Genomic DNA, 56,066 nt, shown 5'->3' with positions numbered 1-56,066 from the left:
AGCGGATATTTCCTGGGCGCAGGCATCGTCAGATCTCCTCTCACGAGAACCATCTGACCTGCTGTCACCCCTCCTCGCATCTCGGGGGAACCTCAAATCTCCTAAAGCGCGGATCCATGCGCACTCCCGAGTCAGGTACGCCCGCAAGCTGGGCTTCCTGAGTGTGGCATGAGCCTGCCCGCTTCCTGTACCACCATCTTCCCCAGCTCCCATCCCGTCCGCCGTCGACCCACACACCGTGGAGCGGGCGTGGTCCAGGGCGTCAAGGTGGAGCGCGCCACTGTACGAACGACCTTGACGCCCTGGGCCGCGTCTGCTCGGCTCTGCCTGGGTCGATGGCGGTCGGGGTGGGAGCTCCCCGCGCGCACCACTACGGACCCGCGGTCGGGTACGGCGCCTCCTCCATCCCGGTGCCGGCCGATCCCCCGCCGGAGGCACTGTTCTGACCTCGGCTGTGCCGTCTCAGTCCAGCCCCGGCCTGGTCTTCGCCCCCTTGTGGGCGCGGGCGGGCGACGACGCGCGGCCCCGGTGACGAAGGCAAGGAGGGGCGGCGCGGCGGCGACCGACCGGCGCCGCCGCGCTGTGCGCGGCACCTTCGATCTCTGATCGGCACTGCTTGCAGTTCAGGAGGCCGGGAGCGACGGCGAGCGAAGCGAGCCTTGATGAAGTAGAGAAAGTCTTACCGCGCGCACTACGTGTTGCAGTAGCCAAACGACCCCGCTCCCTCCATGCAAGGCGAGCGGGGCCATTGGGCGGTCTGCTATCGGGCTCCCAGCTCGGCCAGCAGGGCCTTGTACTCATCTGGGTACCGAGTTCGCAGGATGTCCATCCACACCCGGGCCCCTTGAACGAACGTCTCCGGCTTCATCTTCTGGTGGAGATGGTGGACACAGTAGGGAGCATCGTCGTACGGGAGCTGCTTTGGCTGCTCGGACTGTCCTGCTGCTTCCGAGTTCGCTGCCCTCGGCTCTCCCGCGCTGGTGCGCGGTTCCGGGATGGACTCGACAGCCTGCTCTCGACCGGCGGACGGCGTGACCGGACCAGGCCCGGACGCAGGGGACGGCGAACCGGCTGGGCCGGCGGGCGCCTCTGGGATTATCACGCCGTGATAATCGGCGGGGCCTGCTGAGCGCTCAACGATCTCCTGCGGCCGGGCCTCTGCCTTCTTGCGGGCTGTTTCCGCCCGCTCGTCCGCCTTGGCCTTCTGCTCTTCGGGAGACAGCTTGCCGAGGTTGCGGACGTGTTCCACCTTCCGTTCCCCGGTCACCAGGTCCTTCTGGAGCTCGGGGGTGAGCTTCAGCAATGACAGCTTGCTGGAGATGGTGTTCTGCGGAATGCCCAGCCGTTTGGCAGCCTTGGTCTGCGAGCCGTAGTAGTCGACCAGGGTCTTGAGGGCGTGGGCCTCTTCAAGGTCGGTCATGTCGTCGCGGTGGTAGTTCGCGACGAACGCGGCCTCAAGGAGGGCTTCATCCGTGGCGACGCGACCGTTGTCGACGCGGACCGGGATGGTGGCCATTCCGACGCGGCGAGCGGACTCGAGGCGGCGATGGCCGTCGACGACGATGTACTGCGCTCCGTCGTCGAGGTCGTCGGCGCGGTCTGGCCGGTTGCGCAGGTAGGCCTCGACTGTGGCAACGGCGATGGGAATGATGATGCCGACCTCGCGGACGGTCTGCACCGTCTCGTCGAGGTTGCGCAGGTGGTTGCGAGGGTTGTCGGGGTTGTCGCTGATGAGGGTGACCGGCAGCTCTGTGATGGCCGCTGCGGTCGACTCCTCTCCACCGATGGTCTTGTCGATGAGGTTGCGTCGGGAGGACCGGGCTCCGCGGACCGCGCCGAACGCGGGTGCCGATCCGAGCATTTCGGCCTTGCTCAACGGGTTGCTCCCCTCGCTACCTGTCGCATGGCTTCCGCCTGGTCACTGTGCGGTGCGTAGGACAGCAGCGGCATCCGCTTGCGGACCGCTTCCCTCTGTTCCTTCAGATCGCCGATGACAGCGAGGACCTTCGGGTCACCGAGCGACTTCCAGTTGTCCAGGGAGGAGGTGGCGACGTAGCCGCGCCGGGAGTCGTACAGGTTCACGACGAGGCCCAGGTAGTCGACCTCGAGGGAGAGGTCTTCGCAGAGGTCTTCGATCTGCTGGGCAAGCATGCCGTAGGCCGTGGCCGATGAGTCTTCGGCGAGGACGGGAATGACGACGCCGGACACGCCGGCGGGTTCGCCGCGTCGCCTGCGCCCGTAGTAGAGGGCAGCGTCCATGGCGATACCGAGGCTCGGCGGGCAGTCGATGATGATGACGTCGTAGTCGGCTTCGAGGGGACGCAGTGCCAGCTCGAGGGCTGCTTCCTTCTGAAAGCCGCGCTTTTGCATCGCTACCACGGCGATCTTCGCGTCAAGGAGGAACCCGTCGAAGCAGGCAGGCAGTACGTGCAGCCGCTTCTCGAACCGCGGATCCTCTATCACCACGACCATGTCGCGCAGATCGCCCGTGCCTTCGCCGCACATGTGGGATACCAGGCTGTCGTGGTTGGGTTCGATCTGAGGGACGCCGAGCTGTTCGCTGAGGTGTCCCTGAGGGTCGAAGTCGACGATGAGGACGCGCTTGCCTTCTTCGGCGTAGGCCTGGCCGATGCCGGCGGAGATGGCGGTCTTTCCGACACCACCCTTCTGGTTGCCGACGATCTTCCGTTCGGGATCAGTTCCGCGAGCGCCGTGCTGGGGGGACGGGTTCGCGTCGAGCCAGTCACGGATCGACTGGGCGAGGCCCTGCGTGTAGGAGACACCGCGGTTGGTGCAGGTTTCCTTGAACTGCTCGTACAGGCCCGGCGGAAGCCAGGTGGAGAACGACTTGGCGCCGGCGGTGTCCACTTCAGTGCCGATGCCGGCACTGGCGCGCCACTCGTTAATGGCCGCCTCGACGGCATCCTGGATGTCCAGGCTGAGTTCGGCGGCGCGAACCTTGAGTGCTTGTTGGAGCGCCGAGGGCAGCTTGGACGCTACCTTTTCCCGGTCTCCTTCGGGGTATGGAGAGGCCATGACGTCACCTTACTGACTCCTAAGGCTGTAAAGGTACCCGGTTCGCGGGTTCTGACGTGATTTCACCCTTGGCGGATGACCCGATCGGATTATCACGCCGTGATAGCTGCGGCCGTGGAAGGCTCGAGCGGGCGGAGTATCACGGCGTGATAATCCCTGGCGCTCCCTGGTCGTCTCCGAGCCGAACCGTGGAGACAAGGCGTCTTCGGGATGCCGACATGACTCGAGCGTCAAGATCCACTGTGGCGCCGACAGAAGTGACGCGGTAGCCTGTCTTCCGAAACCTAGACACATTGAGGCCCCCGCTCCGGCGGGGGCCTCAATGGTTTTGCCGACTGTCGCTACGGGCGGGGCGATCGCCTCCGCGGCCGCTTACGTGCCGTTTCGAAGTTCAGCACGTCCGCGGTCTCTTCAGCCGCGGGCTCGGCCGGCTTGGGGTGCCTTGCCGCTGTCCTGCGTCCCAAGCGCTTCTCCCTCTTCTCCTGCTCGGCTTGGGCGACGGCGGCGTCGTAGCGTTCCTGGTAGTCATCGACGTCGAGACGATCCTCGGCCTCGAGTGTCCCGATGGCTTCCAAGTGCTCAGTGACGCTGCGCGCACCGCTGATCATCGGGTTGAGGAAGTAGACGCCCTTGGCCTGGCGGAACACGAGCTTGGCGAGGATCAGGGCCTGCAGACCCCGCCCCGCCATGGAGCGGTGCACGTCCAGGGCTTCGGCCAGCTCTTCTTCGGTGACCAGGCAGCGACCTCCCGGCTCCTGCGTTCCCAGAAGCCGGAAGAGCACTCGGTAGGCGATCCCAGGCATCGCAGGCATGTAGGCGAAGCCGTTGAAGGTGCCGTACGTCAGCGCAGGCGGCTCGGCGGTAACAGACGCTGCAGTCCTCATCTCACGCCTCCGGCTTCTTCTGCGTGCGCTTACGTTTGCGCGGCTTTGACGATGGTTCGGGGAGTTTCGCACCCGGAAGAGACATATCTCTGAATTCCTCTGGAACACCTGAGTCAAGCACGAGTTCGTTCAGAAGGCTCAGCTGCTCCACCTGAACCTTGACCCGCTTGGCGGCCGACCCGCGAACGGGCTTCTCGACCAGCCGGTAGCCTCCGCGTAGGGTCACCGCGGGCTGAAGCTGGATGGACCCCTTCTTCGGCGAGTACGCCAGCCCCAGCCTCTTCAGCTTGGTCTGGGCTCGCGACACCTGTGCGGGATCCATCTCCAGTTCTGCAGCGATCACGGACTGCTTGAGCTCGACTGCCCCGCCGACTTCCTGGCTTCCCATCATGTAGAGCAGTACGCACAGGGTTACGTTGTCGTCCCGGAAGTACTTGGCTGCCCAGCGAAGGAACTCCAGGCTGTCCTGGGCGAAGTACTTACCGATGAAGTCGCCGGCGGTGACGGGAGGTCTGACCTCGGCCGTGTGGCCAACAGGCAACTCGACGAGGTTCTTTCTCGGGCCGAGCGCGCCGGCGTACGGACTGTTGGAGCTCGGCGCACGGGGCGAGGACGAGCCGGGGGCCCGGCGGGGGTCCCCCTGACGCTGTGCAGACATGACGCTACATGCTCCTCAAGATCGAAACCTAGACGCGGAGCACACTAGTGATTGCGCATATAGATAGCAACGACGCGACGTATCTGCGCGTTGGGCGCGTCGAACATGACTTCGGAGTCATGTTGGTGACGGTTGCGACCCCTGTCGCAGTATTGCGCATCTAGGTCGCAATGAACACGGCGTAGCTTGACTCCACGAGCAACTTTCGCAACTCCAAAATGACTTGGGAGTCATCTTCTGAAGGTCCATCAGGTCCTCTGACCTGCTGGAATGTGATCGTCTCTATTCTCTATAAGTGCGGGTGCATCTCGGCTGACTCCCCATCACCTGATGTTGAGTGTCACGTACCTCATGTCGGCACCACGCTGGTAACGGCCGGTGGTACCAGGGGCCTTCGCCGGCCCCTGGACCCCGCTGCCCCCGGCACTCCTCGACGCGAACCCGTATCGTCGTGGCGCGCACCGTGCGCGTCGAGAAGCGCCGGGGTTGTGGCTCGGCCCTCGTCTGCAGGGCGAGGTTGGGGTCACCTCAGTCTCCGATGGCGGCTGCTCTCTCTCAGTGGAGGTCCTGGCCCAGCTTCTGCTCCTGGTCATCTACGCCGCCGGCACTAACACAGGGATCAAGGCCGTCGTCTCCAGCGGCCACGGCCACACCGAGGACGAACTGTGCTACGTACGCCGCCGGTATCTGTCCGCTGAGGTTGCCCGCGCCATTGCGATCCAGATCGCGAACGCTAGCTTCGGTGTCCGCAGCACCGAGTTCTGGGGCCAGGGCTCGATTGCGGTTGCCTCCGACTCCACTTGCGTGCCTACGACCAGAACCTGTTCACCGAATGGCACTCGCGCTACGGCGGCCGTGGGGTGCTCATCTACTGGTATCTACTGGCACGTAGAAAAGAAATCGGTTGCCCGTGAGTCGCTAGGGTCCAGGGGTATGGATCATGTTCGGCCGCCGCTGATTGCCAAGGGTGGGATTGGGGGCAGGGTCCCTGATCCCGTTGGTGGGGACGGCGTGTCGGGACGGCTTGGTGCCGTGAGCCTTGGCACCACCGCGGGGGAGGACGCTCTTGAGCACTGGGGGAGTGGGGCAGTCGCTCCACGCAGAGGAGGGGAATGACAGTGGCGCAGTTGAGCAGGCACGGGAAGCTGGCGCGGGAGTACTGGGAGACGTACCGGCCGCAGGCCCTGGAAGGGCTGGGGAGTCCGGAGCAGCAGGAGGCGTACTTCCTGGAGCTGGACCGGCGGGTGAGGGAGCGGATCGGGGAGCTGGCGACCGAACTGCTCCAGAAGCTGCCGATGGAGCAGCGGGCGGCGGCCCGGCGGGCGACGCGGTCGCAGGCGCAGGAGCTGGTGTACGCGGAGGAGATCTGGTTGGAGAAGGAGCCGGGGACGGAGCACCGGGAGATGTAGCTCCGCCCCGCTTCCGGCCGGACGGTCAGCAGGACCTCGCCCCCGCGGGGCAGGGGGAGCGGGCCCGCGCCAACCTCGCGGCCCTGGAGACGCTGCGGCTCTTGGAGGGCGAGCAGCGTCCGGCCGTCGAGCAGGAACAGCGGACCCTCGCGCGCTGGTCGGGCTGGGGTGCCCTGCCCGGCATCTTCAACCCGCGGCCGGCGCGTGCGGCGTTCGACGCGGACGACGCCTTCGAGCGGGCCGTCGCACGTTGGGACGCAGTCGGAGACCTGCGTGAGCAGATCCGGGCCCTGCTCACGGAAGACGAGTGGGCGGCCGCCCGCCGCAACACCATCAACGCCCACTACACCGACGCCGACCTGGTCCACTCGATCTGGGGCGCAGTCCGCGGGCTCGGCTTCCGTGGCGGCCGGGTCCTCGAACCTGGCTCGGGGTCGGGCAACTTCATCGGCTTCGCCCCGGTCCTCATGCGTGAGCCGGTGCAGATGACCGGTGTGGAGGTCGAGCCGACCACCGCGGCGATAGCCCGCCACCTGTACCCGGACGCCGAGATCATCACCAGTGGCCTCGAAGACGTCCCGCTCGCCGACGGCGGCTTCGACGGCGTCGTTGGCAACGTCCCCTTCGGCCGGTACAAGCGGTTCGACAAGGTTCACAACCCCGACCTGAAGCTGTCGATCCACGACCACTTCGTGCTGAAGTCGCTGTACGCCACCCGCCCCGGCGGCATCGTCGCCCTCATCACCTCCCGCTACACTCTGGATGCGGAGTCCCCCGAGGCGCGCGAGCGCATGTACCAGCTCGGCGACCTGGTCGGCGCGGTCCGCCTGCCGGCCCGGGCGCACGCGGCGGCGGCCGGGACCGACGTCGTCACCGACGTGCTGTTCCTGCGGCGCCGCATGGACGGCGAGGAGCCGGGAGACAAGACGTGGCTGACCGCCCGCAAGCGGGCGCTGCCCGGCCACGACGACGAACTCGCGGTCAACACGTACTTCGACGCCCACCCCGAGTACGTGCTCGGCGAGCTGCGCGCTGGCTCCCGGGAGTGGGGACCGGAGGTCACCGTCGTCGGACGTACCGACCAGGCGCCGGCCGAAGCCCTGGCGGCCGCGGCCGCCGCCATCTCCGTGGAAGCGCGGGCCGCAGGCCTGACCGCCGCCGACGACCAGCGCACCGAGCCGATCCAGGCGATCGTCACCGGCGGCACGGAAGGCGCCTTGGGGCTGGACGCCGAGGGCAACCCCACCGTCATCGACGGCGGCCGCCCGGTCCCGCTGGAGATCCACCCGGACCAGCGCGAGCAGCTCGTCCAGCTCATCCGCCTCAAGGGCCTGACCCTGGCCCTGTACGAGGCGGAGGCCGACACCCCCGAACCCGGCGAGACCCCGCAGCTCGCGGTGCTCCGCGCCGAACTCCGGGTTGCCTGGCGGGACTACCGCAAGACCCATCCGCCGCTGACCAAGCCGCGCCAGCACCGCAAGTTCACGCCGACCGAGGCACGGGCGCGGGCCACGGCGCAGGGCCTGAAGGACGTCCCGGAGGCCTGGAAGCAGGACACCGCGTTCGCCTGGATTGACGACGACCCCGACGCCTCGCTGTTGTTCGGCCTGGAGGAGTGGGACGACCGGACCGGCAAGGGCACTGAGCAGAAGGTGCTCCTCAGCCGGGTCCTGGAGCCGCGTATCCTGCCGGCCCGGGCCAACTCGCATGAGGACGCCATCGCCCTGGCGATGGAGTACGACGGCGGCCGCCTGGACATGGCACGGGTGGCCGGCCTTCTCGGCCTGGACGAGGAGAGTGCGTCCGCGCAGTGTGCGGACGCCGGACTCGCCTACCGCGACCCGGAGCAGCGTGAAGCGGAACAGGGCGACGTCTGGGAGCCCCGGCACCGCTACCTGTCCGGCAATGTTCGCACCAAGCTCGCGGCCGCCAAGGAGCGGGCCGCCGAGGACCCGACGTTTCAGGGCAACGTCTCCGCCCTGGAGCGGGTCCAGCCCGCCGACCTGGCGCCGTCCGAGATCAAGGCGAAGATCGGCGCCCCGTGGATTCCGGTGGACGTCTACAACGACTTCCTCGCGAGCCTCGGCTTCACCGACGCCAGCGTGCTGCACGCGGGCGGCACCGTGTGGGAGGTCCGCGGCGCCAAGAACGGCGACCTGGCGCGCACCGAGTGGGGCACCGGCTCCCGCCCGACGCAGGATCTGTTCACTGCGTTGCTGCGGCAGGCCGATTCGACCATCCAGGTCACCTACCGCGACAACGAGGGCCGCACCTACGTCGACAAGGCCGCCACGGACGAGGCCCAGGAGAAGGCCAGGCTGATCGCCGAGGCCTTCGAGGACTGGGTGTGGAACGACGAGACCCGCGCGGCCCGGCTCGCGAAGGTCTACAACGAGCAGTTCAACAACCTGGTGTTGCCCGAGTACGCGGGCTCCGCGCTCACCCTTCCCGGTCTGATCAGCGACTGGACGATGAAGGAGCACCAGAACGCGGCGATCCGGCGGATCGTCAACGAGCCGACGGCACTGCTCGCGCATGTCGTCGGCGCGGGCAAGACGGCGACCATGGCCGCCGGCGCGATGGAGCTGCGCCGCACCGGCCTGGCGAAGAAGCCGTGCCTGATCGTCCCCAACCACATGCTCAAGCAGTGGTCGCGCGAGTTCCGGCAGCTCTACCCCAACGCCAAGATCCTGGCGATCACCGCGAGTGACCTGAACAAGAAGCGCCGCGCGAAGTTCATGGGCCGGATCGCGGGTGGCGACTGGGACGCCGTGATCCTCACGCACGAGGCCTTCAACCGGGTGCCGCTGCGGGCGGACACCCAACGCAACTACCTCGACCGCGAGATGAAGTCGCTGCGTGACCAGCTCGACATCGCCGCCGAAGCCGGGATGCACCGCAACACGGTCAAGCAGATCGAAGAGTCCCTGGCCAACGCGGAGGCCAAGCTCCAGCAGCAGATCGAGTCCATGGGCGACGACAACGGCGTCTTCCTGGAGGACACCGGCGTCGACTACGTGTTCCTGGACGAGGCGCACGAGTACAAGAACCTGCGCACTGTCTCGGCGATCCCCGGCGCCGCGATCCAGGGCTCCGCGAAGGCCACCAAGCTCCACATGGTGCTCGACTACCTGCGGGCGACCAACGAGTCCGAGCGCGTGGCGACCCTGGCCACCGGCACCCCGATCGCCAACTCGGTGACCGAGGCGTACGTCCTCAAGCGCTACCTGGCCCCGCAGCTCCTGGACGAGATGGGGCTCGACGCCTTCGACAACTGGGCCGCGACCTTCGGTGAGGTCGTGTCCCAGCTGGAGCCCGATCCCAAGGGCGACGGCTACAAGTACAAGGCCCGCTTCAGCCGCTTCTTCAACGTGCCGGAGCTGATGGCCGCCTACCGGGTGTTCGCCGACGTGCAGATGGCGGAAGACCTAGACCTGCCCACCCCGCCCGTACGGGAGAACGAGGACGGGCAGCGCGGCGAGACCGTCCTCATCCCGCCCACGCCGGCCCAGCGGCAGTTCATCAAGGAACTGCCGCACAAGCCCTGGGTGCGCAAGCCCGGCGGCGTCCTCAAGGCCCTCGGTGAGGGCCTGCGCGCCTCCGTCGACCTGGACCTGGTCGACGCCACCGAGGCCCTGCGCAACCTGGGCCTGAGCGTCACCGCCGACCAGATCTCCAGCGAGGACCCGGCGTACGGCGGGCGCGTGCTGGACATGGAGAAGGTCGCCGACCTCGCCGACGCCGCCGCCACCGACATGCGCAGCCTCGGCGGCAGCAAGGAGATGGGCAGCAAGATCCCGTACGCGGCCGAGAAGATCGCGGAGATCTGGCAGGAGACGAAGGACATCGTCTACCCGGTCTCCGGGGAGGACCCGACCCCGCAGGATCTGCCCGGCGGCCTCCAGCTCGTCTTCCTGGACGAGGGCACCCCGGGCAGCACCGCCAAGCACGCCGCCGACCTGTACGCGGACCTGCGCGACGAGCTGGTCGCCCGGGGGATGCCGCGCGAGTCCATCCGTTTCATCCACGAGGCGGGCACCGACCGCAAGAAGGAGAAGCTGTTCGCCGACTGCCGTGCCGGACGCGTCCGCGTCTTGGTCGGAAGCACGCAGAAAATGGGTACCGGGACCAACATCCAGGACCGGGCGGTCGCGCTGCACCACCTGTCCTACCCGTGGCGGCCGGCGGACATGGCCCAGCGCGACGGGCGGATCGAACGCCGCGGCAACCTCAACGCCCCGTGGATCGAGAACACCCCCGACGACGTCCGCGTCCTGTACTACATCACCGAGCGGACCTTCGACGAGTTCCGGCTGACCACCCTCGCCCGCAAGGCCCGCTTCATCGGCCAGATCCAGCGCAAGGACTTCTCCGCCCGCGAGATCGAGGACATCGGCGCCGACGCCATCAACCTCGGCATGCTCTCCGCCCTGGCCTCCGGCGACCCGGCCATCCTGCAACTGGCCGAGGCCACGGCCGAACGCGCCCGGCTCCAGGGCCTGGCCCGGAGCTGGGACCGCCAGCAGGACACCCGCAGTCAGCAGCTCACCGATATCGACGACTTCCTCGCCCGCGCGGACACCGCCCTGGAGGACATGCGGGCGGCGGCGCCGAACCGGCGCCCGACCACTGGCGACCACTTCGCCATGACCGTGGACGACGCCACCTACCGCAGCCGCGACGCGGCCGCGAACGCGCTCGGCGCCCGGATGGCCGCCGTCGCCGGGGACCAGTCCCTGCGGCCCGGCGAGCGCGTCCCGGTCGGCACCTTCGGCGGGCAGGACTTCCACGCGGAGATCACCTACGGGGCCAGCGGCCGCCGCCAGATGCGCCTTCGCTTCGCCTGGGGACACGTCGTCCCCATGGGCCAGCGCGAGGATCGCGCCCAGTGGCAGGCATCCTCCGTCACCCAGTCCAACGGCCGCGGCGCCATCCAGTCGTTGGAGCACTTCCTCAACCACCTGGACGACGACCTCAGCAAGCTGGAGAAGTCCGCCGAGTCCCTGCGCGGCCGCCGCGAGGAGATCGCCGCCAACCTGCGTCCGAAGGACGAGAACCCCTACCGCATCCAGGCGCGCTCCAAGGAGCGCGAGGAGAAGGCCCTGGGCAAGCTCGTCGTCGCCAACGAGAAGGAGGCCGCTCTCGCCGAGCGGGCCGAACGCGCCGCGAGCGTCAACGAGGACGCCGCCGAGGAGGTCAACGAGGAACTGACCACGCTGCGCGAGCACATCGCCAACCTGCGCAAGACCATTACCGACGAGCACCAGATCCAGGCCCGGGCCCGGGGCCTCGCGCAGGACGAGACCCGCTCCGACGACACCGAACCGGGCGCGGAGACGGCCGACGGCGAGGCGCCCGCCGACCCCGCGGCCGCCACCAGCACGGTGCCGGACGGGAGCGGACCGGCCGAGCCGCCCGCCCCCGCCCCGGAGCAGCCGGGCGACACCCCGCCGGCCGAACCGCAGGACCAGCCGGACCCCGAGCAGTCCGGCCCGGACGCCGAGCCCGCACAGACCACCCCCGAGCCCGTCGCGCCCGACGAGCCCGAAGCGGAGCCGTCCCCCGGCCCGGTGACGACCGAGCCCCCCGGCGACGGCGCACCCGCCCCGCAGGAGACCCCGGCCCCCGCGCCAGCCGAAGCGGCGCCCGAGGAGACGGCGCCGCTCCAGGACCTGACCGACGCCCTCGGCGACCGCGTGTCGGTGACCCACATCGGCGGCCCGCAGCCGCAGCCGGAACCCGACGCAAAGGCGGCCGCCGCTCAACCGGAGGCCCCAACACCACAGCCAGAGCCGGAACAGCACACCGGCCCCTCCCCGGCCATGGCCCGCTGCGCGGCCGTCCTGCGGTACTACGAACCGCTGTTGCAGCGCCACAAGCTCTCCGGCCGGGAGGCCGTGGCGTTCATCGACCGGCCCGGCGTCGGCTACCGGTACGAGCCCGGCAACCCGCTGCCCGACCTCATGGCCGAGATCGGCAAGGTCGCCGAACGCGTCGGCGGCTCCTACCGCGTCAACTACAACGAGTGGGTCAACTACTCCGTCGGCGAGCGCCGACAGCAGCAGAGCGACACCCTCACCAACCTGAACCTCGATCTCATGACCCTGTACTCGGGGGAGACCGAGCCGCTGTTCCTGGTGGACCTGGAGGCGATCCTCGCCGCGCCCGGCACCGTCATCGAGCTGCCGTCCGAGGCACAGATCGAAGCGGAGGAGGCGGCCGCGGCCCGCATCGTGATCGACCACGACGCCGAGGGCACCGAGGTCCGCAACACCCCGCGCGGCGGGGACCAGCGCATCCGGGACGCGCTGAACGACCTGGGCTTCAACTGGTCGCGCCGTCAGCAGAAGTGGTACCAGCGCCGCGACACCCCCTTCGAGGACCGCGACACCGCCGTACGCGGCCTGCGCGCCGCCTTCGAGAAGCTGGGCGTCGCCTACACCTACAACGGCCCCGGCCCCGACCCGGAGGCGGGGAAGACCCCGCAGGCCACGCAGCAGGAGACTGACGCCCCGGCTGCGCCGGAGGCGGCGGAACCCGCCACGGAGGCCTCCGCCACCGACCCCGGCCCGGCCGCCGACGACGAGGCCGCGCCGGGCGCGGACGGCACGGAGCCCGCGCCGCCGCCGGCCACCGCCGAGCCGGACGGGCCCGCCGACGGCACCCACACCGTCCCCGAAGTCGAGGCTGAGGCTGCGACGATCGTGCAGACCCCGGACGGGCCCGGCACGGTCATCGGCACCGATGACGGCGACCTGGTGCTGGTCACCACCCAGTCCGGCACCCGGGTCTGGGAGCGCAGCGAGGTCGAGTGGCCCGAGGGTGCCGCCCGGTCGGAGAACGCCGACCGGGTGGCCAAGGAGCGCCAGAACGCCGCGGATGCTGCGCAGGCCGCGACCGCCGAGGGCATCGAGCTGCGCTACGGCAACGGCAACCGGCTGGTCGACCTGAACGCGGAGGCAGGGCACGGCACGGTGGTCGACGCCGACGGCGCGGTCATCGGCTGGGTACGCGCCCGGATCGGCGACGACGGCCGCCGCTACTGGTGGGCGCAGGACGCACGCGGCGGCGCCCCCGACGACATGCCCTTCCACGAGGCGCTGCCGCCTTCCGCGGGCGTCCCGGCGATCCGGGCCGCCGGGAGCGTGCGCTCCGAACTGCACGCGATCAAGGAACCGGCGCACCGGGGCCCCATCCCTGCCGAGTACGCCGCCCGCGAGGTGCGGCTGACCACCGCTCAGGTCCGGGAGCTGCGCCGCCTGGTGCTCCACGCCACCTACTCGGACGGCAGCCCGATCGAGCCGCCGGAGTGGGTGGCCTCACACCGCAAGTACGTGATGAACACCGCGCAGATGCAGGCCCTCGGCGACGCGGCCCAGGCCGCCGCCGACGCCTTCCCGGCCCTCACCGCCGAGGAACGGCGCACCGCCCGCGTGCTGCGCAACGCGGCCGAACGCTTCGAGTTCGAGGTGTACGACACCGCCCGGTGGCGGGCCACCATCCCGCCGATCGGCGAGACCGACCCGTACGCCGAGCCCTACCAGCCCCGCCCCCGGACAGAGACCCCCGCCGCACCGGAAGAGGCACCGGACGCGCCCGCCCCAGCCCCGGAGCCCGCACCGACCGCGACGCAGACCTCCGCCGGGAGCGAGGCGGAGCCTGCGGCCCCGGCCGACGGCGCCCCGGAACAGGGCGGAGAGCCGGATCTCGCCCCCGAGGACCCCCAGGCCCTACAGGACCGCGCGAGCACGACGCCGGACACCGAGGTGCCGGACCCCGCCCCCACGACGGCCGCCGGTACCGGGCCCGCCGACGCGGCACCCGAGAACGCCGGAGCGGAGGAGGAGGCGCAACTCGACCTCTTCCCCACCGAGACGCCAGAGTCCCCCGCACCCGCGCGCCGCACCCGCCGCCGGCACACCAGCCGGAGGGAACCCGCCGTCCACCCGGGCGCCGAGGGCGGCCCGGAGGACGGACGCCTGGGCGTGTACGGGCACGCCGATCACGGCGAGTGCGATCGGTGCGGCACCCCCGACACCGACCGCTACACGATGGTGTGGCGCTGGCACGCCCGCACCGAGGACGGCGGCGACATGGCCGCCGAGTGCGGAAGCTGTGTCGAGCTGACCACCGGCCTGTCCCGCAAGGAGTACCGGCGCCAGGCCGATGTCGCCGAGGCTCGGCGCGGCGGCCGCCGCATCGTGCCGCGCCCGCACCAGGAGGGCGACGTCACCGTCCGCCGCACGGCGGAGAACGAGTGGACATGCGTCCACCTGCCCACCGGCAAGCGCTACCGCCTCGCGGAGGAAACCCCCAGCGGATACCGGGGGTTCGTGCTCCGCGACCTGTACGGCATCTCCCAGGGCACGGGCATCTCCACGAGTTCCGGCTACGAGCTGGCCGAGCGGGCGGCCCTGGGGCGCACGCCGCAGACCCACCCGAACGACAGTGACGACTGGGTGTTCTTCGGCTACCGCTCCGACATCGGCAAGCTGGCGCTCCACGAGGGCGAGAGCATCAACACCGATCACCCCAACGGCCCCCGCCGCGGCGGCGCCCCGTTCGAGCACGGACCGCGCTGGGACATCACCGTCGGCGGGACCGACTACCAGGTGGAGCTGGTCTACCAGCAGGGCCAGCCCGGCGACGACGGCCACCGCCTGGAGGCCACCGCCCCGGACGGTGCGAGCACCCGCCACGTGCACTGGGACGGTGTGCTGGAGTGGGCGCGCGAGCGCGTCCGCGACCCAGAGCCGGAGCGGACGGTCGCGCCGACCGCCGCGCCGCTCGCCGAGGCCGAAGAAGCGCTCTCCACGGCGGAAGCCGCCCGCAGCAGTCTCCAGAGAAGCAGCACCACCAGCGCCCTGGTTAAGGCGCGCGAGGCCTGGGACCGGGCCCGGACCCACTACGAAGCCGGTCGGCTCACCGAAGGGGACAGCCACCTCGCCACGGCGCGGAGCCACGCGATCCTGGCCCGGTTCCGGGAGAACTCGCGGGCCGACTTCCAGCCGCTCAAGGCCGCCGTGCGCCGGTTCCACGACGCGGTAGACGAGATCCTCTACCCGGGCGGCGCAGGATGGCGGCCGGCGGTGGCCGACTACGTCCGCTCCCGGCACCGGTACGTGCCCGAGTCGTCCGGCTTCTGGATGAAGGTCGTGGCGATCGGGGACGACGGTATCCACGTCCAGTCCGGCTCGACCGGAGACTCGAAAGCCCTGTTGCAGCCCACCGACCTCGGGCCGCACGGGGATCTGCCCTGGCAGGAGCAGCCCTTCCGCGCTCCCGGCGAGCCGAGGGCATCGGACCAGGAGCGGCGGGCCCGCCTCGGCATACCTCAGGAGACGGCGCCCGACACCGGCCTCCCGGAACCCGCGGAGGCGCAGAGCGCGCCCGCCTCCTCGGACGAGGAGCAACTGGACCTGTTCACCACGACGGTGCCGGAGGCCGCCACCCCGCCGGCCGCACCGGAGAACACCGCGGCGCCCGGCACCGAGTCGCCTGGCGAGAGCAAGGGCTTGGGCCTGGTCGACGGCGAGGACATCACGTACACGGGCCAGTGGGACGGCCGCTACGAGATCACGCTTCCGGGCACTGGCTACCTGCTGTTCCAGCCCTCCATCGAGTACCGGCGCACGAAGTTCGCCGTCTCCCTGAACGACCAGCCGCCGGGTATCACCCCCAAGCGGCTGCGACGGTTTGAGGACCCGGACGAGATCATGCCGTGGGTCCGGGCCCAAGCCTCGAAGCAGCAGACCGGGTACGTCTTCCGCGACGGTGCCTGGATCGAGGCTCCGGCCCCCGCCGAGCAAGAACCGCCGGCGCAGGACGCCGCGGCGGCCGAGGACGGACAGCTCCCGCTCGGGCTCGGGCTCGCCGACGTCGCCCCGGCGCCAGACCCTGCGGCCGGGGAGGGCGCGAACGCGGCCGCCGAGACGGAACCGGCACCCGATCCCCAGCCCATCAGCGCCCCAGCCACCGAGGCGACCGCGCCGGACGACGCTCCCGTACCGGACCGCGAGGCGGACGAGGACCCAGACCAGGAGGAAGCAGTGGCAGGCGAGCTGGAACCCACCGCCGTCACGACGGACGCCCCGGCCGCCGCCCCGGCCGCAGACAACCTCCCCGCGGAACCCCCGGCGGCGACGGAGGCTGATCCCGCCGTGGAGATCGAGGATCCGCCGGAGCCCCGCTCCTACACCGAGGTCACCGCGCTCCCGGCTGATGCGTCCTACCAGCTCCACATGACCGGCATGGACGGCCAGGCCCCGGACCGGGGCGAACTGCGCCACGGAGAGACGGCCGTGGCCACCGTGCAGCAGTCCGCCGGCGGACAATGGTTCGCCCGGCTGGCCGTCCCCGGGCTGCCCGCCGACGCGACGAACCTGGCCGACGAGCCGCAGGCCGCGGCGGACCGGGGAGCCGTCCTGTTCTCCACTCTCACCGGCACCCCGTACGGCGAGCCGCCCACCGCCGCCTCCGGCAACGGACCGCTCGCCCGGGCGAACGTGGTGCGCGCCGAGCTGCGCGACACGGCCATGTGGCACCGGGGCGCGCTCACCTACCCCGCCGCCCGGGTCTGGCCGCTCGACTACCTGGCACAGCCGCCGTACGTCGAGCTGACGGCACGGCTGAACAGCATGGCCGATGCCCTCTCGGGGAACCACAACTCTCGCCAGATGGCCGCCGAGTTGGAAGCCGTCGCCCAGTCGGCCACGGCCTGGCGCGATGCGCTCCCGGCCGACGAGAACAGCTTCGAGCGGGAGCTGATGGCCTTCCCGCTCGCGCACCTGCTCCACGACGTCCAGCGGCTCCAGCTCCGGCTTCAGGCCACCGTGGACGCGGCGCAGGCCGACCGGGAAGCCGCACGCCAACAGGCCGTCGCCGAGGCCACGCCAGCGGCTCCCGCCCCTGCACCGCAGACCGAGCAGGCTCCGGCCGCGCCGCCCGCCGACCTCGACGGTCAGCCCACTCCCGAACCGCCCGCGGCCGCCGACGCCCCGGCCGAGGCGACCGACCCCGCACCCGCACCTGCCGAGCCGACACCGGAGCCCACGCCGGCGGCCGCCGAGCCGCCCGCGGTCCCGGCCGAACCCTCCGGGCAGGACCTGCCCGAGGAGGCGGAGCCCGCCGCCGACCCGGCGCAGGAAACCCGCCCGGCGGCCGCCGCCGATGACGTCCAACCGAGCGGGCCCGAACCCGCCGTCGGCTCGCCCGAACCGCCCGCCCCGGCCAGCACCCCGGAGGGAACCGAGATGGCCACACCCACCCGTCCCACCCAGCCCGAAGGCCTCGACCCTGCGCCGGACGACGACGGGGTCCAGCTCGGCGACCCGCAGCCAGATGCCGCACCGGAGGAGACCGAAGCGGCCCCGCAGCCGGAGGAAATGCCCCTGTGGACCGGGCCGCAGACCCCGGCCGAGGACACCGCGACCGCGGAGCAGACGGCCGGAGAGCTGGATGTCACGGCCGCCTTCGAGGGCGTCCGGGAGGCATGGACGGAGACCGTCCCGGAGGAACAGGGCACGGCGAAAGAGCTCTGGGAGGCCGTGGAGGCTGACCTGCGCACCCTTCAGCAGCACCTCGCCGACGCCGTCGCCACAGCCAACGCCGAACCAGCACCCGACGCGCCGCCGGTGCCTGCGCCGACGGAAGGCGCCACCGGTAACCCCTCCGGCGAGCAAACGGACACCCTCGACCCGCAGCAGCAGGCCGAGGCGGTGAACACCGCCCTGCGGGGGGCCGACACGCACGCCGAGGCGCTCAAGGACCTGCCGGAATGGCAGCGGCTCCAGACAGTCCGCGGGGCGTGGACGCACCTCTGGAAGGTCATCAAGGACCGGGCCGGGGAGCACTTCGACCGCCTGAAGAACGACAACCGCGTGGGTGAGTTCTTTCGGAAGGTCTCGCTGAAGGTCTGCGAGAAGGTCGCCGAGTGGGCGCAGGCGGGCGCCGACAAGCTCCGGCGGCCCGACGAGCGTGACACCGAGGCTACGACCGAGCTGCCCAGCGCCGAGGCACTGCTCAGGCTCGGCGACGCGGCCTTCACCTACAACTCCCCGCGCCGGGGCCCCGGCGGCGGCACCCCGCCCGTCTCCTCCGGCCCCGCCGGCCGGGAGGTCGACGTCCCGGCCATGCGCAAGATGGGGGAGGCCCTGAGTCGGCCGATGCCGACCGCCAAGGGGCCCAGGGCGACGCCCGGGCAGGGAGGCCGCGTCTCGACGTCGGCCGCACGCGGCCGCTCGACCACCACCAAGCGCAAGCCGAAGGGGACCACCGCCGAGGGCACAGAGCAGGCCGGACACCTGCGGCGCGGCAGCAGCGAACAGCAGCAGGCCCGCAAGGGCAGCCAGAAGTAGGCACAATGCGGGCCGGGGCCTGCCGGACTGGAACCCGGAGCCGCCACCCTCAGCAGAGGGCGGCGGCACGCCTGGGGATGTGCAGCGGGTGCGGGCGAAGCAGTTGGAGGAGGCCGCGGCCAGGAAAGCACTGAAGCCCAGCGGCGTGAGGAGAACGAGCGGAACCGGCTGGCCAAGGCCGCGCGCAAGGCCCGGCTGGCGCTGCCGCCGGAGGAACGACTGACGGCGCGGGCCGCGATGACCCGCATCGAGGTGGTGGAGGTCGTCCGCGAGATCACCGTGGAGGTGCCGGCGCCGCTGCTCGCGCCCGGCTCATACAGCGAGTGCGAGGTCTGCGTGGGCCGGGGAATGCGGGACCGGTACGGGCAGGTACCGGCCGCCGTCGAGCGCCTGGTCCTCACGGATATCGGGCGTCCAGGTCGCGGCGATCGAGGCCTGCCCGACGCCCGTGCCGTATGTGCAGGCCACGGCCTGCCGCCGGGGCTTTGTATGCGAGGCCGCGGCAGGCACGGGCGGCCCGGCGTAACGGGTGGGGTCCGGCGGGACGAATGGTCAGTGCGTGGGCGCGAACCGTTCGAGGAGTCGTTCCCGTTGCCGGAAGCCCAGACCTTGGATGCGGCGGCTGTCGGAGATCTCCAGATCGGTGAGGATCTTCTGCGCCCGGGCCTTGCCGATGTCGGGGAGCGATTCGAGCAGGGCGCGGACCGGCATCTTGCGGATGGCCTCGGAGTCGCTGGCCAGCACCTCGCGCAGCGACAGCTTGCCGTGCTTGAGGGCCTCCTTGACCTCGGCTCGCTCCTTGCGCGCGGCGGCGGCCTTGTCGAGCGCGGCCTGGCGCTGTTCGAGACTGAGCGGGGGCAGAGCCATGACGGGCGGTCCTCTCGTCGTACAAAACGGAACGGGTCCATCATGACCCCGTCGACGGGCCGGTGACCAGCAGGTTTGAGGGGTCAGGCTGCCTGTAAGCAGCGCCAGGCGGGGAGTTGGGCGTCGCGGGGGTCGACATCGGTGTCCGTGGCGGCGGCCAGGTTCGCGGTGACGGTCAGCTCCGTCCAGGGCAGTTCGTCGCGGCCCAGGTCGGTGGCGGACAGCAGTTCGTCGGTGGGTATGGGCACGGTGATCTGCCCGTGCATCCAGCCGGGTAGCACCAGGTGCGAGAGCTCGGGGCCGGAGCGGTGGACGACGGCTTCGGTGCGCCGGGGTCTGCCGGGCTCTTGTCCGGTCACCGGGCGGTGTCCTGGGTCGGGATGAGGCCGGGTCCATCGCGCGCAAGGTGATCGGCTGGTGGCAGCGGCAGGGCTGGATCACCTGCGACCCCACGATCGGGATCGAGCGGCGCCCGGCGCCGCCGGACCGCACCAAGGCCCTGTCCGAGCCCCAGATCGCCGCGCTGTGGCGGCTGGAGGCGAATCTGAGGTGGCTCTGCTCAAACAACTGCCTTCACGACACGACTCGTGAACACAGCCACGTGGTGGCTTTGTTCACGAGTCGTGACGGCGGTTGTGCGTGGGTTTGGGAGGCACCAAGAATCACGGTCAGGCGATGTTCACGAGTTTTGAAGTCACTGGGGTTCTTGCCTGGGCAGCCCTCACATGCGGTGTTGGACGTTGTGCCGCCGGACGGCGCCCGGCTCGGGCTGCAGGATGCAGGCTGGCCCACGAACTGGTCAGCGTGCTGCGTCACGATGACGTCCCGCTCCGCGGCCGACCAGAGTGAAAACGGCCAAGGCGACCGTCGCCGCGGCCCCCGTGGCCAGCGCGTCCGCAACGTAGCGGCCCAGACCCGGACGCAGGACGTCGATGAGAGCGAACAGCACGACAGCCCCCGCGAGGCTCGCCGCGACCCCGGCCAGCCAAAAGCGGTGGCGCGCCAAGAACCACTGGGCGAGCCACATGACGATGAGGGGCGCAACGGGCACGTGCGGCGCGTCGAGGGCGGCGAGCACGCCGTATCCCAGACCGCTGACCGCCCAGCAGGCAACGGCCACGAGCGCCGCCTCACTCCAGGAGACGGCCCGGTTCACGCCTGCCGCCCCTCGTTCATGGCCCGGGCCCGACGACGCTCCCACCGCCGGAACAGGAACGCCGCCAGGATCGAGCCGACCACGAGCGGTCCGGCAACCCAGCGGATCACGTCCGCTGGCCAGCCCGGCTCCCCGCCGACCAAAAGAGTCACCCACTTGATGGTGAGGCAGATCCCCAGCACCACATGGCCGAGCCCCCAGGCACGGACCACCCACACACGTCCCCGAATCGGCTCCGGTGGCTGATGCGGCCGGAGTACGGCCTGCCATCCCAACCACACACAGCCCAGCCCCAAAGCCACCATGAGCACGTCCCCGGCCCTGTCGAACACCTCTGTCACGGCCCCGACCCCCCTCGCCTTCCTCTCTCACCTCCGGCGGACCCCAGAACGCCAGCCCCCCGGCTCATCATGATGACCGCCCGGACGCGGCCCCTCACCTCCCGGGCACGGCAGACGACCTGCACGGCTGCTTTCCGGTACCCGGCAATGTGGGCACCCTGACGTCACTTCTCATGAACATCCAGGGGCTTCAAGATCACCAACTGCTGTCCAAACCGGCAGATAAACGCTGCTGCTTGAAGTGAACGAAGCCACACGTGGCGGTGTCCGCAGGCCGGGCAGCGCCGGGAGACCTCGGCTGTGCGGCCCTTGATGAGGAGGAAGCCGAACTCGACGGCTTCCGCATAGTGGCGCCGCCTTTGGCCGCCTTCAGCGGCTCGCGGCAGTGCCTGCACCGGCCCACGAGGGGCTGGCGGCGTTTCGGCCTGGCGGTGCTCCAGTAGAGGGATTAGCGTAATCCGCAGAGCAGTCGTGGTTCCGAAGTCGTTCGCCCGTGGGTCACCTTGCCTGCGGGCGCTTTGCTGTGCAGCCCTCTCCGGACCAGGGCGATTACCTCCGGACCCGCACCGTGCGGGCCCGAACCCCCTCGGAGGAGACAGGCATGGCCAAGGGCACTGTGAAGTGGTTCAACGCGGAGAAGGGCTTCGGCTTCATCGCGCAGGAGGGCGGCGGCCCGGAAGTCTTCGCCCACTACTCCAACATCGCCGGTCAGGGCTACCGCGAACTGCGGGAGGGCCAGCACGTGGAGTTCGATGTCACCCAGGGCCAGAAAGGCCCCCAGGCGGAGAACATTCGCGTCGTGTGACCCCAGCCCCCGAACAGGCCCGGCACTGTGGAGCGTGGAGGGTGCCGGGCCTGCGTGCCCGGCCGCGCCTTACTCATCGGCGTCGGGTTGCCGCGGCCAAACAGCCCAAGCCGCTCATTACGCCGAGGACGGCATGCCGCGCCCGGTGACCGCGCACAGCGATTCTCGGCAGCCGCGAATGCGGGCTCGGGAAGTCCCTCAAGTGGAATCGCCGGTGCCCGGCTCGCTGCCTGCTCTCACTGGCTGTGCACCCCGCCGCGGAGGGCCGGAAGTGCGGACGCCTGCAGCACCGCCGGCGCCACCGCGGATGGGTCTCCGCTGGCCACCCAGCGGAAGCGGGCCACCATCATCATGTCGTCGACGCTCTCCCGCACGAACCCGTCCATGATGCCGAGGCCGCCCGGGCGATCACGAAATACCACATCGCCCGGCTCCTGATCATCTGCGATCTGCTGGTAGTCCCCCGTGGCGGGACAACCCGAGAACACGTACACCCAGTGACTCATCCTGACCTCCTGCCGGGACACAACGATCACCCCGCTGATCAGGCACCACGGCTGTAGTCCATCCGAGGGAGGCGGGAATCCAAGGCGGTGGCGGCCGTACCCGTGCGCAGGTGCGGCCGCCGGAGGGAGGCTGAGCCTCGTCCTCTTCAAGGTCCCCTCCGCCAGGACGCAACGGCCAAGAGAGCAGCAGCTTGGGACGCGAGTGGCGGGCTGCCCGATTCGCGGGGCGATACGGGGACATTCAGCATGGAAATGAACCCGAATGCCGTCGTTTCGCGGAGGTGAACCGCGATGACTCTGCCCGTACACCACCGGCCCGGCCGGCCCCTGGAACGCCCGTTCCCGGCCCTGAGTTGGGGTGAGCCGATCGCCGCCGAGTTTGACGACCTCTTCGAGCGGATGAACCGGTTCCTGCAGGCCGCCAGCACGGCACCCGCCGTCGGGGCCTGGTCGCCTCTGGCCGACCTGCACGAAACGGACGAGGCCTACGTGGTCGAGGCGGAACTGCCCGGGATCGAGCGCGAGGACATCGACGTCGAGATCGGCGACGGGGAACTGTGCATAACTGGGGAGTGCAAGCAGTGCGAGCGCGAAGGCGTCCTGCGCCGCAGCACCCGGCGCACCGGCCGCTTCGAGTACCGGGCCCTGCTGCCGGCAGGCGCCGAAGCCGAAGAGATCACGGCGACGCTGACCGACGGGGTGCTGACCGTCACCGTGCCCAAGGCTCAGGCGGCCAAGCCGCGCCACATCGAGATCACTCAAACCTGAAGCGGCAAGAAAGGGTGGTGGGGAGGGGTACCTGTCCCCACCACCCGGGAGAGAGCTACCCCAACCCAGGCAACCTCTGCGGTACCTGCCCGCGATAGGGCCGACCGGACCTCATTGGCCCCAAACCGCACAGATCGTTCACGCCTGGACGCGGGATCGGACGTAGAGGACCACACCATGCCCGGTATCTACGCACTGATCCGCTCCGACGGCCGGCTGGAGTTCCGCGACGGCGTTCCGGAGCAGATGCACCGGGACACCGACCCCCATCACGGGAGGCCGGCCGCCTTCACCATTCAGCGCGCCACCTGGGGTGGCAACGGCCTGCACGGCCACGTCGGCGACGTCTCCTGCATGGCCAGCACGTACCCGCCCAACCACATTGCCACCGCACTCGTGGCGACCGGCCGGTGACAGTGGAGCAGGTTTGGGGCCGGCCCGCCATTGCTGAGCTGCGGGACCGGCTGGCCACGGCGGCCGGGCCGTACGAGATGCTGACGCTGCTCGAGGAAGAGCTGATGCGACGGCTGTGCGAGACCGCCGGCCTGGGGCTGGTCCGCCATACGAGCAGTGTCATCGCGGCGACCAGCGGGGCGGTGGCGATCGGCGACCTGAGCGTGGCAGCCGGTGTCAGCAGCACTCATCTGGCACAGCGGTTCAAGGAGCTCATCGGCGTCACGCCGAAGCGGCTGGCCCGTACCTACCGCTTTGCCGCCACCGTGTTCGCGATCAACCCCGCCGGACCGATCGACTGGGGCGACCTCGCCGGTGGCGCAGGCTACTTCGACCAGGCCCACTTCGGCCACGAGTTCCGGGCGTTCACCGGGCTCACGCCGACCCGGTACGTCGAAGTCCGGCGGCGGTTCCTGCGCGAGCATCCCGGCCACGTGCTGGACGGCTGGCCGCTGCCGGCCGATTGATTTCTTACAAGAGCGACAGCTCACGACACGCTAATTTGGGGCACCCCCAAAGCAGAGGAGAGCTCCGTGGGCAAGGTGGTCATGTACAGCTCGGTGTCGGTGGACGGCTTCGTCGCGGACGAGAATGACCAGCCCGGACCGCTGTTCGACTGGTTGTCCAGCGGTGACGTCCCGTTGGACGAGAGCGGCGAGGTGAAGGTGTCGCAGACGTCCTACGATTACACCCGGCCGTACTGGGACCAGATCGGGGTGACAGTCGTCGGCCGCCACGTCTTCGACCTGACGGACGGCTGGGACGGGAAGCCTCCGGGCGGGATCGACCATGTGGTCGTCGTGACGCACCGGCCGGAGCCCGAGGGCTGGGACCCCGAGGCGCCGTTTCACTTCGTCGACGGCGTCGAGGCAGCGGTGGCCAAGGCGCAAGGGCTTGCGGGTGACCGCATGGTCGAGGTCGCCGCTGGCGACGTCGGTGGCCAGGTGCTTGCCGCGGGTCTGGTCGACGAGGTGCGCATGGACGTCGTACCCGTCGTGTTCGGGTCCGGCAAGCGCTACTTCGGGTCGGTCCACGCGCCGCACCTGTTGGAGGATCCTGACGTGGTGATTCAGGGCAACCGGGTGCTTCACCTGCGCTATCGGGTGCGCCGTTGACCGATCTGAGCGGGTACGCGAAGAAGTCCACTGCGAACGGTGACACAAGATCGGGCCTCCGGCTGCGTTTGCGCATCGCAGTCCCTGGTCGGGCAGCCGACGCCGATCCGCCCCAGCACCTCACCTGCGGCAAGTTCAACTCAAGATCACTGGTTGCCGGTTTCCGTCGTATCTTGGCCGACCCCCTAGAAGGGCCGGCGGCGGGTCGGCCACGCCAGCGGCACCGCGACCGGGTACGGCTCGTGCTCGTCCAGGTCGGCCAGCATCACCCCGGCCGGGACGTTGTCGGCGGTCAGCCAGCGCGGCGGGACGCCGTCGCGCTGCGGCTCGTCGACCATGGAGCGCCATTGCGGGAACACCTCGTCCAGCGCGGCGGTCAGTTCCAGCCGTTGCATGGTCCGGTCGCCGGGATCAGGGGCGTCCGGGTCCGGCTCGACATCCATCACGACTGTCCACAGTAGAAGACGCCGAGGGGTCGCCACGATCGAGTGACACCGGACTCGTTACGGGGCAAGCAGAGTCAGAACAAGGTGTCGCGGACCCGCAGCGGCCGGTATCCGGTCGGGCCGAGCTGCGCCAGCTCGTTTTCGATGTCGACCTCGATCGCGCCGAAGAAGTTGATGTTCTCAGAATGGGCCGGGGAGATGTGCGCGAGCACGTCGTCGTCGACCTGGCGCCCGGCCGCGCGCAGCTGGGCGACAGCCAGCCCGTAGTACTCGGTGGTCCAGGCGATCACGGCGTTGGTGACCAGGGTCAGGCACCACGCCTGCTCGGTCTGGGCTTCCAGCTGCCGGGCCCGGATCATGCCCTCGTGGGCGTAGAGCAGGTCGCGACGCAGCGCGTGCAGGGACTCGCCCTTGTTGAGCATCCGCGCGACCTTGCGCCGGTACACCGGGTCCGCCAGGTACCGGCGGCGTACACGGTGCGCCGCAGCGCCCCGTATTCCTTGAGCGCGGCGGCCAGCGCGTTCTGCCGCCCGGAGGCCGACAGTTTGCCGACCAGCAGGGACGCGGTGGCGTGCCCGAACTTCAGCGACCCGGCCAGCCGCAGCAGGTCGTCCCAGTGCTCGGCGATCAGGTCGGTGTTCAGCCGCCGGGTGAGCAGCGGCCCGGTGTGCGGGAAGGACTTCTCGGTCTCCGCGCGGGGACCCGGCCGGTAGAGGGTGATCTTGCCCAGGTCCCGGATCCGGGGCGAGAGCTGCAACCCGAGCAGATCGAACAGGCCGAAGTTGACCAGGGTGACGCCGTGCGTGTCGGTCGCGTGTTCGGTGATCGGGATGTCGGTGGCGTTGCCGAGGATCTCGTCGAGCACGTAGTGGGCCTCGCGTTTGGTCGCCACGATCACCTTGGTGCCGTAGGTGGTGTGCTGGTCGGTGACGTGGGTGTACGTCGAGAGCCCTTCGTGGGCGAAGTACCGCGACATCGCCCGGGAGGTGACCGACTTGCCGCGCGTGGGAAACCGCTGCCCGTCCGACGAGGACAGTGTCCCGGTGCCGAACACGCGGGTGAGCGGCAGTCCTTGGTGGTAGCCGATGATCGCCAGGTTCGCCGCGCGCAGCGTCTCCTCACGCACGTACCACTCCGCGGTCCAGGACAGCACGTCGTAGGAGATCCCGCACGCGTCCGCCATCCGCGTGAGCCCGAGGTTGGTGGAGTGCGCGAGCAGGACCGCGATCAGGTTGCGCTTGAGCTCCGCCGAGCGGGCCTGCTTGCCGGTGGCGTGGGTGAAGCAGTCCAGGAACCCGGTGCGCTGGTCCAGCTCGATGAGCAGCGACACGATCGGGGCGAACGGCAACATGGTGGTCAGCTCGGCTTTGAGCGCGACCGCTTCGGCGGGGACGTCTTCGGCGGTCAGCGGGGAGATCACCAGCTCGCCCTGCTCGTCCAACCGCACCGGGCCGTCACCGGCGGCCAGGACTTCCTCCAGGCCGCCGAGTGCGTCGTCGAGTTCGTCGCGGGCCTCGGCCAGCGCCCTGTCGGCGTCGGCGGGCTTGCCGACCAGCTGGCAGAACTCGGTGCGCGTCTCGTTCCACTTGCCCGGGGTGAGCAGGTAGGCGGCGGGGTCGGCGTAGCGGCGAGAACCGGGCACGTGCACGTCCCCGCTGCGCAGCCCGTCACGCAGGCACAGCAACACGCACAACTCCCAGTAATGCCGGTAGGCACTGGTGTTCCCGGATTTCCGCGCGGTCTCCAGGTAGCCGCGCCAGCGCGCGGGCACGAAACCCTCCGGCGCGTCGGGCGGGACTCGGCGGGCACCTGTGGCGTTCAAGGTGCGCAGGATGTCCACCGCCGCGAGCAGCTCGGCCGCTGCGGTGCCGCCGGCGAACTCCACGACCGCCAGCACCTGCGGGGTGAACTGCCGCAGGTATCCGTACGAGCCGTCGAGCGCGGCCAGGTGCCCGTGGTCGCGAGGAAGTCGCGGCGCGGTCTGCGCGCGGGCCGCCCGTAACCGTGGCCAGCCGATGCGCTCGCCCCGGATCAGGCCGCCGATCTCCTCGTCACTGACGCTGGTGTCAAACACGATGTCCAGCAGCTCGTCCAGCAGCGCCTGCCGGTCTTCCCCGGACTTTCCACGTTCAGCCAGTTCATCGCGCATCTTGCGTTCGGCCTTGCCCTCGCGCGCGGACACGGCCTGGTCGAACAACGCCACCACCTCGTCCAGAACATCGGTGGCCGACTGCGCCAGCAGCGTCAGCAAGATCGGGTAGCGGCGCTCGGGCTCCCGCCGCTGCAGGGCTTGGCCGGTCAGGCGCCTGACCACGGTGGCAAGGAAACGGCGCCGCTCGGCGGGCAACACCGATAAGTCCAGCGTGTGGGCGCCCAGTCCGCGCAGGTAGAGCAGCTTGTCGACCTCGGCGCGGACACCCGCCGGGGAGGCCTCGACCGGGCCCGTGGCGATCCACCGCAACCGGGTCATCCCGATCTGCGGGTCGACCTCCAGCATCTCATCCAGCTCCGTGCAGCGGGCCTCGGTCAGTTCGTGGGCCAGGCGCTGGTAGGTCTCGGTCTGGGCCTGCTCGCGGGCGTGGGCGACGCGTTCGACCACGGTGACCGGGCCGGGCCGGATCACCTTCGCCGAGATCAGGTACTCGCACGCCAGCCGGAACAACAAGCTTGGGGCGTCGTGCTCCATCGCGCGGGCCAGCAGGAACTCGTCGAGCTCCTTCAACTGCAACGTGCCCGGCGCCACCCAGCCCAGATAGGCCGCGACCAGCCGCAGATGCTCGGTGCGGGTCTTCGCGCGTCGTCCGTAGGACTTGAGCACCGCGGGGGCTACGTCGAGTTGCTCGGCCAGCCGGGCGACCGCGACCGGCGGGGCGGTGGCCATCGAGTCTGGGACAAACCCGAGCCAGGGCAACGTGCATAAGGCCATCGCCATGCCCAGACGACGGGCCCCCGTCCCCGGCCGGGATCAACGAACGCACGATCGGCCTCGGTGAGGGTGAAAAACCGGAACAGCTCGTCCCGCCCGATCTCGGGGAACTCCCGCAGACGTTCCAGTTCCTCTTCGGCGAACACCCGTGTGGCCAACCACGACCTCCAGCCCCAGATGCAGGTCAGCAGGCTACTGGGTCCCCACCCCTGGGCCGGTGTGCGCGGGCTGCCGCGAACGGCGAAGCAGACGACCGGCCCTCTCAGTGAGTGGCGGTTCAACGCAGGTCAGGGGCATATCCGCCCGATTTTCGGCGGATACTACGGCGACCCCCAGAGCTTCCACCACCTGTTCCTCGGCGTCGCCGCGCTGCTCATGGCCGCCCTATAGCAGGCCATACGGGATCAATTCAGCTAGATAACCCACCGATCACCACGGAAGGACCCCAGTGGACCGCACCCCGAAGCCGCCTCTGGACCAGGAGCTGCGGGCGGCCGTCGGCGTCGTCCGGATCGGGCTCGACCGCATCCGCGACACCGCGTGCCGCACCGAAGCGGTCGGCCCTCACGCCGCCGTCCTTCAGGCCCTGTACGACCTGGCCAACCCGGACGCGGGCGTCCTCGGCGCGATCGCCGACGTCATTGGCACTATCACGGTGTCGGTGAGGGAGGCCGACCACGAGGACATCGACCGCGTCACCGAGCTGCTGGACGAAGCCCAGGGCCACGCCCAGGACAGCACCGGCGACCGCATCCGCCACGCCCTCGACCTCCTGGAGCCGCTGCTCCTGCGCTGCGAGGAGCGCGGCAAGCGCCGGCCGGACGTGGAGGTCATGCCCGACCCGTTCTCCACCGCGCTCTACCCGGAGGACCCCGACCACCGACAGGTGCCGCTGTGCCCGCCGTGCGCGACCAAGCGCTTCGAGGACAGCTGATCGAGCATCCCGCCCCGCCCTGTTACACCCGCACAGCAAGATGACCCCGGGGCCGTCACCGTGGCGGCCCCGCCCCATTCCTGGAGGGACTCGACGACCAGTGCAGCCCGCGATGTCCGCCCGTGCTGGGCGGCAGAAAGGTGGTCTTACTGGTGGAACCAAGTGTTGTTGGTGTACTGACAGGAAGTCGGCGGACAGGCGGCATGCCCACAAAGGGCGCGGCTCGTCCCTGTGGGGGGGGATGCATGGTGCTGGTAACAGATTTCCGGACGGAGGATCTGCCGGTGGCCGAGAGGTTCGGCTCCTGGCACGACATGACGGCCAAGGCGTTGATACCCAGCGTGGTCCGCAGCGATCATGAGGAGAACTTCCGGGCGAGCGCGCGAATGCTGGACCTGGGCCCGGTGGAGGTGTCCGCGCTGGCCTACCCGTCGCTGGAGACCCGCCGGACGCCGAAGCTGATCCGGAGCTCCGATCCCGAGTCCTACCAGCTGATGCTGAACCTGCGCGGTAGTCACCGGATCCTCCAAAGCGGCCAGGACACCACCAGCGGCCCCGGGGAGGTGATGCTCTTCGATACCTCGCGCCCCTGGCAGGGCTGGGCATTCGCTGACCAGGACACGGTAAAGGGGGTGATGGTGCGAGTCCCCCGGGCCCTGCTGCCGTTGCCGGCGGACAAGGTCGCCCAGCTCACCGCCGTGCGGTTGCCCGGGCGCGAGGGGGTGGGCGCTGTGCTGTCCGGCTACCTCAAGCAGCTGGTCGCGGGCGCCGCCACCTACACCGCGGCGGACGGCGCCCGCCTGGCCACCTGCACCCTCGACCTGCTCACCGCCTTCCTCGCCCACCACCTCGACGCCGCCGCGTCAATGCCACCCCAGACCCGCCACCGGGCCCTGCTGCTGGAGATCTACGCCTTCATCCAGCAGCACCTGGGCGACCCGGACCTGTCTCCGGGCGCGGTCGCCGCGGCCCACCACATCTCCCTGCGTTCCCTGCAACGGCTCTTCCAGGACCAGGACACCACCGTCGCCGGGTGGATCCGCGCCCGTCGGCTGGAGTGCTGCCGCCGCGATCTGGCCGACCCCCTCCTGCACTCCCGCCCGGTCCGTGCCATCGCCGCCCGCTGGGGGTTCACCGACCCCGCGAACTTCAGCCGCGCCTTCAGTGCTGCCTTCGGCATGCCCCCTGGTGACTACCGGCATCGGATGTTGACCAGCCTCAACTTGCACAAGCAGTAGGTCCCGGGTGACCGCTTTACCTGGACCTGTTGTCTCCCACGGTGCTGCGGGGCACAGCTGAGCCTGTGACCGCGCCGGAATCCGCCCGCGACTGCCGCTGCAGGCTGCTGTACCGCCTGAGCGAACCGGAGGAAACCTGTATCACTGCAGGTGTATGGGGGATGACGGAGATCCGGGAGCGAGGCGGCTTCGCCTCTGTCCAGTTCCTGATTCGGTGTTGGTACAACGGAACAGCCATTGATGCTCAGGAACGATCTTGGGGCCTAGCGCAGTGATCGTCTGCGCTGTGGGGGTTCAACGAAGATTGCATGAGAGGTCTGGCGGTGGCTATCGTCCGCCGCGTGCCGGTGGAGTTTCTGACTGATGAGCAGGCTGCGGCGTACGGGCGGTTCGTGGAGGTGCCCGTACGCCGCTACCGGACTGGTAGTGCTCACGGCACCAGTCGGCTGCCGTCCGCCGCAGACAGCGGTCTCAGGCGTGCGGGTTGGCTCCCGAGTTGCTCCCGGTGGTGCAGGGGTCCGTGCCCAACTGGTCATTGCACAGACGGATGGCGATGTACTTGATGTAGTAGCCGTCCGAGAGAGACAGGCCGGGGTGCGTGGTGCCGCCACCGTTGCACCCGTTGTAGTCGTACCGGTAGGTACTGGTGTGCCAGGTATCGCCGTTCGTGCGGGTCACCCTGAAGTAGGCGTATACCGGATTGCTGTTGCAGTTGGTGTCCTTCACATGCAGGCTGATCCCGCTCAGGCTGCTCGAGTTCTGCCAGGTCCAGGAGGCGCTGGCACGGCCGTAGCTGTTGCTGACGCTTGCGCTGCCGGTTGCATGGGAGGCGTTGGCTGCTCCCGGCACCGTGAGCACCAGCCCGAGCGAAGCGCCCATGGCCAGCAGGACGTTGCGAATCCTCATGTTCTCTCCCTCAACTCCGCGCGCTGATCGGCGCAGCACGTGCCCCTCATAGCTGTGTGGTGTTTCCGGGGCTCAGGTGTCTTCCACGTATCGGCGACAGCCCGCAAGGAACCGGCAGGCTGCCTTTCCGGTGCATCAATCTGCCTCAACGGCATGAGCACCTCGTTGGCATGGAGCGACATGTAGTTGTCGGACAGCGCCATTGAGGAGAACCCGTTAATAGGGGTGTGACCCAGATACGCGTCGAAGGGGCAATGAGATGATCTTGAATCCCTGAAGGGCGTCCGGGGCTCACACGGTGGTGTCGGTATCCTCGGCGAGGATGCGGTAGACGGTGGCGACCGAGGGGCGCTTGCCCTGGTTCTTGCCCGAGGTGATGACGAGCTTGCGGGCGATCTCGGGGACGGGGGCGCCCTGCCCGCCGGGGGACTGCTGCACGGTGGCCACGGCCGTCTCGCCGTGGCGCAGTCGCTGCCACGGGTGCGTGAACGGTGGCAGCGGGCCGCTGCCGTCCGACCGATCGCGTCGGCGGAAGGGACGAGATTCGAGTCGCCGACGCCACGGACAAGGCCATCACCGCCGCGTGCCGGCACGCCACACACCCGTGTGTCCATGCCGGTCATGTGGAGCTGGAAGGACGCACGCCCGCGCCGCCCTCGCCTCCGGGGTGCGGGCCGGGGACGAGGTTCCGTTCTGGGCTCTGGTGTGGGGCCCGCTGGCCGCCACCGTCCACTCCCGTACGGTGAAGGTGTTCGAGACCTTGGGCGACCGGCCGAACGCCGCCCGGCAGTACGCGACCGCTGCGGGCAGACGGCCGGGGGCGACGTACGCCCGGATCATCGCCCTCGACCTGGTCGCCCAGGCCGAGCAGCAGGCCAAGCAGGGCTATTCGAGCCGGGGCGGTTCAAGCACAGGCCATTGTCGTTTCCCGAGAGCAGTTGGCGACAAGACGGGCAGTTCCTGCGTCGAGCGGTGTTCAGCCTGCGGTGAGCCGGCGGACCTCCACTCGGAGGCCGTGGTAGACCTGCCGCCCATGGTCATCGCCCGACCTGGTCCCGGTCAGGATGCCGGGGCGGTCAGGACGGCCTTGGCAGCCAGCCGGAGATTCCTGATCATCGGATTCGGGTCGCCCTTGCGGCTGACCAGGACGACCCGGCTGGGGGGAGCGCCCTCGACCGGGACGGTGACGAGGTTAGGACGCAGTGAGCTACGCCGATCGCCGACCGGTAGCACGGCGATCGCCCTGCCACTCGCGACGAGTTCGAGCTTGTCCTCGTAGCTCTCGATCGGCGGCACGCCGGCCCCGAGGATCCGGTAGGAAGCCCAGTCTGCGGTCTCGAACGCGCACGGCGCCGCCTCTTCGCCAGCCAGTTCTTCCGCGGTCACCGACGCGCGGTCGGCCAAGGGATGGCCGCGCGGGACCACGAGCATCCGGGGCTCCTCGTACAGCGGGGTGGTGAACACGTCGTCGGCAACGAGCGGCAGCGGGGCCCGCGCGATCAGGGCGTCGACGCGCTTGTCGGACAGTGCCCCGACGTCGCGGCAGCTCAGATGCCGGGTGGCGATCTCGGCGTTGGGGTAACGGCGGCGCAGTTCCCGTACGGCGGCAGTGATCACCAGGTCTTCGACGTAGCCGATGGCGATTCGTTCGGTCTGGGCTTGTTCACGCACGGCCAGCTCGGCCTGGCGGGCGGCCTGCAGCAGGGCTTGGGCCCGGGGGAGGAACGTCTGGCCGGCCGGAGTGAGTCGGGTGCCCTGGGGGGTTCGGTCCAGCAGTCGTGTGCCGAGATATTTTTCGAGCCGTTGGATCTGACGGCTCAGCGCCGGCTGGGCTACGTGCAGGTCGGCGGCGGCCCGGCCGAAGTGCTGGTGCGCCGCCACCACGGTGAAGTAGCGCACGAGCCGCAGTTCCAGGTCCTGTCCGAGATCGTTCACCCTTGCAGGATACGCGTCATGCCGTTTCGGAATGATCAGGTTGCCGAACCGGTCTTGGACGGCCATGCCATCCCGGGCCTTGACTGAAGGAGCAACGTTTCCCCGAGAAAGCGACAGGCGCGATGAAGGCGATCCAGTTCCACGAAGCGGGCGGGCCGGAAGTTCTGCAGTATGACGAGGTGCCGGTTCCCGAGATCGGCCCGGGCGAGGTGCTCGTCCGGGTGCACGCGGCGGGCATCAACCCGCCGGACTGGTACCTGCGTGAGGGGATGAAGGTGATGCCGGCCGAGATGAGGCCAGCGCTGGAGTTCCCCCTGATCCCTGGAACGGACATGTCGGGCGTGGTCCAGGCGGTCGCTCCGGATGTGCTGGGGTTCGCCGTCGGTGACGAGGTCTTCGGCATGCTTCGGTTCCCCGGATTCGACGGTCGGACATACGCCGAGTACGTGGCCGCGCCGGCTTCCGACCTGGCTCACAAGCCGGCCGGTATCGACCACGTGCAGGCGGCTGGGGCGCCGATGGCCGTGCTTACGGCCTGGCAGTATCTGGTTGATCTCGGCCACGACGTGCCGTCTCCTTTCACCGGCCAGGTGCACCGGCCGGTGCCGATCACGCCGGGGATGACCGTGCTGGTCAACGGGGCCGCCGGTGGAGTGGGCCACTTCGCGGTGCAGCTGGCGAAATGGAAGGGGGCACACGTCATCGCGGTGGCCTCGGGCCGGCACGAGCAGTTCCTGCGCAAGCTCGGCGCCGACGAGTTCATCGACTACACCACGACACAGGCCGCGGACGTGGCCAGCGGCGTCGACCTGGTGATCGACACCGTCGGTGGCCCGGACAGCTCACGCTTCCTGACCGTGCTCAAGCGCGGAGGCACCATGCTTCCGGTGTTCTTCGCCCAGTACGACCCGGAAGAGACGGCGCGTCTGGGCATCACCGTCTCGAACATTCAGGTACGTTCCAACGGCCCCCAGCTCGCCGAGATCGGGCACCTGCTCGACGAGGGCAAGCTCCAGGTCGGGGTGGACAGCACCTACCCGCTGCCCGAGGCGGGCCGCGCACACACGCGAGCCGCGCAGGGCCACATCCAAGGCAAGATCGTGCTGACGGTGGTCTCGTGATCGCCGAACTCCAGCAGGCGGTGGCGAACTACGCCCACGCCCTGGACGAGCTGAATGTGCCCGAGCTGGAAGCGGTCCTGACCGAGGACACCACCTGGACCTTCACGATGCCTGGACAAAGGGCGCTCGGCCCGGTCGCCGGACGCACGGCGGTGCTCGACTTCATCCGTGACGGGCACACGGCCCAGACCGGAAGGGTGCGGCACCACTTGAGCAATGTCGTGGTCACGACCGCGGACGCCGCCACCGCTGAGATGCGGGCCTACCTGCTGCAGACGAGGAACACCGGCGAAAGCATCCAGATGATCTCGACCGGGGTCTACACGTTCAGCCTGCGACGGTCCGACGGTAGGTGGCGGATCGCCGAGCTCACCCTGACGCTGGACAACGCCTTAATAGGGGCGTGACCCAGATACGCGTCAAAGGGCAACGAGCTGATCTTGAAGATCTGGCGGGCGTCCGGTCTCACGCGGTGCTGTCGGCTTCCTCGGCGAGGATGCGGTAGACGGTGGCGACCGAGGGGTGTTCGCCCTTGTTCTTGCCCGAGGTGATGACGAGCTTCTGCGCGATCTGCGGTACGGGCACCCCGTTGGCCCGCAAGGACCGGGCGTAGGCGGCCATGTCGTCGTCGACGACCTTGGGGCGCCCGCCGTGCCGGCCGCGTTCGCGGGCGGACGCCTGGCCTTCGAGGGACTTCTCCCGGATGTATTCGCGCTCGGACTCGGCCATGCCGGCGAAGAAGGCGAACAGGGCGGCGCCGTGCCCGGACGGATCGTAGACGCCTTGGAGGGGGCCGGTGAGGAGTTCGAGTTCGATGTCGTGGTGGCGCAGGTCCTCGGCGATGGCCAGCAGCTCGGCGGCGCCACGGCCGAGGCGCTTCATCTCGTGGACGGTGAGGATGACCCGTTGGTGCGGGACGGCCTTCTTGATGGTGCGGACGAAGTCCATCGCCTTGACGAACTCCGGTCGTACCTTGATACGGGTGCTGATCTTCTCGGAGAAGACCGGGTCGCACCCGGCCTCGGCGAGCGCGTCGAGCTGGCTCTGGAGTTCTTGCTGGGCGGTGCTGCACCTCGCGTAGCCCACCCTGGTGGGCTTGGTAGCCGTCTCGTGTGCTGCGGCGTCGATGGCGGGGCCCATTTCCCACGCGCGGCCGGGGCCGCGGTCGGCGGGGGTCTTCACCTCCAGCTCGGCGCGGAGCTGGGGGACGAGCATGAAGCGGGGGGTGTGGTACTTCGGGGCGACTTTGCCGCCGCGGGTGCGGCAGGTGCTTCCGGCGGGCACCTCACAGGTCGGACAGTCGTACTGTTCGACTGCAGCGGCCGGTTCGGGGGGTTCTGGCATGTCGCAAAACCTATCGCGAGGGGCTTTGTGCGAAAGCCGTTTTGCGAGAGGTTGTGAGAGCGAAGATCAGGGGCAAACCGGACACGGCTCGGCGGGGGTTTCCGGTTTCTCAGAACTACTCATTTCTGCAAGCGCGGAGCGTGACGGCCGTCACGCTCCGCTCCTCCACGTAGTCATGTTGTCGCACCGGATGATCAGAGCTGTGGACTATGGTTGGGGCATGACCCGGATACGCCAGAAACCCGCCACGAGATGATCTTGAACGGCTGACGGGATCTGCGTCAGGCGTCGGCCGTGAGGGTGTTGACGCGGTTCTCGTACTCGCGGCGGGCCTTGCGCTGTGCCGGGGTCGCCGCTGTGCCGTCGAGGGGCTGGCAGCGGGCGAGGAGTTGGCGGTGGACCGCGGGCTCGGCGCTGACGCGCAGGGTGTAGCCCTGGCCGCGACCTGCCGGGCAAGGTCGCCGACTTCCTCCGCGCCGCCGAGCTGGACCCCGCCGAGCGCGCCGCGCTCGACCAGGGCATCACCGTACGGCGAGGGTGACCGGCAGCTCCGGGGCCGGGATGTCGTCGTGGTCGGCGGTGGTGTGCTCGGGCATGAGGCCGGCGACGGCCGTGCGGATGGCGCCGCGGCTGACGTCGTGCTCGCGGGCCAGGGCGGCGATGGACCGGCCGTCCAGGTACGCGGTGCGGACGGCGGCAGTCTTGTCGGCCTTGATGGCTGGGCGTCGGCCGCCCTTGTTGCCCTTGGCTTCGGCGGCCCGCAGTCCGTCGTAGGTCAGCTCGCGCTGGAGGTCGCGCTGAAGTTCCCCGGCGGCCGCGAGGGTCTGCACCATGAACTTCACCGTGGACAGCAGTTCCCCGGTGCGCGGGTGGCGGGCAGTGAGGTCCATCGCGGAGAACGCGCCGTCGTGGATGCGCAGGGCGAGACGGTCATGGTGGAGGACGTCGAGCACGTCGAGGATGTGGCTGGTGCCGCGGACGAGGCGGAACATCTCGGAGATGTGCACGGTGTCGCCCGGCCGCGCGTAGTCCAGCAGCTCGCGGAACTTCGGCCGCTGGAGCGGGTGGAGGCGGCTGGAGGTCCCCGGGTCCTCCTCGAAGACGACGGGGTTCTCGATCCCGGCCTCGTCGAGGACGAGGTTCTGCCGGGCGATGGACTGCTGATCGGTCGAGACGCGCTTGTAGACCAGGTTCGCCACCAAGGGCCCCTTTCGCGCGGAGGATCGGACCCTATCTGTCGTCAAACCCTGTCAGCAATCACCATCGGATCTGATTGGATTCGCGCCGCCTCGAACCCCTGGATTGCACGGGCTCATTGGATGCGTCGGCCGCCTGTCGTCAAACGAACGTTTGCGAACACCATTCAACCCGGGCGAGGAGGCCGGAGACCGCCGGAACACGGTGGGGGCGCGAAAGTTCGGGGCGCCGGTCAAGTCCCCAGTGCGGCAGACCCGACGGGCGGCACGCTGGTGGACAAGGCGACACCGGCCGACGGCCTGGCGACGCTGGGGGACCTGATCGGCAGTCAGCGCCGAAGGCCGATCACCCCACCGTGCTGACCGCCAGCGACCGGCCGGGGCGAGTTCTGCTATCCGTTTCTGCCGTATCTCGGCTGCCCCTCTACGTACATGCCCGGCCGAGCCGCCCCGGGCCGCGGGGCGGCTGAGTCCCCTCCGCTCAGCCGACGTCGAACGCCTCGGCGACGGTCAGCGTGTCCTCGTACAGGTGCATGCGAACGATCCGGTTGTTCTCGACCGCCAGGTGCATGGCCGCCGGTGTGGTGAACTCCTTGCCGCTGGCCGCGACGGTGTGCGTGAAGACCGCCAGCAGCACCACGTCACCACCGTCGACGATGAAGCGCTCCAGCACGACCTTGCTCCTGCCGTGCGCGAAGTGCGGCCACATCGTGGTGAAGTACGGCGCGACCTCCTCCCGGCGGGTACGGCGCCCGGTCCAGGGCAGCGCGTCACTGCCGGGGACGTGCCAGTCGATCTCCTCGGCGAACAGTTCCTGGATGCCGTCGGAGTCCTGCCTGCCGAGGCGCTCCACGAACTTCTCGGCCACGGTCCGCGAGGTCTGAGCGTCTGTTGCCATCGTTCTCGTCCTTTGTCTCTTCGTCTGCTTGAGGTGTCGGTCGGGCCTCAGCCCTGGAACAGGAAGTGCTTATTACGCGGCTCAGACGCCCCGGAGCGTCGAATGCGTCCCGCGTCGCCGATTCGCCGCCTAGAGCTGTGTGGCGCCGCCGTCGACGAACAGTTCCGCGCCGGTGGTGAAACTGCTTTGATCGCCGGCCAGGTAGAGGGCGGCGGCGGCGACCTCGTCGGGACGGCCGACGCGGCCGAGCGGGGTCGGTGGGGCGAGCTCGGCCGCGGTGGGCCGATCGCCGTGCGGGAAAGCGGCGAGGAGCTCGTCCAGGCCAGAGGTCTCGACAGGGCCGGGGGTCAGGGCGTTGACGCGGATTCCCCGGCCGGCCAGCTCGGCGGCCCAGGTGCGGGCGAGGCTGCGGATCGCGGCCTTGGTGGCGGCGTAGACGCCCAGGCCCGGGGCGGCCCGTAGAGCCGAGCTGGAGGAGAGCAGCACCACCGAGGCGCCGGCCGTCAGCAGCGGCAGCGCCTTCTGGACAGTGAAGACCGTGCCCTTGAAATTGATCGAGGCAGTGCGGTCGTACTCCTCCTCGGTGATCGCACCGAGCGGGCCGTAGTCCCCGACCCCGGCGTTGGCCACCACAATGTCCAGGCGGCCGCTGCGGTTCGCGATCTCGGCGAAGAGCCGGTCGAGGTCACCGAGGTCCGAGACATCGCCCTGGACGGCGATGCCTCGGGCGCCGACCTGCGCTACGGCGGCGTCCAGCTCGGCCTTGCGGCGCCCGGTCAGGTAGACGGTCGCACCCTCGGCGGCGAAACGGCGGGCGGTCGCCAGGCCGATGCCGCTGGAGGCCCCGGTGACGAGGGCGGTCTTGTCGTCCAGCTGCCCCATGAGATTCTCCATTCCTTGATGTAATCATTGTTGTTACATTTATGGGCGTAGAAGGCAACCTCCCCCGGTCAGGGGAAGTTGACGACCCGGGCTCAGGCGGCTTGCAAGACGTCCCGCAGCACGTCCTCCAGCGTGGTCTTGGCCAGCTCTCCGCGCAGGGCGACCTCCACCCCGTCGTACACGGCGGTCATCGCCGGCCCGATGCCGTGGCCCACGACGCACTCAGGGTTCGGTGTCGCGCGGTGCAGGGCGAAGACCGGTCCCGGTTCGATCGCCTGGTAGACGTCGAGCAGGGTGATCGCCGCCAGGTCCCGCGCGAGTATCCAGCCCGCCCCCACCCCCCGCCGTGAATCGGCCAGGCCAGCCTTGCGCAGCTCGCCCAGCAGACGGCGGATCACCACCGGGTTGGTGTTGACGCTCGTCGCGATCTGCTCGGAGGTGGCGACCTCGTGGCCGCGCCGCTGATACAGCCCGATCCATGTCAGGGCGTGCGCCGCAATGGTCAGTCTGCTGTTCGCGCTCACGTCGGACTCCACGTCCCTCGTTCCTCCGTCCAGTCGTAACAGTAGTTGTTACGATGGCATGCGGCAAGTTCTACGGTGCTGGCCGGACCGGCCTCGTCAAGGAGCACGCCGCCCGCGAGCACACCATCGCCGAGCTCTTCTCCGTCAGCCAGGTCACCGTCTATCGAGTCCTACGACGCACCCAGGGCCAGCACCCAAGCAGAAGCCGAACGGCGATAGGGCCCCGCCAACCTACCGGCGGGTCAGGTGTCCCCTGGCGTCTGAGCCAGGAGGACTCCAGGGCCGACTTCTCCTGATCATGCCGCCTGGCCGTAGCCGTCCGGGGCGGGCGGGTCGTTGCCTCGGAGCGGGCTGAAGTCGACGTCCAGGTGCGGGTCGTACGCCTCGGGCTGCATGCCGAGTTCGTGGGTGGAGTACTCGCCGAAGCGGCGGATGTGCTCGGTCAGGTACGGCGAGATGTGGGCCAGGTCCTCGGGATCGATGGCGTAGCCCTCCTCCTGGAGCTGGCGCACGATCTCGGCGATGTCCAGGGCGTTGTGGAAGATGACCGCGTTCGTGAGCAGAGCGTTGAATTTCGCGGTCTTCTCCTGCTCGACGGGGTCGTTGTCGGTGATGACGCCGCCGTTGCCGAAGCCGATCCACTGGGAGAAGCCGTTGAACGCCTCGACCTTGTTCGTGACGGCGGTCACCCGCCGGCGTAGTGGGGCGTCCGACAGGTATCGCAGCAGCTGGACGGTGCGGATGACGCGGCCGACCTCACGGAAGGCGGTGTAGGTGGCGTTCTTGCGCGAGCCGGCCCGCAGGCGCCGCAGCAGCAGCGTGGAGGAGATGGCGCCTTCCCGGACGGAGACGGCCACCCGCATCAGGTGCCGGAACTGGGACTCGATCAGGTCGAAGTCGATGACGTTGCGGCCCGGTTCCCCGAACAGGGCGTCGATGTGCACGTACTCGGTCCGCTTTGTGGGCCGGTAGAAGGTCAGGTCCTTCCAGTTCCTGATCCTGGGCATGAGGTCGAAGCCCAGCAGGTGGGCGAGCGCGAAGACCGGAAACGACTGGCCCTGCGTATCCGCGTGCACCGTGGTCGGCTTCACCTCGGAGGTGTTCTTCAGCAGGCCCTCGATGATGTAGACGGCCTCCCACACCCCGCACGGGATGAAGTGCGTGAACAGCGCGATGTAGGTGTCCGAGATGTGGTGGTAGGCGATGCCGCCCGGCTTGCCGTAGCGCACGGACGTCTCGGACAGCAGGTTGTTGAGGTAGGTGTCCATGTGGGTGCCGTCCGCGGCGACCGCGGAGCCGTCGCCCCACGCCTGGGAGATGTCCAGGCGGGCGTGCGCGTTGACCAGGTCGGCGATCGCCTCGTTCAGCGTCGGGATGGAGAAGTGCCGGTTCGCCGTGTACGACAGCTCATGCCCGCTCACTCCGGGGATGTGGCGGGCGGCCTCGTACGGGCCCATGTTGGTGCCTTTCACGAAGGTCGTGATGATGTAGAGGCCGAACGGGTCGTCCAGCTTCGGCTCGTTGCCGGAAGCCGGGCCGAAGCGGCGCCACCACTCCACCCAGTAGGCGGTCCTCGACAGAATCCCGATCAGCGTGCGCTCCGGCATCCGAGCTTTGATCTCCTGCTCCAGCCGCTTCGCCGAGGGCGTGAGCCCCTCCGCGCGGTGCGGCTTCAGCGACGGGATTCCCGTCTCTGGGTCGATGACCAGACCCTCGTTGTCCGGGTACCCGGCGTCCACCGCCGCGGCGGCGTCGCGGAGCTTGTCCTCCAGCTGCCGGCGGAAGAACCGCGCGTCGAACTCGGCGGTCTCACCGGCCTCGCACAGCCCGACCTCCACCAGGTAGTCGGCCAGCTTGTCCTGCACCACCTCCCAGGCCAGCAGCTGCTCGGACCAGTCGGCGTACTCCTCCGAGCCGAGAACCGCGACGTCGCCGCAGCGCAGTTCCTCGGCGAGGTAGGTGAAGACCATCGCCTCGAAGTGCTTGCGGACGAACTGCCCGGTGCGGGTCTTGTCGACCACCACCTTGCGCCAGTTCTGGGTGGCGAAGGAGATGTCCACCTCCTTGCCCTCCTCGTCGAAGGCGGTGATGTACTCGCCGCGGGCGCCCTGGTGCCGCTTCGCGTGCGCGAGCGCATCCAGCACCCGCCCGTCCTCGGACGTCGCGGTGAACTCCAGTTGCTCGGCCAGGTCGAACATCACCGCCCGATCCCGGCCGATCTGCCCGTACAGCAGCGGCTCCCACAGGTTGCCGTGGTGGGCGGAGACCTTCTCGATCTGCTCGTACTGCTGGGCGAACCCGCCGAAACCCTCCACCGTTTTCGTCACCGTGGCCAGGCCCCGGCCTGCACGACCAGGGCCTTGACGAAGGCGAGCAGGGCCGGGGAGACCTTCCCGCCCAGCCGCCGGACCGCTTCGTCGGCCGACGCCTCCTCGTCCAGCCCCTCCAGGGCCGTCCTGGTCTCGGCGGTCATCTCCACGGCCTTCGCGAGCGCCAGCTGGGCCGGGCCGTCGGCGTCGATGTCCTTGAGCACGGTGCGGTAGTTCCCGATCAGGGTCTCGGTGATCTCCCGCTCGGCGAGCCGGATCTCCTCCAGCTCCATCTTGGCCTTCTTGATCTTCGTGGCGACGCGCTTGCAGAACATCGTCGCCAGGTCGTCACGGACGCCATCCTGGCCTTGTGGACCAGGCACGCGATCAGCGCGAGGCGCTTGACGGGCGTGTAGTCCCGAAGCGCCGGCGCGTCCCCGGCATCCGCCTCCCCGGCGAAGTCGGTGATCTTCCGTGCGGCAACGCCGTCCATCCACACCGCGCTATCACCGAGGCCGTCCAGCCACTCCATGCGCCGGGTCAGGTTCTTGAAGTGCGACCAGCTCGGCCCCTTGGCGGGCTTCTTCAGCCGGTTGAACAGCGTCGTGCCGTCGTTGTCGCGCTCCTCCAGCAGCCGCAGCAGCTCGGTGTGCTGCAGGGGGCTCATGCGGTCGTGGATGCCCGCGCAGATCGAGGCGTTGACCTCGGTGCGAATCTTCGAGGCCATCTTGTCGAAGGTGGAGAACCCCGGCAGCTCCAGCCCGGCCTCCACGACCTTCTCCAGCGCGATGTTGATCAGGTCTGCCGGCCGGTTCTTCGCCGCGGCCTCCTTGCGGATCGCCTGCTCGGCGATCCGCCTGGCCTCCGCCTGGTCGTACGCCACTCCGACCCGCTTGCGGACCAGGCCCCGGTGGTGCTTGGCGGTCCGCTCCGCCCGGTATACCGGCAGCGTGCCCTCCGGCAGCTCCACCTGCCGCCGCACGAACTCCACCACCTGCTCCGGCACATCCTCCAGCGCCGGGAAACACCCCATGCGCTGATACGACTTCAGCATCAGCAACAGGGCCAGAAGATGCTCGTCCCCGTCCGTCGCCCCGGCCGCCCACTCCAGCTCATCGCGAGTCGGCGAGAAGAACAGATGCAGCTCATGTGCGGTGATCAGCCGCTTGAACCGCGGATACGCGGTCCGCTCGATCGAGGTCACAACCCACCCCAGGCCCCAAGACGAAGGTCAACATCACCACCAACGACGCCGAGCCGAACGGGTGACGGGCCGGGCGCTCAGGGCTTCAAGATCAACTCATTGCCCCTTTGACGCGTATCTGGGTCACACCCCAAGTAGGCCCGAGTCTGGGGCTATGAGCTGGGTGGGCCAGCGGAAGGACTGCCGGGCGTGAGGCGGGAGCCTGCAGAGCCTGGCAGCGGTGGGGTTCTAGAAGCTGCCGTCGCGGAGCATGGCGAACAACACGCTGATGCGGTGGCGAGCGAGGCGGAGAAGGGCTGCGAGCTGGTCAGACATGTTCGGCATGTGCGTGACGCACGGCCCCGGCCACGATCGATACGCTCCCCGGTGTGACCAGCAGTGACGATTTCATGCGCGTACAGCGGGCATGGAAGCAGATCGAGATGTGGATGGGCCGCCACGCTCCCGCCTCGCGCGCCATGCTCAACCCGCCCGCCGCCCCGGACCGGATCGAGCGCTGGGAGGCCACGATGGGCTTCCCCCTTCCCCCGGCTCTCAGGGCGCTCTACCTGTTGCACGACGGCAGCCGGGGGTACGACCAGGACCAGTTCGGGCACCACCCGCACGTCGAGGGACCGCTGCCCGCACCGGCCGACGACACTTCCCACATCTGGGAGGCGCAGTGGGCCGCCGCTCTCTTCCTACCCGGCCCCGGCATCCACACCGGCTTCGCCTGGTTCCCCCTCAACGAAGTGACGATGCAGCATCCGGTGCATCAGGGCATCGAAGAGGAGTACCACCGACTCATCCCCTTCGCCGCCGACACCCTCGACTCCTCCATGTCCGGCTTCTTCCTCGATCCCCAAGACGGGCAGATTGGGGCATGGGGCGATGAGGGGGACGTGGAGTTTGAGATCGGCACTCTTGTCGACTACATCGAGCAGATCGCGGCCGCGCTCAACGGCGGCGGCACAGCCTTCGGCTACCGCCCCGCCTTGCATGCCAGCGGCGCGCTCGGCTGGCCGGACAGCGACGGCGATCCGTTCGACGAACTTGGCGGCGACGCCTGGACGTGGGTACCCGAAGGCGGCATCTGACCTCCTCCCGGGCCTGAAGCATGATCGGCAAGCAGCTCAACATCACCGAGGCCCGGCACCGCCTGGCCCGGCGGATCTTCTTCGGCCAGCGCGGCGAGCTGCGCCAGCACTACCGCGAGGGCATGGAGGACCAGCTCGGGGCGCTGGGACTGGCGCTGAACGCTGTGGTGCTGTGGAACAGGGCGAGGAGGACGGTGAGCTGGAAGTCTCGGTTCGCGCCCGGGCTGGGCAGTTCGGCCCGACCGGTGGGTCTGGATGGATGAGCTGCTGTACCGGGCTACCGGCTCACGGCCGGGAACCGCGCACAAGACGACCACACTTGCGTGGCTCTCACCGGTCCACGCCTCCCATCACCGGGTCGATGCTCGCCACCGCGACGATGACGTCCGCGACCTGCCCGCCCTCGCACATCGCGGCCATCGCCTGCAGGTTGGTGAAGCTGGGGTCGCGGAAGTGCACCCGGTACGGCCGGGTGCCGCCGTCGGAGACGACGTGCACGCCCAGCTCGCCTCGCGGCGATTCGACCGCCGCGTAGGCCTGCCCCGGCGGGACGTGGAAGCCCTCCGTCACCAGCTTGAAGTGGTAGATCAGCGCCTCCATGGACTCCCCCATGATCTTGCGGATGTAATCCAGGGAGTTGCCCAGCCCGTCCGCGCCAAGTGAGAGCTGCGCCGGCCACGCGATCTTCTTGTCCGCGACCATCACGCTGCCGCCGACGCCGGTCGGCCCGTTGCCCTTGAGCTGCTCCAGGCACTGCTCGACGATCCGCAGCGACTGCTCCATCTCGTGCAGCCGGATCAGGAATCGGCCGTAGGAGTCGCAGGTGTCGGCGGTCTCGACCTCGAAGTCGTAACTCTCGTAGCCGCAGTAGGGCTGCGTTTTGCGCAGGTCGTGCGGCAGGCCGGTGGCCCGCAGGATCGGCCCGGTCGCGCCGAGCGCCATGCAGCCGGAAAGGTCCAGGTAGCCGACGTCGACCAGGCGGGCCTTGAAGGCCGGGTTGTCGGTCGCCAGTTTGTCGTACTCTGGCATGCGCGAGCGCAGCAGCTTGATGCCCTCGCGGATCTGGTCCAGCGCACCCGGGGGAAGGTCTTGCGCGAGCCCGCCGGGGCGGACGTAGCCGTGGTTCATGCGCAGGCCGGTGACCAGCTCGAAGATGTCGAGGATGACCTCCCGGTCGCGGAAGCCGTAGACCATCAGCGTGGTGGAGCCGATCTCCATCCCGCCCGCGGCGACGGCCACCAGATGCGAGGAGATCCGGTTGAGCTCCATCATCAGCACGCGGATGACGCTCGCCCGCTCCGGCACGTCGCCGGTGATCCCGAGCAGCTTCTCCACCGCCAGGCAGTAGGCCGTCTCGTTGAACAGCGGCATCAGGTAGTCCATGCGGGTCACGAAGGTTGTGCCCTGGACCCAGTTGCGGAACTCCATGTTCTTCTCGATGCCGGTGTGCAGGTAGCCGATGCCGCAGCGGGCCTCGCGCACCGTCTCGCCGTCGATCTCCAGGACCAGGCGCAGCACGCCGTGCGTGGACGGGTGCTGCGGACCCATGTTCACGATGATCCGCTCGTCGTCCGCCTTCTCCGCCGCGGCCAGAAGTTCGTCCCAGTCGCCGCCGTTGATCGTGTAGATGTGGCCCTCGGTGGTGTCGCGGGCGCCTGCTGTTCCGTGCTCGGGACTGGTCATCGGCTGTGGGACCTCCGTGTGGTCGCCGATCGCGTCCGCGTGTGCCGCCTGCGACGCAACCGGGCACTAAATCCAGGATTGCGCCCTTCTGGCAGGAATGGGCAGTCATGCGCCTGCCTGGCCGGACCACCGGTCTCCGCCTGGAGGTTCCCGCTTTCGTCGCCGTGGACCGGGGGCCGCCAGGTCGGGATGGGTGGCGGCCATGCCGCGCAGCAGCCGGGGGAAGGTCACCCGGTCCAGGCCGCGGCCGGTGCGCGAGACCAGCAGCGGGCCGGTGGTGTCGGTGGAGTGCGGCGCCTTGTGCGTGCGCACCGGCAGGTACTCGTCCAGCGCCCACACCACCGGTCTCGGGGTGGTGTGGATGCTGGTGATGCCGGAGGCGCCGTTATTTTTCGCCGGCAGTCTCCAGGTCGGTCCGGCTGCATTGTGCCGCTGGACGTGGTTCACGAGGGCGGCGATGGACTGGCCCGGGCGCAGGCCTGCGAGTGTCATGTAGACGGCGAGACGGGCCCGTTCGGCGTGGGGGCCGCGGTAGCGGTCGGCGGCGGTGCGCAGGGCGTCCATCTGGAACCGGGTGTACCGCTCGCGCTCGGCCGGCGGTGTCGGACCGGCCAGCGCGCGGCGGGGCGGGAGGTTCCAGCGGGCGGCGCCGAGATCCTCCTCGCAGTGCCTGTAGAAGCTGCGGACGGCCGGCGGAGACCGCCGGGCCCTGCCGACCGGCGAGTTGGCACGTCCAGGTCGACGGCGGCGAACACCGCAGCTGTGGGCTGGGATGCGCGGTAGCGGCGGCCGAGCGTTGGAAAATCGGCGTCTGCTACCGCTAGCCCTTCTACAGCGGGTGGCCGGGCTCGGTGATGACCTCCTGGTCGGCGGCCCACTTGCGCAGGGTCCGCTGAGTGCCGTCGTCGTCTTCGGCGGTGAGCTGGACGACGAGGGCGGGGTGCTTGGTGTAGAGCCCGATCCATGTCTTGTAGGCGGCGCGGGCGACGGCGTCGTCGTGCCATTCGCCGGTGACCGCGGGGCCGTCCTGCTCGAATTGGAGGATCGCCCGGTACAGGGTCACGGCCTGTCCCTGCTGGTCTCGTCGGCGAACGGGGACGGGCTGTGTGCGACGACGTCCGGGTGCAGCGTGGGGGCGATCTCTTTGAGGTCGGGGTGGCTGGCGGCGACGTCGCGTAGCAGCCGGGTGAAGGTGACGTGGTCGAGTCCGCGGCCGGTGCGGGAGACCAGCAGGGGGCCTTGGGTCTGGGTGGAGTGCGGGGCTTTGTGGGTGCGTACGGGCAGGTATTCGTCGAGCGCCCACACCAGGGGCCGGGGGAGGGGGGTGAGCGGGCCGACGGCGGAGGCGCTGTTGTTCCTCACCGGCAGCCGCCACGCGGGCCCGGCGGCGTTGTCGCGCTGGATGTACTGCATGACGGCCGCGATGGACTGGCCGGGGCGCAGGCCGGCGAGGGTCATGTAGGTGGCGAGGCGGGCGCGTTCGGGGTGGGGGCCGCGGTAGCGGTCGGCGGCGGTGCGCAATGCGTCGGTCTGGAAGCGGGTGAGGGTCTCGCGGGCGGCCGGCGCGGAGGGCCCGGCGAGTGCGCGGCGGGGCGGGAGGTTCCAGCGGGCGGCGCCGAGGTCGTTTTCGCAGTGGGTGTAGAAGGAGCGGACGGCGGAGACGGCGCGGGCGCGGGAGGGGGCGGCGAGGGGGGTGCCGTCGAAGGCGGTGAGGCGTGAGGCCCAGTCCTGGATGTGGAGGGGCTTGAAGTGCCAAACCAACTCCCCGATGTAGGTGAACCAGTCCTGGCGCCATCCGGCGGGGGCCTCCCACCCGGCGAGGTAGAGGCCGTAGCGGTATTTCGTGTCCTCGTCCCAGGCGCGGCCGCGGACCTCCTGGCCGTCGGGCCGGACGTACGCGCCGGAGAGCCAGCCGGTGAGGACGGCGTACGGGTCCGGGGCCTGGGGTGCTGAGCTCATCCGGTCACTCTATGGACTGCGGACCGGCCCGTCGGCGGCCGCCCCACCCCGCATCTGAACTTTAAGGAACAGACCGGCCACCGTCACCAAGAGCCGAGAGGTGGCTGAGCACCGTACGGACAGTGCGGAACGGCGCCGCGCCCCGCACCCCCACCGCACCTGGCTGGGGTGGGGGTCTGTTCCTTAAAGTTCAGTTCCCCGGATCCCGGGACCGCGGTGACACCGCCCTCGCCGCTACCCGGCGGTCCTGGTGCTGCAGGTGCGCCGTAGAGTCACACGTCCGGCTCTGCCAAGTCGACCGGCGAAACGTCGTCGCAGACCAGCCAGTCCACGATCTACCGGCTGGACCCGTCGGACGTGACCCCGCGCGCAGCGGCAGCAGACCGACCTGCACCAGCAACTGGCTCGTGCCGAGCAGGAGCGGGATACCGCCCAGCAGGTCGCCGACCATGCGGCCCGCCGCATTCAGGGCCTGGAAGCCGAACTCGCTACGTTGCGCGAATGGATGGGAGATGAGGATCAAGACCTCGCACAGGACGTAACCCCGCAGGTTTCCCATCCCGGTTTGCAAGCGATCCCTGACGACGCCGCTCTCGACGACGTAGACCGCGCCCTGGAGAAGGCGCGTGCCGTGCTCGATGAGGAGCACGACGCCGTTCAGCAGGCTGCCGACGACATGGGCTATCGGACGCCGCCGGCCTCTGCTTCTGATGAGGCTCTTGCGATGAAGATCGTGCCTGGACAGGTGCGGCGCATACCCGAACCGCATCCTCTTCCTCCGGCAGCCGGGACAACCTCGGAGTTGTCCGGGACAACCCTGGATAACCCGCCGACCAGCTCCACCGCGCTTTCTCCTGTCACTGAATCGCCGCGCCTGTCTGCTGAGCGCTTGCGCTACATAGGTGCGGCGACCCGGCGGATTGCACGCGGCCTGGACCTCGACGAGATCGTCCTCGGGCTGTGCCGGGCCACCGTGCCGACCTTCTCCGACGCGATCCTCGTCTATCTGCGCGAGCCGCTGCCGGTGGGCGACGAGCGGCCCGCCGGCCCGCTCGTCCTGCGGCTGCGCCGCACCGACCGGATACCGGTGGTGGAGCGCGCCCACGGCGTGTACGTGCCGGTGCCGGAGCAGCCGGCGGAGCTGTCGGTGGTGACCAACGAGATGTGCGAAGTGCGGCCGGGCAGCGCGCTGGGCGAGGTGCTGCGGGGCGTGCGGCCGGTGTTCACGGACACGGCGGCCGCTCAGGTGGCTCTCGCCGAGCTCCTTGGCGAGGGATCCGAGTTGGCGGTGCCCGGTGGGCAGCGCACCATTCTCGCCCCGCTGCGAGGCCGGCGCCGTGTCATCGGTGCCGCGCTGTTCCTGCGCCGCCAAGAGCGCCTGGCGTTCGAGCCCGACGACCTGCTGGTCGCCGCCCAGCTCGCCACGCACAGCGCGCTGGGCGTGGACAGGACGGTGCTGTACGGCCGTGAGGCGTACATCGCCGATGAGTTGCAGCGCAGGATGCTGCCGGAGACGCTGCCCCACCCCACGGGCGTGCGGCTGGCCTCGCGCTATCTGCCCGCCGCGGAGACCGCGCGGGTGGGCGGCGACTGGTACGACGCGATCCCGCTGCCCGGCAGCCGGGTCGCCCTCGTCGTCGGCGACGTCATGGGCCACTCCATGACCTCGGCCGCGATCATGGGCCAGCTGCGAACGACCACGCAGACCCTGGCCGCGCTCGACCTGCCGCCGCAGGAGGTGCTGCACCACCTCGACGAGCAGGCGCAGCGGCTCGGCACCGACTGCGTGGCGACCTGCCTGTACGCCGTCTACGACCCCGTCGCGCACCGCATCACCATCGCCAACGCCGGCCACCCGCCGCCCGTGCTGCTGCATCTGGGCGGCCGGTCCGAGGTGCTGCGGGTGCCGCCGGGCGCCCCGATCGGCGTCGGCGGCGTCGACTTCGAGGCCGTGGAACTGGACGCCCCGGCAGGCGCGACTCTGCTCCTCTACACCGACGGCCTGGTCGAGTCGCGCCTGCGGGACGTGTGGACGGGCATAGAGCAGCTCCGCGAGAAGCTGCAGGCCACCGCGCAGCTCACCGGCCCCGACCATCCGCCGCCCCTGGAAGCCCTGTGCGACGAGGTCCTGGACATGCTCGGCCCGGGCGACCGGGACGACGACACCGCGCTGCTCGCCGCCCGCTTCGACGGCATCGCGCCCAGCGACGTGGCGTACTGGACCCTGGATCCGGAGGACTCCGCCCCCGGCCAGGCCCGCCGCCTGGCCCGCCGGGCGCTGTCCCGCTGGGGCCTGCAGGAGCTCACCGACTCCGTGGAGCTGCTGATCAGCGAGGTCGTCACCAACGCGGTGCGCTACGCCTCCCGCCCGGTCACCCTGCGCCTGCTGCGCGCCGACGTGCTGCGCTGCGAGGTCGGCGACGACGTGCCGCAACTGCCGAGGCTCAGGAAGGCGGACATCACCAAGGAGTCCGGGCGCGGGCTTCATGTAGTCAATCAGCTGGCTCTGCGTTGGGGCGCGACCCGGCTGAGCACCGGCAAGGTGGTCTGGTTCGAACTCAACATCAAGCAGTGAAGAGGTCGCTAATGGGCTGGAGTGCCAGGCTCCGCCTGGTTCTCGGATACTTCCTCGGACCCCGTCGATGCCCGTCGCGCGGACGACCATCAGGCCTTCGTCGTACGGGCAGCGCTGATGCCGCTGACCGAGCACATCGCGCCCCGATCGGGGGAATCGCCCCAACCTCCGCAACCACACGGCCCTTCACGAGTCATACACCCGCAAAGCCGCGCATCACGCCTCGGGGGAGATCTTGAAGACCCGCACCACCACGTACGCCGCCATCCTGCTCGCCGCCGCGGCCGCGCTGACCGCGTGCGACGCGTCCAGGACGCCCGGAGGGAGCTGGCCGCGCGCCGCCCCACCTAGCCCCCGCAGCGTGGCGTTGCACGCCTCGCCCTCGGCCGCGCCACAGCGCCGACACCGGCCCAGCTCTGTCGCCAGCGGCAAGGTGCGGCGTCAACGGTGCCTGCTGTACGTGCGCATCGGGACGCTGGCCAGCTCAAAACCCTCTGCCTTGCGGGCCTTGCACCGATACCTTCAGGCGTAGCGCGCCGAGGCTGATGGCCCACCGCAATCGGGCGCCGAATCCGATGCTCACCGCGAGAGAACCGAGGCCACATGGAGACCCCGAACGAAGCACGCATACGACTCGATGCGCGTCGACGCGAGCTGTTGGCTGAACTGGGGCAGGTGGAGCAGCAACTCGCCCAATTGGAAACGAAGGTCCTCGTATCTCAGTGGTGGCAAGCTCCCAGTGGCCCAAAGGGACGCGGAACCATCTACCACACGGGAACGGCCCAGAGTTGCCGTCCGGCGAGCAGGCCGGTCGAGATCAGCTTGTACGAGGCTCTGCGTGCAGGACTGAACCCATGCGGCACGTGCGACCCCGCGACGGCGTCAAACTACGTGGGCGCGTCGGAGTCGATGATCCTCGATTAACGAGTGCAGACGACTTCGGTCATCCATGCAGCCGACTTCTGAAGCTGACACTCCGGCGAGTACCGGAAAGCGACCATAGGGGGCGGAATGGGGCGGCGCAATTGCGGAGTGAGTGCCGGGCGCCGGTGAGCGAGGAAGAGCGCGCCAAAGACCCCTTGGCATCAGTCATCTAGCCGCCACGCGGCCCGCTCCCGCGCCGCAACTGAACCAGTCACCGAGGGGGGACACGATGCAGGCGAAGGAGACGCTGTTCGCTGATCTTGTGCAGGGGAGGGCCCAGCAGTTCCAGGTGCCTCTCTATCAGCGGACGTATTCCTGGACGGAGAAACAGCTGGGACAGCTCTGGGGTGACATCCTGGAGCAGGCGGAGCTGCTGGAGTCCGGGGAGAAGGCGAGCACGCACTTCCTTGGTTCCGTCGTGCTCGCGCCGTCCCCGCAGAACGAGGCGACGTTCCCCCGCTGGCTTGTCGTCGACGGTCAGCAGCGTCTGACCACGCTCTCCCTCGCCCTGGCCGCGGTCCGCGATCACATCGCGGATACCGAGCCGGACGAGGCCGAGCGCATCGACGAGGAATACCTGATCAACAAGCGCAAAAGCGGCAACGACCACTTCCGGCTGCTGCCGACACAGGCCGACCGGCCGCAGTTCGCCGCGCACGTCCGAGGGCCGCGCGTGGAGCAGACCGTCGGCGGAAGTGTCGCCACGGCCTATACCTTCTTCCGCCGCAAGCTCGTCGAGGCGGCCGATCCGGCAGCCCCGCAGGACGTGTTCCGCATCGAGCAGGCCATCACCTCCCGGCTCACGCTGGTGGCGGTGACCGCCGAGCGCGGGGACAACGTGCACCGCATCTTCGAGTCCCTCAACAACACCGGTCTCAAGCTCAGTCAGGCCGACCTGCTGCGCAACTACCTGTTCATGCGGCTCCCCACCCGCGGTGAGCACGTCTACGAGACCTACTGGCTGCCCCTGCAGGACAGTCTGAGCAACGACGAGCTCGAACAGCTCATGTGGCTGCAGTTGGTGCTCGATGGGGACGACCGGGTGCGCCGCCAGGACCTGTACGCGGCTCAGCAGCAGCGCTTCGAACGCGGGGAGGTGAGCGAAGAGGAGATCGAGGCGTACATCAGGGAGTTGCACCGTCGCGGTGCTCTCTTCCGCCGGCTGCTCCACCCCGAAGAGGAGCCGGACGCGGCGGTCCGTGCCCATCTGCGCCGTCTGGACACCTGGCAGGCCCAGGTCACCTACCCCGCGCTCATACTGTTGTTCGATCGGCGCGAGCGCGGGGAGCTCGACTCCGCGGGCACGGCCCGCGCGATGTCGTACATCGAGAGCTTCCTGGTACGCCGGATGATCTGCCGGGTACCGACGAACAACCTCAACAGGATCTTCCAGGCCGTGCCCGGACAGCTCCCGCTCGACATGCCGGTCGCCGACGGCCTGCACCAGCTCCTCTCCGCCAACAACCGCTTCTGGCCCGACGACGAAGAGCTGCGCGAGAAGATCCGGACGGCGCCCTTCTACCAGTACGGGCGCTGGCACCAGCGCAAGATGGTGCTGCAGCGGCTGGAGGAGAGCTACGAACATCCCGAGCCGGTGGACTTCGCCGCCGCGCAGCTCACCATCGAGCATGTCATGCCGCAGTCGCCTGGCAGTGAGTGGATCCGGATGCTGAGCGAAGACGTGGCCGAAGGGGACAGCGCGGAGGACCTGCACTCCCGGTTGCAGCACACGCTCGGGAACCTGACGCTCACCGCGGTCAATTCGGAGCTGTCGAACCACCCCTTCGAGCGCAAGCAGGACTTGCTGCTGGGCAGCCACCTGGAGATGAACCGCCGCATCGCCGCCACCGAGCGCTGGGGTGCGAAGGAGATCCGCGCCCGCGCCGACGAACTCGCCAACCGTGCGATCGGGCTGTGGCCGGCCCCGCTGCGCGGAGTGGGCCGCGCGGAGCGCAGCCGGGACTGGCAGCTCGCCCACCAGGTCCTCGCGGCGCTCCCCCACGGCACCTGGACCTCCTACGGCGACCTGGCCGCCTTCCTCGGCTCCGGCGCCCAGGCCGTGGGCAACCACCTGGCCAACACTCCCCAAGTGGCGTACGCGTACCGGGTCCTCACCTCCGAGGGCAGGGTCTCCGACGGATTCCGGTGGGCGGCGCCCCAGGACGCCGGGAGCGACGACGTCCGTGCCCGGCTTGCCGCCGATGGCGTCCGCTTCACGGCCACCGGAGCCGCCGACCCGGCCCAGCGGCTCACCGGCGACGACCTCGCCGCGTTGCTCGCCGGTACGGACGACGGCGAGACGGACGGCGAGAACACCGATCAGGACTGCACCGTGGAGGCACCGGGCGAGGAGACCCGCGCCGAACGGTTCTTCCGCCAGCTCACCGCGGACGACTCCCCTGAAACGGTCGAAGCGGTACGCGCGCTCTTCGCCCACTGGGAGGAACTCGGAGGCTGGATCGGCCACGGCGCGGGGCGCGTTACCACCAGCGCGTTCCTCATGCTCGGCGAGGCGGGCGGCCCCGGCCGCGGCATCTGGCCGCTGACGCTCTACCCCGGTACCGGGCGCGGGGGCACGGCAGAGGTGGTCTTCCAGTACCTCGCCGCGCGGGAGCCGTTCACCGACCGCGCACTGCGCGCCGAACTCCTCGCGCGTCTCAACGAACTGGACGGCGTCGACATCCCGGAAGGCAAGCTGGAACTGCGCCCCAACATCCGGCTGTCTCTGCTGGAGAAGGACCGCAACCGCGAACTCCTCGCCGAGACGCTGACGTGGTTCCGGGACCGCTGGGAGGACCGGAGCACGACCTGAGACAGGCTGCGGCCAAGCTGCGGCGAGGGAGCGGCTGGATACGTCCGGGCGGCAGGAGACCGCCCGGACTCGCCGTCCGCACCGGCACCCGGCGGCATGGCGTGCGCGCCCCGCGCGGTCGTGGGAAACTCGGAACTCACCGTACCCAACTCGCATTCACACACAGCCGCGCGGGCCTGAGGGGGGTCGCCGTAGCATCCGGCGCGAAAGCAACGGGTATCGCTGACCTGGAACGATGCCTCTCGGAGCGCGCTGTCGCCCGCGAGGCGGCCGTGAAGGATCCTGCGTTCTTACCGGCTCAATAAGGGGCCGTCCAACAACCGATCGGTTGATGGACGGAAGCGCAGTAGGCTGGGCTTGTGGGCTGTGGTAGATCTACCGGATGTCCAGTGATGCCCAGCGTGATGATGTACAGGACCTTCTGGTCCGCCTGGCCCGGCGTGACCGGTTGCGCAGCGAAGCCACTTTGCAGGCTGACGTGCGGCAGTTGCTGCTGGGAGGCGGACTGAACCTCGCCGATCACAACCTGGACGTCGATCTGGAGACCCAGGTCGGTGACGGCCGCCGGATTGACATCGAGGTCGGCTGCACCGTCATCGAGGTCAAGAAGGACCTGTCCAGTCCTGCAGTGCTGAAGGCCGCAGAGAAGCAGCTGGCCGGCTACGTGACTGCACGTGCCGAGTGGACCAAGCAGCAGTACACCGGGGTGCTGACCGACGGTGCCGCGTGGCGGGCCTACCACCTGCAGGACGGCGAGCTGGCGCTGGGCACGGAGTTCACGCTCAAGGCGACCCAGCCAGACCGGATCGGACTGCTGGCATGGCTGGAGGGCGTGCTGTCCACGGTCCGCGGGGTGCTGCCGACCCCGGCGGAGATCACGCGGAAGCTGGGCGCGGGGAGCGCCTCGTATGCGATGGACCGGGCAGTGCTGGCCTCGCTGTACGACCGGCACAAGGACCTGCCGACGGTGCAACTGAAGCGTCGACTGTGGGCGCAGTTGCTGGGCAAGGCCCTGGGCACCCAGTTCCGCGACGACGACGCGCTGTTCATCGAGCACACGCTGCTGGTCAACAGTGCGGAAATCATCGCGCACCTGGTGCTGGGGGAGCCGATCGCCAAGCTGACGCCGGCCACGATCTTGCTGGGGCAGCGGTTCGACCAGGCCCAGCTGTATGGGGTGGTCGAGGCCGATTTCTTCGACTGGGTGATCGAGGTCGACGGCGGCGAGCCGTTTGTTCGGTCCCTGGCCCGGAGGCTGGAGCGCTTCGACTGGTCCCAGGTCGAGCACGACGTCCTCAAGGTCCTGTACGAGTCGGTGATCAGCGCCGACACCCGCCGGAGCCTGGGTGAGTACTACACGCCGGACTGGCTGGCCGAGCAGGTCGTGGCCACTGCGGTGACCAACCCGCTGGAGCAGCGGGTGTTGGACCCCTCGTGCGGGTCGGGCACCTTCCTCTTCCACGCCGCCCGCCGCTACCTGACCGCAGCCACCGAGGCCGGGGTGCCCCTGCGCACGGCTCTGGAGGGCCTGACCAGCCATGTGGCGGGCATCGACCTGCACCCGGTAGCGGTGGCGCTGGCCCGGGTCACCTATTTACTGGCCATAGGCCGCCACCGGCTCACCTCGGACGAGCGCGGCCCCATCCGGGTGCCGGTCTATCTCGGCGACAGCCTGCAGTGGCAGCAGCGCCTGGACCTGTTCGACCAGGACCACCTGGTCATCCGAACTGGGCCCAGCAACCAGTTCGAGGAGCCGGAACTCCGCTTTTCCGAGCACCTCCTGGCCGACGCCGGCAGTTTTGACCTGCTCGTCGACAGACTTGCACAACTGGCCAACGGCCCTCACCGCCCCCCGGGCACCGTGCCGCTGAACGCACTGAAGGGTGTGTTCAACCGGCTCGCCGTGGCGGAGGCAGACCGGCCGGAGATTACCGACAACTTCCGGATCCTGTGCGAACTGGTCGACGAGGGCCGCAACCACATCTGGAGCTACTACATCCGCAACCTCGCCCGGCCCATGTGGCTGGCACGCGGGGAGAACCGCGTGGACGTCCTGGTCGGCAACCCCCCGTGGCTGACCTACCGGAACATGTCCCGCGAGATGCAGCAGACCTTCAAGGAGATGTCTGCCGAACGCGGCCTGTGGCAGGGCGGGGAGGTCGCCACCCACCAAGACCTGTCCGCCCTGTTCGTCGCCCGCGCCGTCCAGCAGTACCTCACCGTCGGCGGCACCCTCGCCTTCGTCGTGCCCAATGCCGTCCTGGACCGCCCGTACTTCGCCGGCTTCCGCACCGGCAGATACCACGCCGACACCGAGCACACCGACATCGCCTTCACCGGCTCGTGGGACCTGCGCCGCCTGCGCCCGCACTTCTTCCCCCGCGGCGCCGCGGTCATCTTCGGCCGCCGCGCCGGCCGCGACGGCGCCCACCCGCTGCCCGTGGCCACCGAACGCTGGACCGGAAAACTCCCCCGCGGCACACACGCCTGGGACGGCGTAGCCGCACACATCACCCGCGAGCCCGCGCACCTGGCCCTGGCACCGGCCGACCTGATCGACTCCCCGTACCGGTCCCGGTTCGAGACTGGGGCGACGATCTATCCGAAGAACCTGTTTTTCGTCCACCCTCAGCAGGCCGGTGGCCTGGGACTGGGCGGTGGCCGCACCCGGGTGCGGTCCGCACGCAGCAGCACCGAGAAGAAGCCGTGGAAAGATTTGCCGGATCTAGTGCTGTGACCGCATAGGTTCGCCGGGTTGGTGGGGGCTTTTTGTAGGATCACGACTCCAGGGCGGGGAGGGCAGGACGTTGGAAAGACCGC

At 69.5% G+C, this 56,066-nt stretch carries 46 protein-coding genes and 2 pseudogenes; 19 read left to right on the top strand and 29 right to left on the bottom strand.

Going from position 1 to position 56,066, the window contains the following annotated elements:
- Window positions 1-760 precede the first annotated feature (760 nt).
- The 4 genes from ABZ818_RS29940 to ABZ818_RS29925 form a co-directional block, all read right to left on the bottom strand.
- The gene (locus tag ABZ818_RS29940; RefSeq protein WP_361421306.1) at window positions 761-1,876 is read right to left on the bottom strand and encodes a ParB/RepB/Spo0J family partition protein; all 1,116 of its coding nucleotides are present in this window, start codon (window positions 1,874-1,876) and stop codon (window positions 761-763) included.
- Complete coding sequence (locus ABZ818_RS29935; protein ID WP_361421303.1) at window positions 1,873-3,036, bottom strand: ParA family protein; 1,164 nt, start codon at window positions 3,034-3,036, stop codon at window positions 1,873-1,875. Before ABZ818_RS29935 ends, ABZ818_RS29940 begins: the two co-directional genes overlap by 4 nt.
- A gap of 341 nt (window positions 3,037-3,377) precedes the next feature.
- On the bottom strand, window positions 3,378-3,920 hold the full coding sequence (locus ABZ818_RS29930; RefSeq protein WP_361421300.1) for a hypothetical protein: 543 nt from the start codon (window positions 3,918-3,920) through the stop codon (window positions 3,378-3,380).
- A gap of 1 nt (window position 3,921) precedes the next feature.
- Window positions 3,922-4,578 carry a hypothetical protein gene (locus ABZ818_RS29925; RefSeq protein WP_361421297.1) on the bottom strand — a complete coding sequence of 219 codons (657 nt, stop codon included), beginning with the start codon at window positions 4,576-4,578 and terminating at the stop codon, window positions 3,922-3,924.
- Window positions 4,579-4,956: 378 nt separating this feature from the next.
- On the opposite strand from ABZ818_RS29925, the gene ABZ818_RS29920 reads away from it, so the two are divergent.
- The 3 genes from ABZ818_RS29920 (at window position 4,957) to ABZ818_RS29910 (ending at window position 18,343) form a co-directional block, all read left to right on the top strand.
- Window positions 4,957-5,694, top strand: a complete 738-nt coding sequence (locus ABZ818_RS29920) for a Tn3 family transposase (RefSeq protein WP_361421294.1) — start codon at window positions 4,957-4,959, stop codon at window positions 5,692-5,694.
- Window positions 5,691-5,987, top strand: coding sequence for a hypothetical protein (locus ABZ818_RS29915; protein WP_361421291.1), 297 nt, complete (start codon window positions 5,691-5,693; stop codon window positions 5,985-5,987). Before ABZ818_RS29920 ends, ABZ818_RS29915 begins: the two co-directional genes overlap by 4 nt.
- Window positions 5,988-6,088: 101 nt before the next feature.
- Window positions 6,089-18,343: an SNF2-related protein gene (locus tag ABZ818_RS29910; protein ID WP_361421288.1), complete on the top strand. Its 12,255-nt coding sequence runs from the start codon at window positions 6,089-6,091 to the stop codon at window positions 18,341-18,343.
- Window positions 18,344-18,895: 552 nt separating this feature from the next.
- On the opposite strand, the gene mihF is transcribed toward ABZ818_RS29910, so the two are convergent.
- From mihF to ABZ818_RS29890, 4 genes are all read right to left on the bottom strand, one after another.
- Window positions 18,896-19,210: an integration host factor, actinobacterial type gene (gene mihF / locus ABZ818_RS29905; protein WP_361421285.1), complete on the bottom strand. Its 315-nt coding sequence runs from the start codon at window positions 19,208-19,210 to the stop codon at window positions 18,896-18,898.
- Between the two features lie 83 nt (window positions 19,211-19,293).
- Window positions 19,294-19,569 carry a hypothetical protein gene (locus ABZ818_RS29900; protein ID WP_361421282.1) on the bottom strand — a complete coding sequence of 92 codons (276 nt, stop codon included), beginning with the start codon at window positions 19,567-19,569 and terminating at the stop codon, window positions 19,294-19,296.
- A gap of 440 nt (window positions 19,570-20,009) precedes the next feature.
- On the bottom strand, window positions 20,010-20,366 hold the full coding sequence (locus tag ABZ818_RS29895) for a hypothetical protein (protein WP_361421279.1): 357 nt from the start codon (window positions 20,364-20,366) through the stop codon (window positions 20,010-20,012).
- A complete protein-coding gene (locus ABZ818_RS29890; protein WP_361421276.1) occupies window positions 20,363-20,578 on the bottom strand; it encodes a hypothetical protein in 216 nt (71 codons plus the stop codon). Before ABZ818_RS29890 ends, ABZ818_RS29895 begins: the two co-directional genes overlap by 4 nt.
- A 386-nt stretch (window positions 20,579-20,964) precedes the next feature.
- Between ABZ818_RS29890 and ABZ818_RS29885 the strand changes: the two genes are divergently transcribed.
- Both ABZ818_RS29885 and ABZ818_RS29880 read left to right on the top strand, forming a co-directional pair.
- Complete coding sequence (locus tag ABZ818_RS29885; protein ID WP_361421273.1) at window positions 20,965-21,150, top strand: hypothetical protein; 186 nt, start codon at window positions 20,965-20,967, stop codon at window positions 21,148-21,150.
- A 158-nt stretch (window positions 21,151-21,308) separates the two neighbouring features.
- The gene (locus ABZ818_RS29880) at window positions 21,309-21,512 is read left to right on the top strand and encodes a cold-shock protein (protein ID WP_361421270.1); all 204 of its coding nucleotides are present in this window, start codon (window positions 21,309-21,311) and stop codon (window positions 21,510-21,512) included.
- Window positions 21,513-21,748: 236 nt separating this feature from the next.
- On the opposite strand, the gene ABZ818_RS29875 is transcribed toward ABZ818_RS29880, so the two are convergent.
- On the bottom strand, window positions 21,749-22,018 hold the full coding sequence (locus tag ABZ818_RS29875) for a hypothetical protein (protein ID WP_361421267.1): 270 nt from the start codon (window positions 22,016-22,018) through the stop codon (window positions 21,749-21,751).
- Window positions 22,019-22,309: 291 nt separating this feature from the next.
- On the opposite strand from ABZ818_RS29875, the gene ABZ818_RS29870 reads away from it, so the two are divergent.
- The 4 genes from ABZ818_RS29870 to ABZ818_RS29855 all read left to right on the top strand — a co-directional run bounded on the left by ABZ818_RS29870 (window position 22,310) and on the right by ABZ818_RS29855 (window position 24,354).
- Window positions 22,310-22,786, top strand: a complete 477-nt coding sequence (locus tag ABZ818_RS29870) for an Hsp20/alpha crystallin family protein (protein ID WP_361421264.1) — start codon at window positions 22,310-22,312, stop codon at window positions 22,784-22,786.
- 177 nt (window positions 22,787-22,963) lie between these two features.
- Window positions 22,964-23,200: a hypothetical protein gene (locus ABZ818_RS29865; protein ID WP_361421262.1), complete on the top strand. Its 237-nt coding sequence runs from the start codon at window positions 22,964-22,966 to the stop codon at window positions 23,198-23,200.
- The gene (locus ABZ818_RS29860; protein WP_361421259.1) at window positions 23,197-23,706 is read left to right on the top strand and encodes a helix-turn-helix domain-containing protein; all 510 of its coding nucleotides are present in this window, start codon (window positions 23,197-23,199) and stop codon (window positions 23,704-23,706) included. The genes ABZ818_RS29865 and ABZ818_RS29860 overlap by 4 nt, the downstream gene beginning before the upstream one ends.
- A gap of 66 nt (window positions 23,707-23,772) precedes the next feature.
- Window positions 23,773-24,354 (top strand): dihydrofolate reductase family protein, encoded by a 582-nt coding sequence (locus tag ABZ818_RS29855; RefSeq protein ID WP_361421256.1) that lies wholly within the window; start codon window positions 23,773-23,775, stop codon window positions 24,352-24,354.
- Between the two features lie 185 nt (window positions 24,355-24,539).
- On the opposite strand, the gene ABZ818_RS29850 is transcribed toward ABZ818_RS29855, so the two are convergent.
- The 3 genes from ABZ818_RS29850 to ABZ818_RS29840 all read right to left on the bottom strand — a co-directional run bounded on the left by ABZ818_RS29850 (window position 24,540) and on the right by ABZ818_RS29840 (window position 27,738).
- Entirely contained in the window at window positions 24,540-24,800 is a 261-nt protein-coding gene (locus tag ABZ818_RS29850) for a hypothetical protein (protein ID WP_361421253.1), read from the bottom strand.
- Between the two features lie 74 nt (window positions 24,801-24,874).
- Window positions 24,875-25,222 carry a Tn3 family transposase gene (locus ABZ818_RS29845; RefSeq protein ID WP_361421250.1) on the bottom strand — a complete coding sequence of 116 codons (348 nt, stop codon included), beginning with the start codon at window positions 25,220-25,222 and terminating at the stop codon, window positions 24,875-24,877.
- A complete protein-coding gene (locus ABZ818_RS29840) occupies window positions 25,156-27,738 on the bottom strand; it encodes a Tn3 family transposase (protein WP_361421312.1) in 2,583 nt (860 codons plus the stop codon). The genes ABZ818_RS29845 and ABZ818_RS29840 overlap by 67 nt, the downstream gene beginning before the upstream one ends.
- A gap of 138 nt (window positions 27,739-27,876) precedes the next feature.
- On the opposite strand from ABZ818_RS29840, the gene ABZ818_RS29835 reads away from it, so the two are divergent.
- The 3 genes from ABZ818_RS29835 to ABZ818_RS29825 all read left to right on the top strand — a co-directional run bounded on the left by ABZ818_RS29835 (window position 27,877) and on the right by ABZ818_RS29825 (window position 29,898).
- Window positions 27,877-28,116, top strand: coding sequence for a hypothetical protein (locus ABZ818_RS29835; protein WP_361421247.1), 240 nt, complete (start codon window positions 27,877-27,879; stop codon window positions 28,114-28,116).
- A gap of 58 nt (window positions 28,117-28,174) precedes the next feature.
- A complete protein-coding gene (locus tag ABZ818_RS29830) occupies window positions 28,175-28,660 on the top strand; it encodes a hypothetical protein (RefSeq protein WP_361421244.1) in 486 nt (161 codons plus the stop codon).
- Window positions 28,661-28,944: 284 nt separating this feature from the next.
- Window positions 28,945-29,898 (top strand): helix-turn-helix domain-containing protein, encoded by a 954-nt coding sequence (locus ABZ818_RS29825; RefSeq protein ID WP_361421241.1) that lies wholly within the window; start codon window positions 28,945-28,947, stop codon window positions 29,896-29,898.
- 471 nt (window positions 29,899-30,369) lie between these two features.
- Here the strand turns inward: ABZ818_RS29825 and ABZ818_RS29820 are convergent, their stop codons facing one another.
- The 3 genes from ABZ818_RS29820 to ABZ818_RS29810 form a co-directional block, all read right to left on the bottom strand.
- Window positions 30,370-30,804 carry a hypothetical protein gene (locus ABZ818_RS29820; protein ID WP_361421238.1) on the bottom strand — a complete coding sequence of 145 codons (435 nt, stop codon included), beginning with the start codon at window positions 30,802-30,804 and terminating at the stop codon, window positions 30,370-30,372.
- Window positions 30,805-31,095: 291 nt separating this feature from the next.
- Window positions 31,096-31,251, bottom strand: a complete 156-nt coding sequence (locus ABZ818_RS29815; RefSeq protein WP_361421235.1) for a hypothetical protein — start codon at window positions 31,249-31,251, stop codon at window positions 31,096-31,098.
- Between the two features lie 612 nt (window positions 31,252-31,863).
- Window positions 31,864-32,739 carry a LysR family transcriptional regulator gene (locus tag ABZ818_RS29810; RefSeq protein WP_361421233.1) on the bottom strand — a complete coding sequence of 292 codons (876 nt, stop codon included), beginning with the start codon at window positions 32,737-32,739 and terminating at the stop codon, window positions 31,864-31,866.
- A 122-nt stretch (window positions 32,740-32,861) separates the two neighbouring features.
- Between ABZ818_RS29810 and ABZ818_RS29805 the strand changes: the two genes are divergently transcribed.
- Together ABZ818_RS29805 and ABZ818_RS29800 are read left to right on the top strand one after the other, a co-directional pair.
- Window positions 32,862-33,860, top strand: coding sequence for an NADP-dependent oxidoreductase (locus ABZ818_RS29805; protein ID WP_361421231.1), 999 nt, complete (start codon window positions 32,862-32,864; stop codon window positions 33,858-33,860).
- Window positions 33,857-34,267, top strand: coding sequence for a nuclear transport factor 2 family protein (locus tag ABZ818_RS29800; RefSeq protein WP_361421228.1), 411 nt, complete (start codon window positions 33,857-33,859; stop codon window positions 34,265-34,267). Before ABZ818_RS29805 ends, ABZ818_RS29800 begins: the two co-directional genes overlap by 4 nt.
- A 58-nt stretch (window positions 34,268-34,325) precedes the next feature.
- Here the strand turns inward: ABZ818_RS29800 and ABZ818_RS29795 are convergent, their stop codons facing one another.
- From ABZ818_RS29795 to ABZ818_RS29760, 8 genes are all read right to left on the bottom strand, one after another.
- The gene (locus tag ABZ818_RS29795) at window positions 34,326-35,204 is read right to left on the bottom strand and encodes a recombinase family protein (protein WP_361421225.1); all 879 of its coding nucleotides are present in this window, start codon (window positions 35,202-35,204) and stop codon (window positions 34,326-34,328) included.
- A 521-nt stretch (window positions 35,205-35,725) separates the two neighbouring features.
- On the bottom strand, window positions 35,726-36,403 hold the full coding sequence (locus ABZ818_RS29790; protein ID WP_361421222.1) for a recombinase family protein: 678 nt from the start codon (window positions 36,401-36,403) through the stop codon (window positions 35,726-35,728).
- Window positions 36,404-36,881: 478 nt separating this feature from the next.
- Window positions 36,882-37,298 (bottom strand): nuclear transport factor 2 family protein, encoded by a 417-nt coding sequence (locus ABZ818_RS29785; protein ID WP_351874765.1) that lies wholly within the window; start codon window positions 37,296-37,298, stop codon window positions 36,882-36,884.
- Window positions 37,299-37,427: 129 nt separating this feature from the next.
- On the bottom strand, window positions 37,428-38,180 hold the full coding sequence (locus tag ABZ818_RS29780; RefSeq protein ID WP_361421218.1) for a glucose 1-dehydrogenase: 753 nt from the start codon (window positions 38,178-38,180) through the stop codon (window positions 37,428-37,430).
- Window positions 38,181-38,272: 92 nt separating this feature from the next.
- Window positions 38,273-38,704 carry an Rrf2 family transcriptional regulator gene (locus ABZ818_RS29775; protein ID WP_361421309.1) on the bottom strand — a complete coding sequence of 144 codons (432 nt, stop codon included), beginning with the start codon at window positions 38,702-38,704 and terminating at the stop codon, window positions 38,273-38,275.
- 296 nt (window positions 38,705-39,000) lie between these two features.
- Window positions 39,001-41,031, bottom strand: coding sequence for a transposase (locus tag ABZ818_RS29770; RefSeq protein WP_361421215.1), 2,031 nt, complete (start codon window positions 41,029-41,031; stop codon window positions 39,001-39,003).
- On the bottom strand, window positions 41,028-41,306 hold the full coding sequence (locus ABZ818_RS29765; RefSeq protein ID WP_361421212.1) for a hypothetical protein: 279 nt from the start codon (window positions 41,304-41,306) through the stop codon (window positions 41,028-41,030). Before ABZ818_RS29765 ends, ABZ818_RS29770 begins: the two co-directional genes overlap by 4 nt.
- Entirely contained in the window at window positions 41,255-42,217 is a 963-nt protein-coding gene (locus tag ABZ818_RS29760) for a DUF4158 domain-containing protein (RefSeq protein WP_361421209.1), read from the bottom strand. Before ABZ818_RS29760 ends, ABZ818_RS29765 begins: the two co-directional genes overlap by 52 nt.
- A gap of 368 nt (window positions 42,218-42,585) precedes the next feature.
- Here ABZ818_RS29760 and ABZ818_RS29755 point away from each other — a divergent pair, with 368 nt between their 5' ends.
- Together ABZ818_RS29755 and ABZ818_RS29750 are read left to right on the top strand one after the other, a co-directional pair.
- Window positions 42,586-43,293, top strand: a complete 708-nt coding sequence (locus tag ABZ818_RS29755; RefSeq protein WP_361421206.1) for an SMI1/KNR4 family protein — start codon at window positions 42,586-42,588, stop codon at window positions 43,291-43,293.
- A 32-nt stretch (window positions 43,294-43,325) separates the two neighbouring features.
- Window positions 43,326-43,472: pseudogene (locus ABZ818_RS29750) on the top strand (Tn3 family transposase); the annotation flags it as partial.
- Between the two features lie 151 nt (window positions 43,473-43,623).
- Here the strand turns inward: ABZ818_RS29750 and ABZ818_RS29745 are convergent.
- The 5 genes from ABZ818_RS29745 to ABZ818_RS29725 all read right to left on the bottom strand — a co-directional run bounded on the left by ABZ818_RS29745 (window position 43,624) and on the right by ABZ818_RS29725 (window position 47,704).
- The gene (locus tag ABZ818_RS29745) at window positions 43,624-44,976 is read right to left on the bottom strand and encodes an NADH-quinone oxidoreductase subunit D (RefSeq protein WP_361421203.1); all 1,353 of its coding nucleotides are present in this window, start codon (window positions 44,974-44,976) and stop codon (window positions 43,624-43,626) included.
- Window positions 44,977-45,081: 105 nt separating this feature from the next.
- The gene (locus tag ABZ818_RS29740) at window positions 45,082-45,540 is read right to left on the bottom strand and encodes a hypothetical protein (protein WP_361421200.1); all 459 of its coding nucleotides are present in this window, start codon (window positions 45,538-45,540) and stop codon (window positions 45,082-45,084) included.
- Window positions 45,541-45,805: 265 nt separating this feature from the next.
- The gene (locus ABZ818_RS29735; RefSeq protein WP_361421197.1) at window positions 45,806-46,039 is read right to left on the bottom strand and encodes a hypothetical protein; all 234 of its coding nucleotides are present in this window, start codon (window positions 46,037-46,039) and stop codon (window positions 45,806-45,808) included.
- Window positions 46,036-46,935, bottom strand: a complete 900-nt coding sequence (locus ABZ818_RS29730; protein ID WP_361421194.1) for a hypothetical protein — start codon at window positions 46,933-46,935, stop codon at window positions 46,036-46,038. The genes ABZ818_RS29735 and ABZ818_RS29730 overlap by 4 nt, the downstream gene beginning before the upstream one ends.
- Before the next feature lie 190 nt (window positions 46,936-47,125).
- Window positions 47,126-47,704, bottom strand: a complete 579-nt coding sequence (locus tag ABZ818_RS29725) for a hypothetical protein (protein ID WP_361421191.1) — start codon at window positions 47,702-47,704, stop codon at window positions 47,126-47,128.
- A gap of 114 nt (window positions 47,705-47,818) precedes the next feature.
- On the opposite strand from ABZ818_RS29725, the pseudogene ABZ818_RS29720 reads away from it, so the two are divergent.
- Window positions 47,819-49,510: pseudogene (locus ABZ818_RS29720) on the top strand (SpoIIE family protein phosphatase); the annotation flags it as partial.
- Window positions 49,511-49,726: 216 nt separating this feature from the next.
- Here the strand turns inward: ABZ818_RS29720 and ABZ818_RS29715 are convergent.
- Window positions 49,727-49,942, bottom strand: coding sequence for a hypothetical protein (locus ABZ818_RS29715; RefSeq protein WP_361421188.1), 216 nt, complete (start codon window positions 49,940-49,942; stop codon window positions 49,727-49,729).
- 721 nt (window positions 49,943-50,663) lie between these two features.
- Between ABZ818_RS29715 and ABZ818_RS29710 the strand changes: the two genes are divergently transcribed.
- Both ABZ818_RS29710 and ABZ818_RS29705 read left to right on the top strand, forming a co-directional pair.
- Window positions 50,664-53,246, top strand: coding sequence for a DUF262 domain-containing protein (locus tag ABZ818_RS29710; protein WP_361421185.1), 2,583 nt, complete (start codon window positions 50,664-50,666; stop codon window positions 53,244-53,246).
- 382 nt (window positions 53,247-53,628) lie between these two features.
- The gene (locus tag ABZ818_RS29705; protein ID WP_361421182.1) at window positions 53,629-55,983 is read left to right on the top strand and encodes an N-6 DNA methylase; all 2,355 of its coding nucleotides are present in this window, start codon (window positions 53,629-53,631) and stop codon (window positions 55,981-55,983) included.
- Window positions 55,984-56,066 lie beyond the last annotated feature (83 nt).

Source organism: Streptomyces sp. NPDC047453 (genome assembly GCF_040643155.1).
In the GTDB taxonomy this organism is placed as follows: Bacteria; Actinomycetota; Actinomycetes; order Streptomycetales; family Streptomycetaceae; genus Streptomyces.
This window is presented reverse-complemented; position numbering and strand designations above follow the sequence as displayed.

Excerpts from the sequence above, each read along its gene's own strand:
- ABZ818_RS29930 (WP_361421300.1), bottom strand. The coding sequence starts at position 3,920 with ATGAGGACTGCAGCGTCTGTTACCGCCGAGCCGCCTGCGCTGACGTAC.
- mihF (WP_361421285.1), bottom strand. The coding sequence starts at position 19,210 with ATGGCTCTGCCCCCGCTCAGTCTCGAACAGCGCCAGGCCGCGCTCGAC.
- ABZ818_RS29805 (WP_361421231.1), top strand. The coding sequence starts at position 32,862 with ATGAAGGCGATCCAGTTCCACGAAGCGGGCGGGCCGGAAGTTCTGCAG.
- ABZ818_RS29925 (WP_361421297.1), bottom strand. The coding sequence starts at position 4,578 with ATGTCTGCACAGCGTCAGGGGGACCCCCGCCGGGCCCCCGGCTCGTCC.
- ABZ818_RS29820 (WP_361421238.1), bottom strand. The coding sequence starts at position 30,804 with ATGAGGATTCGCAACGTCCTGCTGGCCATGGGCGCTTCGCTCGGGCTG.
- ABZ818_RS29745 (WP_361421203.1), bottom strand. The coding sequence starts at position 44,976 with ATGACCAGTCCCGAGCACGGAACAGCAGGCGCCCGCGACACCACCGAG.
- ABZ818_RS29795 (WP_361421225.1), bottom strand. The coding sequence starts at position 35,204 with ATGCCAGAACCCCCCGAACCGGCCGCTGCAGTCGAACAGTACGACTGT.
- ABZ818_RS29740 (WP_361421200.1), bottom strand. The coding sequence starts at position 45,540 with ATGGACGCCCTGCGCACCGCCGCCGACCGCTACCGCGGCCCCCACGCC.
- ABZ818_RS29870 (WP_361421264.1), top strand. The coding sequence starts at position 22,310 with ATGACTCTGCCCGTACACCACCGGCCCGGCCGGCCCCTGGAACGCCCG.
- ABZ818_RS29780 (WP_361421218.1), bottom strand. The coding sequence starts at position 38,180 with ATGGGGCAGCTGGACGACAAGACCGCCCTCGTCACCGGGGCCTCCAGC.
- ABZ818_RS29880 (WP_361421270.1), top strand. The coding sequence starts at position 21,309 with ATGGCCAAGGGCACTGTGAAGTGGTTCAACGCGGAGAAGGGCTTCGGC.
- ABZ818_RS29865 (WP_361421262.1), top strand. The coding sequence starts at position 22,964 with ATGCCCGGTATCTACGCACTGATCCGCTCCGACGGCCGGCTGGAGTTC.
- ABZ818_RS29705 (WP_361421182.1), top strand. The coding sequence starts at position 53,629 with ATGTCCAGTGATGCCCAGCGTGATGATGTACAGGACCTTCTGGTCCGC.
- ABZ818_RS29725 (WP_361421191.1), bottom strand. The coding sequence starts at position 47,704 with ATGCGGTTCGGGTATGCGCCGCACCTGTCCAGGCACGATCTTCATCGC.
- ABZ818_RS29710 (WP_361421185.1), top strand. The coding sequence starts at position 50,664 with ATGCAGGCGAAGGAGACGCTGTTCGCTGATCTTGTGCAGGGGAGGGCC.
- ABZ818_RS29845 (WP_361421250.1), bottom strand. The coding sequence starts at position 25,222 with ATGCTCAACAAGGGCGAGTCCCTGCACGCGCTGCGTCGCGACCTGCTC.
- ABZ818_RS29915 (WP_361421291.1), top strand. The coding sequence starts at position 5,691 with ATGACAGTGGCGCAGTTGAGCAGGCACGGGAAGCTGGCGCGGGAGTAC.
- ABZ818_RS29875 (WP_361421267.1), bottom strand. The coding sequence starts at position 22,018 with ATGAGTCACTGGGTGTACGTGTTCTCGGGTTGTCCCGCCACGGGGGAC.
- ABZ818_RS29730 (WP_361421194.1), bottom strand. The coding sequence starts at position 46,935 with ATGAGCTCAGCACCCCAGGCCCCGGACCCGTACGCCGTCCTCACCGGC.
- ABZ818_RS29785 (WP_351874765.1), bottom strand. The coding sequence starts at position 37,298 with ATGGCAACAGACGCTCAGACCTCGCGGACCGTGGCCGAGAAGTTCGTG.
- ABZ818_RS29935 (WP_361421303.1), bottom strand. The coding sequence starts at position 3,036 with ATGGCCTCTCCATACCCCGAAGGAGACCGGGAAAAGGTAGCGTCCAAG.
- ABZ818_RS29765 (WP_361421212.1), bottom strand. The coding sequence starts at position 41,306 with ATGGAGCTGGAGGAGATCCGGCTCGCCGAGCGGGAGATCACCGAGACC.